We start from the raw sequence: 54,267 nt of genomic DNA, 5'->3' as shown, positions 1-54,267 counted from the left end.
GTTCCGATCGTGTGTATCTCGGATTCGGGGTGCGAACCGTTGCCCAGCAGGGCGATTCCGGCGTACCCGACGACGTGGCCGGTGTCGTCCCGCGCCACGGCGTAGTGCACGTGCGGAGCGGCGAGTTCCGCCCTGAACGCGTGTGCGCTCCAGGGTCCGTCACCGGCGAAGAGGAGGGTCTCGAGCTCCGCGCACCGTTCGGCGTCGGCGACCGCCATCGGTTCGATGCGGAAAGTCATTTCTTCCGGTCCGCCAGTTCCACCGCGTCCGGGCGTCGCAGGTAGAGCGGGACGAGCGCCGCCGGGGCCGCACTACCGAACAGCGCATCCGCGGCCACCGCGACCAGCCCTGCGGGCGAGGGGGTTTCCACCGGTTCGACCGGCAGATCGAAGAAGTCGACGTGCGACGGCGATCCCGCCACCACCTCGGACGGCATGGGCTCGAGCTCGCGCGGCTTCACCACCGCGGGACCCTCCACCCGAACTCCCGCCGAATAGCGTGCCCAGTACACCTCGCGCCGGCGTGCGTCCGTGACGACGAGCAGATTCCGGTCACCGTCCACCTGCGCCGCGATGGCGTCGAGGCTGCACACCCCGTGAACCGGGATGCCGAGGGCGTCGGCGAACGCGGCGGCGGTGGCCATCCCCACGCGCAGTCCCGTGAACGGACCCGGCCCGGCCCCGACGACCACCGCATCGAGGTCCGCGGGGACGTGCCGCGCCTCGGCGAGGCACTCCAGGATGTGCGGGGTGAGCACTTCCGCGTGCGCGCGCGGGTTGACCGTCACCCGCACCGCGAGCGTGTGGACCGCCTCTACCGATGCGGAGCCGGCCGAAACCCGGACGACTCCGGCGGTCACGGCAGGCGTGGACGTGTCGATGGCGAGAACAAGCACGGTAACTGAGAGTACTCGCACGTCAGATACGCTCCCGACACCCGACCCGTCAGGAAATCCACTCCCAGTGGGCCGTGCGGACATCCGACTCCGGTTCGCGGCGCAGGCGTACCCGCAGGTGACGATCGGCCAGCTGCTCGACGATGCCCTCGCCCCATTCGACGACGACAACGGCTGCGGCCAGGTCGGTGTCGAGATCGAGCGCGTCGAGTTCGTCCAGCGCGTGCGGGCCGCTGCCGCCCAGTCGGTACGCGTCCACGTGCACCATTCCGACCGGCGCACCCCCACCCGGCCGGGTGCCCGCCCGGTGCTCCCGCGCGATCACGAATGTGGGCGAAGTCACTCGCCCCTGGACACCGAGCCCGGCCCCGATTCCCTTCGTCAGTGCGGTCTTCCCCGCACCGATTGGGCCGTCGAGCACCACGAGATCACCGGCGACGAGTCCCCGGGCAAGGTTCCGCCCGAACTCCTCCGTGTCTTCCGCCGTCGCCAGCACCACGGTCCCGCTCACGGGCAGTACTCCTTCCTCAGCCGACATCGGACTGCTCACCCGATTGGAATGTGGCCAGGCCACGATGCAACAACCGGTCGACCGCGTCCGACACCACGGACGGGAACTCGAGCTGCACCAGGTGACCGGCGCCGCGCACCCGCACCAGTTCGGACTCCGGTAGGTCCGCCGCCAGTTTCCGGGAACTGCCGAACGGGATGGTCATGTCGCTGTCGCCGCACACCACGACGGACGGGGTGTGTCCGAGCGCCGCGAGTGACGCGGACTCGTCGTGCAGTTCGAGCGTGCGCAGGAAGTTCACGATGGTGACCACCGACGTCCGGTCCAGCATGGAGTCGGAGAACTTGTGCAGCCGCGGACTCACGTCCGTGCCGTACGACGCCGCCCGCAGGATGGGGGTGATCAGGACGCGGGCCGCGCCGCGCGCGTGCTGGACGAGTTCGGGCGAGGTCCGGACCGCGAGCCGGAAGCCGTCGATGACCGGGTTCTGCAGGTTCCGCGTCAATCCGGTCTCGCTGAGCCCGGCCGCGGCCGTGGCCACCAGGCCCGCACCGATCACCCGCTCCGAAACCAGCTCGGGCCGCTGCCCGGCGAAGGCGAGCACCGTCATCCCACCCATCGAATGCCCCACCAGCACAATCGGTCCGGTGGGGGCCTTCGCCTCGACGACGGTCGCGAGATCGGCGCCCAGCTGAGCGATGGTGCAGCTCGCCGCGGACGGCACACCCGAATCGCCGTGCCCGCGTTGGTCGTAGAACACCATCCGCACGTCGTCGCCCCACCGCTCGGCGAGCTGACGGCGCTGGAAGTGCCACGACGTCATGTCCAGGCAGTACCCGTGCACGAACACCGCCGTCACCGGGGCGTTCTCCGGACCCACCTCGCGGACGGCGAGCGCCACGCCGTCCTCGGCGACCACCACGCTGCGCCGGTCCCGCGTCATCAGGGTGAAGTCCTCGTCGCCGTAGATCTCGCGGCCGGGCCGGGTCGCGCTGCGCACTGCGTTGACTCCGGCCACCGAGCCGAGCGCCAGCGCGCTGAGCACACCGCCGACGAGTCCCAACCGCTTCGACACACCCATGCCTAGGTGCCCGTCCCACCGACGTAGCTGCGCACCGTGCGTCCGCGCACCCCCGTCACGACCTCGTAGTGGATGGTGTCGAGTTTGTCGGCCCACTCCTGTGCGATCGGCTCGCCGAGGTCCCCGTTGCCGAAGAACACCGCGGTGTCCCCCTCCCGGACTCCCCCGCCGTCCGGTCCGAGATCGACGACCACCTGGTCCATGCAGACACGTCCGATCCCCGGACGTCGCTCCGCACCCAGTTGGACCTCGAATCGGCCGCTCAGCGAACGCGGGAGCCCGTCGGCGTACCCGAACGGCAGCAACGCCACTGTCGTGTCCCTCGGGGCCACCCACTGGTGCCCGTAGGACACGCCTTCACCTGCCGCCACCTTCTTCACCAGAGCCACCCTCGATCGCAGTGTCATCGCCGGGCGCAACCCGAACTGACCGAGTTCGGGAACGGGCGACAACCCGTATATCGCGATTCCCGGGCGAACCATGTCAAACCGCAGGTCGGGGCGGGTCAGGGTGGCCGCGGAATTGGACAGGTGCACCACTTCGGGGACCAGTCCGTGACGCTTGGCATCCGCGATCGCAGCGACCAGTCGATCCCGCTGGGAATCGATCCAGGCGTGGTGCGGCTCGTCGGCATGGGCCAGATGCGAGAAGACGCCGCGCAGCCGCACCGAACCCTCGGCCTGCGCGCGGGCCAGGTCGACGAGGGTCTGCTCCAGTTCGTCGGGTGCCACCCCGTTGCGGTTCAAGCCGGTGTCGACCTTCAGAGTGACGATCGCCGTGGTGCCGACGGTCCGCGCCGCAGCTACAACCGAGGCGAGGTGGCGGGGTGAGGAGACGCCGAGTTCGACACCGGCCGCGATCGCGGGGGCGAAATCGGCGTCGACGGTGTGCAGCCACGCGAGGACGGGTGCGTCGATCCCGGCACGACGCAGCGTCAGGGCCTCCGACACGGTCGTCACACCCAGTTCCGACGCTCCCGCAGCCAGCGCCGCGCGGGCCACGGCTACCGCGCCGTGGTTGTAGCCGTCCGCCTTCACGACGGCCATCATCGCCGCGCCCCGAGCGCTGTCGCGCAGGATCCGGACGTTGTGCGCGATCGCGTCCAGATCCACCACTGCCTCGGCCTGCGGTGCCGGCGCCGCCTGCGCGGGCGCTGCGGGTTCGCTGTGTCCGTGGTCGTCGGCCGGTACTGCTTCAGCAAGCGTCATATGTTCGATCCTGCCATTCACGCGGTGGCCGGCATTTCGTCGGGTGACACCCCCGCACGGAGAACTCTGATCGACTCCCTGAGGTGCGCGAGCAGCGTTCCCGCGGAGATCGGTGCTGTTCCGCGCCCCGCGGAGAGGTCGGCGCCGCCGCCTCGGGCCGCCAGGTTCGCGGCCAGCGAGTGAGCGCGCGCACCCACCGCGGCGGCCCGGTCCGGGGCGAGACCGGCGGCCATGAGTGCGCCGATGATCCCGGCGAGCACGTCGCCCGCCCCCGCCGTGGCGGACCACGAACCGCCCGCCTCGTTGACGAACACCCGGCCGCCGGGCTCGGCGATCACCGTGGCCCGCCCCTTGAGCAGCACGTGCGCGTTCCAGTCGGCGGCGAGCGCGCGCACCGACGCCACCCGGTCCGGGCCCGGTCCCTTTCCCGTCAGCCGGGCAAACTCCCCGGCATGCGGTGTCAGCAGCGTCGCAGCCGTCCGCGAGCGCACCAGGTCCGGGTCCTCGGCGAGCAGGGTCAGTCCGTCCGCGTCGACCAGTACGGGCACATCCGCGTCGAGCACCGTCCGCAACGTCCGGCGGGCGGCGTCGTCGGTGCCCATGCCCGGCCCGACCACCCACGACTGGACGCGTCCGGCCTTCGCGAGATCGGTGGTCGCGATCACCTCCGGCGCATGCGCGAGCACCTCGCCCGTGGACGCCCCGGCATAGCGGACGAGCCCCGACGTAGCCGTGACCGCCGCGCCCGTGCACAGGACCCCGGCTCCGGGGTAACCGTCGCTGCCCGCGACGACCCCCACCACACCCTGCGAGTACTTGTCGTCGTCCGCTCCCGGCACCGGCCACGCCGCGCCCACGTCGGCGGCGTCCAGAGCGGTGATTTCGGCATCACCGAGCGACAGTCCGATGTCGACCAGCTCGACTCGGCCACACTGCGCCGCGCCCAGCGCGTGAACCGGTTTGAGGGCACCGAACGCCACGGTGACCGCGGCGCGCACGGCGGGCCCGTCGACGGCGCCAGTGTCCGGGTCCACCCCACTCGGCAGGTCCGCCGACACGATCGGCGCCTCGATCCGGTCGACCAGCGCAGCAGCATCGGGTCGTAGCGGTCCGCGGCCGGAGATTCCGACGATCCCGTCGATCACCAGGTCGGGCAGGCCCAAGTCGTCGGACGGGGCGGCCACCCGCCCGCCGGCCGCGGTGAACGCCGCCAGCCCGGCCGCGTGTGCCTTCTCCGGTTTCAGCAGGACCGCTGTGGTGGCGACACCGCGCCTGCGCAGCATCGACCCCGCCCACAGCGCGTCCCCGCCGTTGTCGCCGGACCCCACCAGCACCGTGATCGTGCGGCCGGCGACACCCCCGGTCCGCGCCCGCAGTTCCGCCGCCACCACCGTGGCCAGTCCGTGTGCGGCGCGTCGCATCAGTGCGCCGCCCGGAAGGGACGCCAGCAACGGCGCCTCCGCGGCTCGAACCTCGTCAGCGGTGTAGTAGCCCCGCATGGGAACTCCTCGTCGAGCCGGCCCCACGGCCGGCCGCTGTGCAGTGAAGGGTCGGTACCGGGTCAGACTACGCTCGACGCCATGCGTGTACGTGGAACGTCGTGGATCGCCGGAGTGGCTCTCGCCGCGAGCATTTCGATGACAGCCGTCGTCTCCGGGTGCAGTTCGCCCGCCGAGGAGGCACCCGAGGCGACGACCGGACCCGTCGTGCAGGTCGCGAACATGGCGTATGCGCCCTCGACGATCACCGTCCGGGCCGGAGACACCGTCACCTGGAATTTCGACGACCGGGGCGTCACCCACGACGTGGTGGGTGTCGGGGCCGCGAAGAGCGTGCTGCGGAGCCGGCTGATGCAGACCGGCACGTTCACGTACACGTTCACCGAATCGGGCACCTACGAGTACACGTGTTCGCTGCATCCGGACATGACGGGCACCGTCGTCGTCACTCCGTAGGGGCGCGGCCCGGCCGCGCCCCCGACGTCGCGCCTATTCGACAGTGACGGACTTGGCGAGGTTACGCGGCTTGTCGACGTCGTAGCCCCGTGTCTGCGCGACCTCCGCCGCGAAGACCTGCAACGGCACCGTCGACAGCAGCGGCTGCAGCAGCGTCGGCGCCGACGGGATCTCGATCAGGTGGTCGGCGAACGGCCGCACGGCCTCGTCGCCTTCCTCCGCGATCACGACGGTCCGCGCACCGCGGGCCTGGATCTCGCGGATGTTGCTGAGCAGCTTGGAGTGCAGCACCGCGCGCCCCTTCGGCGACGGCATCACCACGATCACCGGCAACCCGTCCTCGATCAACGCGATCGGCCCGTGCTTGAGTTCGCCGGCCGCGAAGCCCTCGGCATGCATGTACGCCAGCTCCTTGAGCTTGAGCGCACCCTCGAGCGCCACGGGGTAGCCCACGTGGCGGCCCAGGAACAGCACCGTCGACGACGACGCCAGTTCCCGTGCCAGCGCCCGCACCGGTTCCACCGTCTCGAGCACCCGGCTCACCAGATCGGGCATGGCCTCGAGATCGGCGTACTCGCGTGCCACCTCGTCCGGGTACTTGGTGCCGCGGGCCTGCGCGAGAGCCAGGCCGACCAGGTAGTTCGCCGTGACCTGCGCGAGGAACGCCTTGGTCGACGCGACACCGATCTCCGGACCGGCCCGGGTGTAGAGGACGGCGTCGGCCTCGCGGGGAATCTGGGCACCGTTCGTGTTGCAGACCGCGAGCACCCGCGCCTTCTGATCCTTGGCGTGGCGCACCGCCTCGAGGGTGTCGGCCGTCTCACCGGACTGCGAGATGGCGACCACCAGCGTCGACCGGTCCAGGACCGGGTCGCGGTAGCGGAACTCACTGGCGAGCTCGACCTCGACGGGCAACCGGGTCCAGTGCTCGATGGCGTACTTCGCGAGGAGCCCCGAGTGGTAGGCACTGCCGCAGGCGACGACGAAGACCTTGTCGACGTCGCGCAGCTCCTGATCCGACAGTCGCTGCTCGTCGAGAACGATCTTCCCGTCCGCGAAGTGACCGAGCAGGGTGTCCGCGACCGCGGCCGGCTGCTCCTCGATCTCCTTGAGCATGAAGTAGTCGTGGCCGCCCTTCTCGGCGGCGGCGAGGTCCCAGTCGATGCGGAACGGGCGGCCCTGCGCCTCGGACCCGTCGAAGTTCAGAATCGAGTACCCGTCCGCGGTGATCACCACGACCTGGTCCTGCCCCAGCTCGACCGCGTCGCGGGTGTGCTCGATGAACGCCGCGACATCGGACCCGAGGAACGTCTCGCCCTCGCCGACACCGATGACGAGGGGCGTCGAGCGACGCGCCGCGACGATGGTGTCCGGGTGGTCGGAGTGCGTGAAGACGAGGGTGAACGCACCCTCCAGCCGGCGCAGCACGCTCAGCGCGCTCGCGACGAAGTCGCCTGCCGTCTCACCGGAGGCGTACGCCCGCGCGACGAGGTGCACCGCGACCTCGGTGTCGGTGTCGCTGGCGAAGTCGATTCCGTCGTGCTCGAGTTCGGCCCGCAACGGGGCGAAGTTCTCGATGATGCCGTTGTGGACGACGGCGACCGTGTTGCCCGCGTCGCGGTGCGGGTGCGCGTTGCGGTCGGTGGGCCTGCCGTGCGTGGCCCACCGGGTGTGACCGATCCCCGTGCTCCCGGTGAAGTGCTCGGCCCCGACCTCGTCGAGTTCGGCCTCCAGATTCGCGAGGCGCCCCGCCTTCCGCTCGACCGCCATCCCGCCCTGCCCGTCGAGCACGGCGATGCCGGCAGAGTCGTATCCGCGGTATTCCATTCGCCGCAAAGCCTCCACCACAACAGTCAGAGCCTGCCGGTGGCCGACGTATCCCACGATTCCGCACATGGTTCATCAGGGTACTTGGACCGGGCGACGCCGCGAAGTCGGAGTGTGGGCCGCATCGGCTCTCTCGCCGGCCCGCGAATCGGATAACGTTCTCCCCGTGGCGCCGAAACCGAAGACCCTGGCCCGTGAACTGTCCAAGCGGGGACCGCACCGCGTGCTGCGCGGTGACCTCGCCCTCGCCGGACAGCCGGGCGTCGTGTACACGCCCGAATCAGGCTTCAACCTGCCCGCCGTCGCGTTCGCGCACAGCTGGATGGCAGGTGTGGACCACTATCGGAAGACACTCGAGCATCTGGCGTCATGGGGAATCGTCGTGGCCGCCCCCAACAGCGAACGTGGTCCCGTACCCTCCCACCTCGGCCTCGCCACCGACCTGCGGGCCACCCTCGACATCTGTGTGGGTGTGCGTCTCGGTCCGGGGCAGATCAGCGTGCGGCCCGACCGCGTCGCTTTCGCAGGTCACGGGATGGGTGCAGGGGCGGCCGTGCTCGCCGCCGCCCAGCGGGACGTGGCGGCGGTGGCCGCGTTGTTCCCGGCGCCGACCGCGCCGAAGGCCGAGAGGTATGCGTCCAAGATCACAGCGCCGGGGCTCATCGTGGCCGGGGCCGACATCGACACCATGAACAGCAACGCCAAGGCGCTGGCCGAGGCGTGGGGCGGGGAGTATGTCCTGCGCGCCGTCAACGGCGCCTCGGAGTCCGGGCTCACCGAAGGTCGCCGCCTGCTGGGCGCACTCGGCATCGGCGGTTCGGAACGCAAGACCCAGCAGATCACCCGCGCGCTGCTGACCGGCTTCCTGCTCTATCACCTCACCGAGGACAAGAAATATGAGGTGTTCGCGAAGGCGGACGCCGAACTTCCCCACACCACCCTCGTCGATCCGCACGAGGAGCACACCGATGCGGGCTTCAAGGGTGTGCTCCCGCACATCTGAGGTCCGGTCACACCAGCCAGCTGCGCGGACGATAGAACTCGTCGTCGTCGAGTGTTCCCTGTCGCGGCGGCAACACCGGTGACACTGCGGCCGCGGGCTCGGCACGGCCGCGGTTCGCTGCGGCTGCCTCGTCTCTGGCTCTGGCTTCGTCGATCCGCTCCCGGAACAGTTCCAGGTCGGCGCGCATCTGTGCCCGTTGTGCCCGCAACTGGGCGGCTCGGTGGCTCACAGTGGACCGGCCTCGGCCAGCTCGGCGCCGCTGTCGAGTCCGGCGACCGGACCGGTCGCGAGTTCGGGTGCAGACCGCGGTTCCTGCGGCGGGGCCGGTGCGTCGGGCGCCGCGGGGGCGGGCTCCTCCTGCATCGTCACCACCTGCGGTGGCGGGACGGTTGAGGCGTCCCCGGCAGGCACGGGTGCCGGTGCGTCCTCCTGGTCCGGCACGTCGTCCCCGGCATCTCCGTCCAGCGGCGGCCCGTCTTCAGCCGTCGTCGGCGGCGCGTCTGCTCCAGCGTCGACCCGCGATTCCGGGTCGGGCTCGGCGGGTGCGCAGTCGGCACCGTCGGGGTCTCCGTCGGCGGCAGCGGTTTCGGCGAGGATCTGCGGCAGACCGTCCGGGCCGATCTCGACTCCGAATCTGGCCGTCCCGCCCTGTCCGTCGCTCATCTCGAGATGAATCCCCTGACCGTCCGCAGCGACGGCGACCGTCCACGACTGTCCGTCGAGGTCCAGTTCGAGACTCTTGCCGTGAGCCGGCTCGCCTTCGTCCGCAGGCGGATCGTCGAGTTCTTCACGGAGGTCGTCGGGGTTCCCGTCCTCGTCGGCCCTGTCGGTGAGGCCCGAGAGGGTGTCCTCGATCAACGGGCGCAGGATGGAACCGAGATCGACCAGACCGCCCGAAAGGCCCTGCCGCACCAGATCGCCCAGGCCGGGGACGTTTCCCGTGCTCTGGACGGCGCCCGGTGCCGGCACGAGCGACCCGGGAATCCCGGCAAGCCCGGGCATTGCGGGCGGGACCGGTGCGACCGGGGCAGTCGTCATGGGCGCCGTGGCCGTCGGAGGGGCCACGGGCGCCGGCTGTGCAGCCCCGATCGGAGAAGCCGCAGCGATCGGGGGCGCGGCGGCCGCCGGACCGGTGGTCGCGTCGCCGCCACCGGATCGAGGCGGGACGTACGCGGGGCCGTCGTTCGCGGGTGCCGCGGCCGGTCCGGCCGGCGCAGCAGGTGCGGGAGCAGGTCCCGGTGCCGCAGCCGGGACGGTGCCGGCGTTCTGGACCTCGGGTGCACTCGGCGCGGGCGCCGGTTCGGGGGTGTCCTCGGGACGGAACCCGGGCTGCACCTCGATCGACCGCGCCTCGGCGACGACGGCGTCGTAGGCGGCGTGCACCGCATCGGCGCAGTCCGCACAGGCAGCGGTGAACTCCTGCTGCTTCTCCTCGTACACGCGCCGGAAGTTCGCGTCGAGCCAGTCCTTGGCGATTCCGGCGGCCCGCCGCACCACGTCGTCGCGGTCGAGGCGGCGGAGCGCACCGGCGCCCCCGTCCTTGTACAGGCCGTTCACGTGCCGGTAGTCGTCGTCGGCGAGTTCGGGGAACCAGTAGGACGCGTCTTCCATGCAATCCTTCGCGACGGAATTCTCGCCGTCCTTGCCCTCGGCGTAGATCTGCGCGAGGACGTCGATCTGCGCGGCGCTGTATCCCCCGACCGTCGGCTGGTGCAGCGACACCACCTTGTACGCCTTGTTCGTCACGGCGGCGCTCAGGGTGAGGTTCGCTTCGAACAGCACCTCGGCGAGGTCGCCGAGCCGATCGACGGTGGCGGCGACCTGAGCGTTCCGGCGGTCGGCGGCGTCGATCGCTGCCGCGGCCGCGATTCCGCTCCACCCGGTTCGCACCGCGGTGACGCATTTCTCGTTGTCGTCGAGTTCCGTGCGGGCCGTGTCGACGCTGCGTCCGAGGGTGTCGATGTCGCGGGCGAGCGCGTGCAGGCGCATCCCCCGCTCGGCGTCGAACCGAGCGTAGTAGTCGGTGAGTTCGAGGGATTCGTATCCCAGTTTTTTCGCGGCGGGGAGGAACAACTCGAAGAATTCGAGCCCGTGAGCGCCGAGATCGAGCATGTCCTCGGGATCGTTGAGGGCATCCGGGCGCAGGTGCTCTCCCAGCGCGATGCGGGATGTGTTGGCGGTCTGGGCGTCGCTGCCGTGCTCGAGCAGTGCCGCGTACCGCTGGTCGGCGGACGGCGTCCGGTCACGTTTGCCGAGTCCGTACTCGTCGAAGTACGGCTGCCACGATGACTCGTCTTCCTCTCGGGAGGCGGCCCACGCCTGGAGGAGTTGCTCCTTGAACTCGCGGCTCAGGTTCGGGTCTTCGATCAGCGTTCTGGGATCCGTGGTCACCACTGCACCCCGTCCACGTCGGCGGCCACGCTCGCGTCCGTTCCGGAGTAGCGCGCCGCGGCCTCCCGGAACGCGTGACCGAACGATTCCGCGTCCGCGGCCCACTGCTCGAGCGCGCCCCCGACGACGCCGAGGGCGTCCCGCACCGCGTCGCCCTTCGCGGTGTAGTCGCGGCCCGCCTGCGCTCCGGCGAATTCCAGCCGGGCGGTCTCGGCGGCCCGCTGTCTCAGAACCTCCGCCGACCGCAGCAGCCTGGTGCCCGCGTCCGTCACCACCGCGACGTCCACCTCGAGTCCCTCGCCCATTGCCCCACCCTCTCTTCGCGACCTACTGCATTAGACGCGACAGCGCACCGATCGGTTCCCGGCCGATCGGTGCGCTGTGTCCGCTCGCATCACACGGAGGCGACGGTACCCGCCAGTTCGTCGGCGAGCTTACGAGCCACTTCGAGATCGGAAGCCTCGACCATCACCCGCACGAGTTGCTCGGTGCCGGACGGCCGCAGGAGCACCCGCCCGTTCTCACCGAGGCTGCGCTCCGCGGCCAGCACTGCGTCGAGCACGACCGGGGACGCGGCGACGGCACGCTTGTCGGCGACCTTCACGTTGATCAGGACCTGCGGGAGCGTCGTCATCGCCGACGCCAGTTCCGCGATCGGCTGCCCGGTTTCCGCCATCCGGCCCATCAGCCGCAGTCCCGTCAGCACTCCGTCACCGGTGGTGCCGAAGGCGGGGAACACGACGTGACCGGACTGTTCGCCGCCCAGGCTGAACCCGCCGGATCGGAGTCCCTCGAGGACGTAGCGATCACCGACCGCCGTGGTGACCAGCGAGATTCCGGCCTCGCGCATGGCGATGTGCAGACCGAGATTGCTCATGACGGTCGCGACGAGGGTGTCGTCCACCAGTTCGCCCGCATCACGCATGCCGAGGGCGAGCACGGTCATGATGGCGTCGCCGTCGATGAGGGAACCGGCTGCGTCGACGGCGAGGCATCGATCCGCATCCCCGTCGTGCGCGAGCCCGAGGTCGGCGCCGTGCCGGACGACGGCCTTCTGCAGACCCTCGAGGTGCGTCGATCCGCAGTTCTCGTTGATGTTGAGTCCGTCGGGTTCGGCGTTGATCGCGACGACCGTGGCGCCGGCGGCCCGGTAGGCGGCGGGGGCGACATCCGAGGCCGCGCCGTGCGCGCAGTCGACCACCACGGTCAGTCCGTCGAGGCTGTTCGGGAGTGCGGTGGTCAGGTGCTGCAGGTACCGGTCCGCGGCGTCCGGCACCGTGCGGACACGTCCGATCCCGGCCCCGGTCGGCGCCCGCCGTGTCGCGGTGCCGGTGGCGACGGACTCGATCCGGTCTTCCACCTCGTCGTCGAGTTTGTGTCCGCCTGCCGCGAAGATCTTGATGCCGTTGTCTGGCATCGGATTGTGCGAGGCGGAGATCATGACACCGAGAGCCGCGTCCAGTTCCGCGGTCAGGAACGCCACCGCAGGCGTCGGCAGCACCCCGACGTTCAGGACGTCGACGCCGGCAGACGTCAGGCCCGCGACGACCGCCGCCTCGAGCATTTCGCCGCTGGCTCTCGGGTCACGGCCGACCACGGCCGTCTTGCGTCCGCCCGAACCCGGCGACGCCAGCACCGTCGCTGCGGCGGAGGCCACCTGCAACGCCAGCTCGGCGGTCAGCTCGGTATTCGCGAGACCACGAACCCCATCCGTCCCGAACAATCGACCCATAGACCAGACCCCTCGCACCTAGAAAACCCATTACATCTCGGATAAAGCACGAGAGCAGGCGTCCGGTAACGATGGACGCCTGCTCTCGGGAAGAACAGGTGCCGAAGCCGACCCCGGAGGGCGGCTTCGGCGACACATCAGCGCTTCGAGTACTGAGATGCCTTGCGGGCCTTCTTCAGGCCGTACTTCTTGCGCTCGACGGCGCGGGCGTCACGCGTGAGGAAGCCGGCGCTCTTGAGAGCCGGACGGTCCTCGGGGGTGACCTCGATGAGCGCGCGGGCGATGGCGAGACGCAGGGCGCCGGCCTGTCCGGACGGTCCGCCACCGTGCAGCAGCGCCACGATGTCGAAGGACTCGGCACGCTCGACCGTGACCAGCGGAGCCTTGATCAGCTGCTGGTGCACCTTGTTCGGGAAGTAGTCCTCGATGGTGCGGCCGTTGAGCTTGAAGTCGCCCGAACCGGGGGTCAGACGGACGCGGACAACCGCTTCCTTACGACGACCGACGGTCTGGATGGGGCGATCGATCACGATCGGGGCCTGCGGCGCAGCAGCGGCCTCGATGTCCTCGGCGACCTCGGGCTCCTCGACGGACACGTACTCGTCCGCCGCGACCTCGACAACCTCGGTGATCTCTTCGGGGTTGGACACGTTCTGCTCCTCCGGCGCCGTCACTGGGCCACCTGCTTGATCTCGAATGGCACCGGCTGCTGCGCGGCGTGGGGGTGGTTCGGGCCCGCGTAGACCTTCAGCTTGCTGCTGATGGCGCGACCCAGCTTGTTCTTGGGGAGCATGCCGACGATGGCCTTCTCCACGAGGCGGTCGGGGTTCTTGTCGAGAACCTCACCGACGGAGCGGGACTTCAGACCACCGGGGTGTCCGGAGTGGTGGTAGAGGAACTTGCCCTCGCGCTTGTTGCCGCTGATCGCGACCTTCTCGGCGTTGATGATGACGACGAAGTCGCCGCCGTCAACGTGCGGTGCAAAGGTGGGCTTGTGCTTGCCGCGCAGCAAGTTGGCTGCCTGGACGGCAAGGCGGCCGAGCACCACGTCAGTGGCGTCGATGACGTGCCACGTGCGGGTCACATCTCCGGCCTTCGGGGTGTACGTAGACACAGAACTTCCTCGTCTTGTTCAATCCGCTGCTGGCCATTGCGTATCGTCGAGCGATTCCCGGCGGCCAGTTGAGACCCGAGAACCGCCAGCCACTGCGACACGGAGACGCAGCGGCGCACGGCACGCCAACGGAGAACAATACCGGTCAGGGCGCCCCAGGGTCAAAACTCACTCGGCGAGCGCATCGGCGAGCTGTTCGACGGCCCACGTCAGCTCGTCGCGTTCGATCACCAGCGGCGGGGCGATGCGGATCGTGCCCTCGTGCGCGTCCTTCGCGAGGACCCGGCGCGCCAGGAGTCTTTCACAGATCGTCCGGGCGGCCGGCATACCGTCGGCGAGCTGCACACCGGCCCACAGTCCGCGCCCGCGCACCTCCGACACGTGTTCGGGAGGCAACTGCGACAGCATGTCGTGCAGGTAGGCGCCCAGTTCACGGCTTCGCTCCTGATATTCGCCGGTCTCGAGCAGGTCCACCACCGCACTGCCCACCGCGCAGGCGAGCGGGTTACCCCCGAACGTGCTGCCGTGCTGCCCGGGGCCTATCACCGCCATCACCGGCCAGTCGGCGACGACGGCGGAGACCGGCATCAGGCCGCCGCCGAGCGCCTTGCCCAGCACGTACACGTCGGGGGTCACGTTCTCGTGGTCGCACGCGAACGTGTCGCCGGTCCGTCCGAGCCCGCTCTGGATCTCGTCGGCGATCATCAGGATTCCGCGCCGGGTACAGATGTCCCGGACCGCCGCGAGGTAGCCCGGGGGCGGCACCAGGACTCCGGCCTCACCCTGGATCGGTTCGAGGAGCACGGCCACCGTGTTCTCGGTGATCGCGGCCTCGAGCGCCGCCGCGTTCCCGTATTCGACGGACGAGAACCCTGCCGGGTACGGACCGAACCCGGCGTACGCGTCCGGATCGGACGAGAACCCGACGATCGTGATGGTGCGGCCGTGGAAGTTCCCGGCGCACGTGATTACCTCGGCGCGCCCCGGCGGCACACCCTTGACGTCGTACCCCCACTTACGGGCCAGTTTCAGCGCGGTCTCGACGGCCTCGGCGCCCGTGTTCATGGGCAGCACCGCGTCCTTCCGGCACAGCCGGCTCAGGTCCTCGCAGAAGGTAGCGAAACGGTCGTGCTGGAACGCGCGGCTGGTCAGGGTGAGCCGGCCGAGTTGTTCGCGCGCCACCCGGACGAGCGCGGGGTGTGCGTGGCCGAAGTTGAGTGCCGAGTAACCGGCGAGCACATCCAGGTAGTCGACGCCGTCGATTCCCTTCACCCATGCGCCGGCACCCGATTCGATCACGACCGGCAGCGGGGAGTAGTTGTGGGCGCTGTGCTCCTCGGCCCTCTTCAGCTGCTCACGCGTGGCATCCGACACGGAAACGACACCGTCCGACATTGCTGGTCACCCCTGACTTTCGTCCCGGATCCCGCGGAAGCCGCGGAGCTCCAAAGTGCTGCACTTGATTCCGCCACCGGATTTGAGGAATTCCGAGTAGTCGACCGGAACGGGTTCGTACCCGCGGTCCGACAGCTGGTCGGCGAGGTGTGAAGCCTGCACGGGCAACACCACATTGGCGCCGTCGCTGACCAGGTTGAGTCCGAGCCAGTCGGTGTCCGTCCCGGCGGCGATCACCGCATCGGGGAATATTCGCCCCAGCACGTCGCGACTGTCGGGCGAAAACGCGGAGGGCAGGTACGCGATGGTGCTGTCGTCGAGCACGCCCAGCGCGGTGTTGAGGTGGTAGTAGCGCGGGTTCACCAGGTTCAGGGTGATCACCGGACGACCGAGGTGCGCCGACGCCTCGGCGTGCGACCGTGGGTCGGACCGGAACCCGGTTCCAGCGAGGATCACGTCGCCGACGACGAGGAAGTCGCCCTCCCCCTCGTTGACGTACCGCGGCAGGGTGGGCCTGATCAGCCCGTTGTCCCGAAACCACCGGAACACGTGTTCGGCCTCGGCGCGTCGCTCGGCGGTCCGGTACCGGGCGCCGAGAGCGACGCCGTCGACGACGAGTCCGCTGTCGGTGACGAACACCATGTCCGGGAGCCCCTCGACGGGGTCGATCGTCAGCACCTCGTGGCCGAGCCGCCGGTAGGTGTCCGCGAGCGCGGACCACTGCGACATCGCACGGTCCCGGTCCACGGGTTCACCGGGGCGCATCCAGTCGTTGATGGCGTAGACGACGTCGAAATACGTGGGCGGGCACATCAGGTAGGTCCGCGGGTGGGCGTGGCGGACGGCGTCGCCCGGCGCGACCGCCGGCTCCTCATAGGGGCTCTCGGACTCGATACCAGCAGTGGGCGCCATCTCCACTCCCCCTCGATCGGTGTCGGTGACATCAGTATCCACCCACCAAAAGGCCTGATCAATGCGCTAGCGTTCCATCACATGGATGATTCGTTGCGTCTGGACGGGCTCGATCGGCGGATCGTTGCGCGACTGGAGCGCAATGCACGGTCCAGCTTCGCCACCATCGGCGCCGAGGTCGGGCTGTCCGCACCGGCCGTGAAGCGCCGGGTCGATCGACTGGTCGAGTCCGGAGCGATCACCGGATTCCATGCGGCGCTCGATCCCCGCGCCCTCGGCCCGGGCGTCGAGGTGTTCGTCGAGTTGTACTGCAGCGGTCGCACGTCGGCCGTGGAGATCGCGCGGATCGTGTCCCGCCACACCGAGGTTCAGGAGGCGTACACGGTCACCGGCGACGCCAACGCCCTGCTCCGCGTCCGCACCACCGACACCGCACACCTCGAACGAACGCTGGAGAACCTGCGGTCGGAGCCGGCCGTCCTCCAGACCAAGAGCAGCGTCGTCCTCAGCCGACTGATACCGCCCGCCGACTGATCCCCTCGTCGTACACGGCGGCGACGACAGTGCCCCAGCAACCGTGGATTGCTGGGGCACTCGGGTGTGTCACGCGAAGATCAGAGCCAGGCCGTGGCGTTCCGGTCTTCCGCGGACTGCATGTCGATGGCGCCGTCCTGGACGACCTTCGAGATCGTCTGCAGGACCTGGAGCAGATCCTCGTGAGAGCTGTCCCACTTGGCCTGCACAGCCTGGTAGTTGTCCCGCGCACCGCTCTCCCACTGCGCCACGAGGCCGTTGACGTAGCCCTTGAGCTCGTCGTGCGTCTCGCGCAGCTTCGCTTCGTTCGACTTGATGTCGGCCGCCAGCGCCTGCAACTCGGCAAATCCGTACTTCAACATTCGGTGCTCCCCTCGAGCTTCGTAACTGTTCTCGGTGCCGGCGCTAGATGTCGAGCGATCCCGAGGCTCCAGCCGAATGGATCGCATCCTGGTTGGCCTGCTCGGCGGCGTCGTAACCCTTGCCGTTCTCGCGGATCTTCACCGCAATCTCGTCCAGCGACTCCTGCATACGGCGCGAGGCATCTCCGTACCGTGCCATCAGGTTCATGAACGCCGTCTGCGCTCCACCCTGCCACGCCGAAGACGACTCCTCGCAACGACCCTTGAGGCTGTTGATCGTGCCCTGCAGCTGGCTGTTCACCGTCTGCACGTGATTGGCCGCGACCTCCATCTGGCCGACATCGGTAACAACTCCCGCCATGTGTGACTCCTTCTGCTCTCGGTGCGGCGGCCCCCACTGGACTGCCCGAATTCACCCCTACACAAGATTGGACGCGTCATCCGCCCAATCGGTTCCACCTCCGTGGAAGATTTCTCGGCGAAGAGAACGGGATCACCGGACGATCACCAGCGACCGCACGACGTCCTCGCACACGCTCTCGATCGACTCCCACTCCTCGGCCAGGAACTGGCAGCCGACGCTCACCTGGAGGTCGCGTTCGACGAGTACGTGCCATCGCACCGCGGAACTCTCGTCGGGGAACTCGCTGTACGCGATGCCGGGTCTGCCTCCGAACACGACGTCGCGCTCGAGTTCGCCGAACAGTTCGGGCCGGCCGCGCTGCGCGATCTTCGACGCGAGCGTCGCCGCCACCTCGTCGTATCCGGAACCCTCTCGAACCGCGTTCTGCGTGATGATGATTCGCCTGTCGGCCCCACCTGCCGGCACCAATTCCAGCCGGGGCACGGCGGAGTTCGACGCGGGTGCCCGCTCCTTCCATCCGCTCGGCAGCGTTACACGAATGCCGCCCACCTCGAGGCTGGCGTCGGTCGTGGTGGTCGTCGGCACCGCGGACCGCGTGAGCGTCGGGGCCGGGGCCGCCGGTGCCGCACTCGCGTCGAGTGCGCGGACCGTTTCGGTGCCGGGGTCGGGGTCGCGAAGTGTGAAGACGAGAACGGCCCCGACGACCACTGCCAGCACCGCAGCCACCGCGAGAAAAGTGGGCCGCACGTTCCGCCGGCCCCCGCGATCCGACCCCTGCAGTGCCGGTTCGAGCCAGTTCGACTGCGGGACAGCCATCGTCGTCGGCGCTTCGTCGGCGTCGACCACGCCGACGACGAGTGCCCGGGCAATCTCTTCTCCGGTGACGATCCGGACATCGGTGTTCGCGGGCGCGACCGCGACCACGGCGTCCCGCATCGATGCGCGCTCCTGCGAATCTCCGGCCCCCGTCAGGAGGATTCCGTCGACCGGGCGATCACCGCGGGCCCGCGCACCGAGTTCCGCGATCGCCGCAGCCCACTCGTCGATCCCCTCGTCCGCGCAGAGCGACGGGTCGTGCTCGCATGCGACGACCCGGTATCCGCCGACCTCACCGACCACGTAACTGGCCGTCGCGCCCATCGTCCGGCTTTCGAGCACCAGCCATCGACCGCCGGAAGAAACAGCACCCTCGGCCGCCGCCACCGCGACCGGAACCAGCACGGTGTCGGCGGCAACCCGTGAACCCGCGGCGGCGAGCACATTCTGCCGCGCGGAACCCCACTCCGTCGGGTGCGACAGTACCGCCGTCGCGATCGGCGACGCCTCCCCCGCACCGCCGATCACAGACCGGTACACCGCGGTCAGTGCGTCGGACACCGCGAGAACACCACCGTCGACGTCGACGTACTCGTCGTCGACGAAGCACAGCGGCGTCGTCTCGCGTACCGCCCTCGTCACGCCCTGCACGCAGGACCACATGCCGGATTCAGTGAGGTGAATCGCGACCGACGACATCACAGCGGGGGCATCCACGCGAGCTGGATCAGGCCGGTACCCGCACGGTTGACCAGCGTTCCGCGCCCGGGAGGCATCGCGCTCGGACGGACGGTGCCGATGAGGTTGCCCTCCTCCCGGTTGCCGCTCATCACGAGGCCCGTGGATTGCAGATCACGCAGGCGTGCGATGACCGGCTCGTACATCGCCCGTGCCGCACCGCCGGAGCGTCGCGCGATGATCAGGTGGAATCCGATGTCGCGGGCGTGCGGCAGGAATTCGACGATCGCGGAGACGGGGTTCCCGCTCGAGGTCACGACGAGGTCGTAGTCGTCGATGACGACGAAGATTTCGGGGCCCGACCACCAGGACCGGTCGCGCTGCTGCTGGCGGCTGAACCCGGGACCCGGCATGCGCTCCTTCAGCAGGAACGCGAGATCCCTCATGTTCGTCCCCAGCACGTCCTCGGACGGTGCGTACGAGGCGAGGTGCTCCGTTTCGACGACACCGAGCATCGTGCGCCGATAGTCGCCGAGAATGATCTTCGCCTGTTTGCTCGTGTTCGACGCCATGATGCCCTCGCAGATGTTCCGCAGGAGCGTCGTCTTACCGCATTCGGTGTCGCCGAAAACCAGGAAGTGGGGCTGCTCGGCGAAGTTCAGGAACATCGGGGTCAACTCGGCCTCGTCGAGGCCGATCGGAATCTGCAGACATGCCTGCGCAGGGTCCAGGTAGGACGGCCACCCCCCGGCAGCGTGGAGCAGGTCTTCGCGGGCGATCTGTGCCGGCAGCATTCGCACCTTTGGAGCGGGCCTGCCGTGGGTCGCGGCGGCGACGGCGGACACCGCGTGCGCCACCCCGGTTGCCAGGGCGGTCGGATCCGAGCTCCCGTCGAACCTCGGCAACCCGATGAGCAGATGCAGGCTGTCGCGGGTCATGCCGCGTCCGGGCCTGCCTTCGGGAACGAGTGCCGCGGTCTTGCGACCGAGGTCCGAGTCCGACGGGTCACCGAGCCGCAGCTCGATGCGCGTGCCGAGCTGATCCTTGAGCGCGGGCCGGACCTCGCCCCACCGTGACGCCGTGAGGACCACGTGCACGCCGTACGACAAGCCCTGGGACGCAAGGTTGGTGATCTGCTGTTCGAGAGCCTCGAAATCCTGACGGATGCTGCCGAACCCGTCGATCACCAGGAACACGTCGCCGAACGGGTCCTGCGCGACCCCCGCAGCCGGGCCGCCGCTGCCGGGGTCGGAGGCACGTAGACGGCGGAACTCCGCCATCGACTCGACCCCGAGTTCGCGGAAACGCTCCTCGCGTTGACGCACGATGGTGTTCATCTCGGCGACGGTGCGCCGCACCCGGTCCACGTCGAGGCGGTTGGCGACCGATCCGACGTGCGGTAGTCCCGACAGTCCGGCGAGCGTGCCGCCACCGAAGTCGAGGCAGTAGAACTGCACCTGCTCCGCGGAATGGGTGGCGGCCAGCGACGTGATGAGCGTGCGGATCGCAGTGGACTTGCCCGACTGTGGTCCACCCACCACGGCCATGTTGCCGGTGGACCCGGACAGATCCACGACGAGCGGGTCGCGCCGCTGGTCGTAGGGTCTGTCGATGATCCCGATCGGTGCACGCAGCGAACTCAGTGCGGGAACCGGTTCGGTGAGAACGGACCTCGGCAGCATCTGGTCGAGGGTCGGCGCGGCGTCGAGGGGCCGCAGCCACACCTCGTGGGCGCGCGGTCCGCGGTCCTTGATCCGTTCGACCACGACGTCGATGGTGGTGCGGGTTTCCGCCGCCTCCTCGGTCAGGTGGAGTGACTGTGGTTCGTCGTGGATCTCGACGACGTCGACGGCGACGGGTGCGGCCGTGAAGATCTTCGGCCGCAGGTCGACCGCCGCCTCACCGGGGCGCCGCACGTTGTCGACGCGACCGCCCTCGTAGGTGCCGGACACGTACGAGGCCTGGAAGCGGACGATCTCCGCGGAATCGCATTTGAGGTATCCGGCGCCCGGGGTCGCGGGCAGGTGGTAGGCGTCCGGTACACCGAGCACGGTGCGCGATTCGTTGGCCGAGAACGTCTTGAGGCCGATCCGGTACGACAGGTGGCTGTCGAGGCCTCGCAGTTTGCCCTCTTCCAGCCGCTGACTCGCCAGGAGCAGGTGGATGTGCAGCGACCGGCCGAGTCGGCCGATGGCGACGAAGAGGTCCGCGAACTCGGGCTGCTGGCTGAGCAGTTCGGAGAATTCGTCGACGACGATGAACAGCGCGGGCAGCGGGTCGAGGTCGGCGCCGGCCTGGCGGGCTTTCTCGTATTCGGTGACGTTCGCGAAGTTCCCGGAGGAGCGCAGAAGTTCCTGGCGTCGGTTCATCTCACCGGCGAGGGCGTCCCGCATCCGGTCGACCATCGCGAGTTCCTCGGCGAGGTTGGTGATCACCGCGGCGACCTGCGGCGCGTCCTCGAGGCCGAGGAACGTGGCGCCGCCCTTGAAGTCGACGAGGACGAGGTTGAGCGCCTCGGGCGAATGCGTCGAGATCAGCCCGAGCACCAACGTCCGCAGAAACTCCGATTTGCCGGAACCGGTGGCTCCGATGCACAGTCCGTGGGGCCCCATTCCGTTCTCGGCCGACTCCTTCAGGTCGATCTCGACCGGGTGACCGTCCACTCCCACACCGATCGGGACCCGCAGCCGGTCGCGGCCCTGGCGGGGCAGCCACGCGTGATCCGGGTTGAGACGGCCGACGTCGCCGATTCCCAGCATCTGGCTCCACGTCTGGACCGGCTGATCGTCGTCGCCGGCGTCCACTGCCGTATGCGACGCCGTCCGATACGGCGCGAGTCGCCGGGCCAGTGTTTCCGCCTGGTGAGCGCTGACGAGGTCCGCTGTCGCGAACATCTCCACTCCGACTCCGCTGCGGGCGCCGAGGGATCCGTCCTGCGCGACGAGTTGGAGGCCACGCGTGGCCGTCAGTCGCGGGCAGAAACCGCTGATGTCGAGAACGGAGACCGAGTCGACGCCGCCGTCGGTGATCATCCCCGATTCGCCCTCGAGAATCCCTCCGTCGACGACGATGACGAATTGCGGAACACCGGGCGCGGCGGGCGCGTTGCGCGAGAACCGGTTTCGCATCGACAGCTGGGGGCCGAGCGCGGATTCGAGTTCGAGGATCGAGCCGTAGATCATGCGGGACGAACCGACACCGTCGGACGAATCCGGATGCTGCGCGTGCGGCAGCCACTTCGCCCAGTCCCACTCGTGCTCCGTGTCGGGACCGCACACGACGGCGACCAGGAGATTGTCCGGGCCGTGGAATGCGCACAACTGCATGAGCATCGACCGCACCAGGGACCGTGCGGTACCGCGGTCCCCTTCGACGGAGATGGCCGCGAAGCCGCGCAGCGACACCGCGGTGGGCAGGTTCTGAACGACGGAGTGCGCGCGGACGAAGCGACGAAGCGACACCGCTGCAACCGGTTCCAGATCCTCCACCGGTCCGGTCTCCGGCGCGATCAGGCGGGTCGCGAGGCGCTGGCTTCCCCGGCCGACGCGCACGTGGCAGTAGTCGGGGTCGGTGATACGGCGCTCCCACATGCGAGCCGTGCCTGCGAGGGTCCACAGCAGACCGGGTTCGGGGTGACTCCAGTCGAGCGCTTTTCGCTGCTGCCCGCCGGTCTCGTTGACGTCGCGCCGCAGCTGATCGAGGTAGCGCAGGTAGTCCTTGCGGTCCTCGTTGGCCTCCGCCGCTTTCGGGCCACCACGGCCGCCGCCTGCCAGCATGCCGAGCATCGACACCATCATCATGACGGGAAAGAGCATCGACATCGGATTGCGGGCCATGCCCGACGAGAACATCAGGGCCATCATCCCGACCATGGCGACGACCATGACCACGGGAAGGAGCTTGGTTAGAAGGTTTCCGGGAACCAGACGTGGAATCTCGGGCGGAGCCTGCAAGCTCACTTCGCCGCCCGGAATGCGTGGTACTTCCCGTCGCGCTTTGCGCACGAATCGAATAGTGCTCACTACTCGCCCCCATGACTACAACCGCCCCGAAAAAACCGTGCAGCCGATCCGATCCCGAAACTCCGGGTCCGCCCCCCTGGGCTCGATCCGCGAAGTCAGACACTAACCCATGGAGGGCGATCGGGCATATAGGAGGTCGTGCCCTGGTGGACACTGGAGGCACCGCCCGCAGTGTCGTAAGGTCACCCGTGATCAAACCGGACGACGATCCGTGATCTGTCGTCGATCGGTGTCGTAACGGCGCAGATGGGGTTGTGCGTCGGAAGAGTTGGGGGAATCGCAGTGTCCGTCACCCATGACGAATCGCGGGGATCCGCTTCGTCCACCCGTCCCGGTGCCGCGGCCGATCTGTGCCGCATCACCGTCCTGTCGACGCATTCGCAGGTCGACATGGCCGTGCCGTTCGGTGTGCCGCTTGCCATCCTCGTTCCGGGGATCGTCGACACCATTCGCACCCATCGCAGTACCAACGATTTCGACGACTCCCTCGAACAGTACGAACCGAGCGAGTGGGTTCTCGCGAAGATCGGGCACTCGCCGCTCTCGACCACGTTGACGTTGCACGAGCACGGAATCCGCGACGGGGATCTCCTCGTGCTGCAGAGTGTGCACGCCGGCGCACCGCCGCCGCTGTTCGACGACATCATGTACAACGTGGCGATCGCCGACGCCGAGGGCGACCGCGAGTGGACCCGGGGTTCCGCACGGGTCGTGGGCTCCGTCGCCGCCGTGCTCGGCACCGTCGTCGGTTCGTTCGCACTGTTGTGGTCCGGGGCGGGGACGGAAGGATTCCTGGGGGCGGGTTGTGCCGTCGCGACGGCCCTGCTGTTCCTGATCGCCGGCGCGGTCACCGGCCGCGTCTACGGCGACGCGCCCAGTTCCGTGGTCCTCAGCGGATGCGCCGTTCCCCTCTCGTTCGCCGCGGGAATTCTGTTCGTGCCGGGCGATCTCGGCGCTGCGCACCTGCTCCTCGGGCTCGCGCTGGCCGGTACCACCGCCGTTCTGGCGTTACGACTGGGCGGGGTCGGGCTGCGACTGTTCACGGCACTGTCGGTGACGTCCCTGTTCGGATCGATCGCCGCGCTCGTGGCCACGCTGTTCGGCAACCCGACCGCCGCGGTCGGCGCGGGCCTCGTGGCGGCGGCGCTGATCGGACTCGCCTTCTCGGCCCGGGTGTCGATACTGCTGGCGAAGCTTCCGCTGCCCCCGGTCCCCGCTCCGGGCACGTCGGTCGATCCGTCCGAGGACGACCCGGACGACGAGGTGACGATGCCCTCGTTCGACTCCCTCGCACAGCGAGCGGCACGTGCCCGCAAGTACCTCACGGGCCTGGTCGGCGCGATGACGGCACTCGCCGTGACCGGCGCCCTCGTCGCGGCGCACCCGGGCGTGCACGACGGAATCTTCTGGCCCGGACTCGCTCTCGCCGTCGCCACCGCCACCGTCCTGATGTTCCGGGGACGCACATACAGCAGCGCCGAGCAGGCCGTTCCGCTGATCGCGGGCGGGGTGACGATACTGGTTCTGCTGCTCACCGCCGCGGCTGTCGCCGTACCCGACTTCGCGATCGCATCGTTCGCGGTCGCGATCCTGTTCGCCGTCGGCGGGCTGGTGCTGGGAATCCTCGCCCCCCGCCGGACGTTCTCGCCCGTGATGCGGCGGGTGGCCGAGCTCATCGATCTGGCGGTGATCGCGTCGATCGTCCCGCTGGTGTGCTGGGTGACCGGTCTCTACTCGCTGATGCGTGGACTGTGAGGCGCCGGCTCACCCGCGTCGTCCTGGCCACCGCGATCGTGGCGGTCACCGCCGCCGTGGGTCAGGGCGGCGCCTCGGCTGTGGTGCCCGCTCCCGTGGACGTCGGACTTGTTCCACCGACGGACCGCCAGAAGGCCGAGCTACGCCGCAATTGCAAAGATGCCGTGCGCGTGCCCGACGGCCCCGACGTCCCGGCGGCCCAGCGCGATCTCGACTTCCAGTCGGTCTGGCCGATCACGAGGGGCGCCGGTCAGATCGTCGCGGTGATCGACACCGGCGTCTCGCGGCACCCCCGTCTCCCCGGACTCGTGGACGGCGGCGACCTCGTGGGGACGCAGACCGGAACGGTCGACTGCGACGCGCACGGCACTCTCGTCGCCGGGTTGATCGGCGCCTCGCAGGTGCCCGGCTCCGGTTTCTCCGGTGGCGCACCGGATTCGCGGATCCTGTCGATCCGGCAGTCGAGCAATGCGTACAACCCCGCCGGCCAGGCCGACGAGGTCGACAACGCCGGCAACTCGGTCGGCGGATACGGAAACGTTGTGACGATGGCGACGGCGATCCGGCGTGCGGCCGACCAGGGTGCGACCGTCATCAACATCTCCGAGGTCGCGTGCAAGACCGCTACGGAGGGGATCGGCAGCGGCGACCGGTACGTGGGAGCTGCCGTGAAGTACGCCGTCACGGTGCACAACGCCGTGGTGGTCGCGGCAGCAGGCAACTTCGGTTCCGGAGACTGCAAGATTCAGAATCCACCGGTCGACCCCCTCCGGCCCGGCGCCGATCTGTGGGACTCCGTCAGCACCATCGCGAGTCCCGCCTGGTACGACGACTACGTGCTCACCGTCGGCTCCGTCGAGCCAAACGGTTCGGCGAGCGACTTCAGCCTGGCCGGTCCGTGGGTCGACGTCGCAGCCCCGGGAACCGGTCTCACGTCACTGCACCCGACCACCGGCGACCTGACGAACACGGTGTACGCCCCAGAGGGCAACGCGGAGCCGGTGCAGGGAACGAGTTTCGCCGCCCCGTACGTCTCGGCGACCGTCGCCCTGGTTCGTTCGCGGTTCCCGCAACTGTCCGCACAGCAGGTCATGGCCCGCATCGAGGCCACGGCGCATGCTCCGGCAGAGGGGTGGAATCCGTCGGTCGGGCACGGGATCATCGATCCGCTGGCGGCAGTCACCGCCGACGTTCCCCTCGACGATGCCATCGTCGATCAGTCGAATTCCGTCGCGATCGAGGAGCTTCCGGCCGCTGCTCCCCCGGACCATCGGCCGCGCAACGTCGCAGTGGCGGCCACCGGAACGCTGAGCGCACTGCTCGTGCTCGGCGTCCTGGCGTCGTTCCCGCTCCGCCGCCGGTTCCGCTCGGCGACCGACCGGAACTGACCCTCCGCCCGACGGGGAGGATGCGGACGCCTGAACGAGACCGCGTCCTCCCCCGCGAACTCCTATCTGGATCCTGACGCGACAGCGGCAGGGTCGAGGTCCGGTGCGACACCGTCGTGTGCAACGAGCGCCGACGACTTTCCGAGCGAGGGGCCCTGCGCCAGGAGGGCGAGTATCTGCCAGGGCGCGAGAGGCTGGGCGCCGTCGAGCCCCAATGCCTTGGCAGAGTCTTTGTCCGCGTCCCTGTCCGGGATACCGAACCGAACTCCCGTGTCCGCGACGAAGAACCAGCTGTCACGTCGCGTGCTCGTGGGCTCGATGCCGGTGGACTGCACGAAACCGCTGGTTCCCGGTTGTACATAGACCGTGTCGGCGTTGTCGCCCGCGCCGTCCGCCTGGGCCAGTTCGACCGCGCGGGCGTCGCCCGGGATCGGGAGGGCGCGGCCCGCGACCAGCGACAGTTCGGCCGCCGGACCACTCGAGCCGGTCTCGTCCGGTGCACGGAGAGGCTTCCACGTCAGGCAGCTCACGGGACTGTCGGAGGCATCGACGATCGTGGGCGCCGACTCGGGAAAGCTGTCCACCTCAATCTGTTCCACGGAGGGGATTCGCTTGGTGGCGTCCGGCGGGACGCTCGACATCTCGGTGTCGCCGTGCGAGTCCGACAGGAAGATCAGGTTCGCGACGGCCGAGCTGATCTTCTGGATTCCGTCGCGAAGGACCACGTAGTGGGTGGCCTCGGAGCCGATCAGCGCCGTGAACACCGATCCCACGACCTTGTCCTGCAACGGATACCGAGGGCTGCTTCCGGCCCCCGGAATGACGGGAGCCGCGAGTGGCGGCACCTCGGGGATGGCGTTGACGAGGCCCTTGCTCACCGGACGCGGCCGGGCGCCTTCGAGGCCCAGCGCACGGGTGACAGCAGGGTCGTCCAGGTCGACCCTGGCCCGCTTGCCGCCGTAGATCAGGTACGACGCGTCGGAGGTCGACGCAAGCAGTGCCTGATCTCCCGTGAGGGACCCGCCGCCGTCGGAACCCTCCGTCTTCCCGACGATGACCGATGTTGTGACGGAATGATTTCCGTCGGCCGCGATCGAATCGCACACGGTCCACGGGGTCTTCGCCGCGGGGTCTCCGGCAGGCAGCGCCGACGGCGCGCCGGGGATCCCGACGAGGGCACCGCGCGCGCGGGTGTCGAGTTCGGATTCCTTGACGATCACCGGATTCTCGGACTTTCCGACGATGAGCCGGGCGGACGCGAGATTCAAAACGGGACGGAGAGTGTCGCCCATGACGACGAACATTGCGCCCGAGTCCTTGCCGACGACGATCGACGCGTCACCGATCTTGTCCTGCGGACGGAACAGCGCCAGCGCTGCGCACCCTGCGAGGCCGAGTGACGCGATCACAACCCCCACCGCGAGCGCGCGTGACTGCGACCGCATGGGGTCGTGCAACATTCGGACGTCGCGACGCACCAGGGCGTGCTCCATCCTTCTGACCAGAAAGCGATACCCGTTGACCTGCCACCGGGTGGTGGGTGTTACAGCCATTGTTCCTCCCCCGTGCTGCACAGCGCTCGGGGTGACACAGTACAGTTCCATCGACAATCTTCACGGCGGACGGGTACGGGTCTGCTGGGTTCAGGTATTCGGGGGAGGAACCATGGACCGCTCACGCGTCACACGTCGGCCGTCGTCTCTTCGGTTCTCGGCGACCGAGGTGATCCTCGCACAACTTCTGGGGGTGACCGGCGGCGTCGTGGCCTCGCTGTGCGGGCTGGTCTGGTGGGGCGCCGTCGCACTTGCCGTCCTTCTCGTCGTCGCCGCGCTCGTCCGGGTAGGCGGCTGGTCGAGCCTGGACTGGGCCCGGACGTACTGGCGGTACTGCACCGAACCCGGCCGGACGGAGTCCCGCACCGTCGGTTTCCAGGCGCCGACCGGCCAGTCCGTCGGGCTCCGCTGGGACGGGGGGAACGTGGTCGCCGTCGTCGAGGTCCTTCCTCCCGCGGGCAGTCTCACCCAGATCACCCGTGACGGCTTCCAGACGACGCACGAACTCCCCACCGACGCGCTCGCCGCGTGCCTCGTGCAGCACGACATCTCGCTGACCGGAATCGACATCGTCAGCCACGGCTATCGCGCCGCGGCAGGCACACCCGCGACCGATGTGTACGACAGACTGGTCGGACCGCTCCCGGCGACGGCGACCCGGATGGTCTGGCTCGCCCTGCGATTCGACGCCACCGAGAGCGTCGCGGCTGTGGCCCGGCGAGGCGGCGGCGAGGAAGGCGCTTCCCGCGCGATCACGATCGCGGCCGGCCGGGTCGTGCGCGCCCTCGCCGATTCCGGCTGCCGCGCGCGGATTCTCACCGCCCCCGAGATCGACTCCGCCGCGCTGCAGATCAGTCGCGGCGTCGACCCGAAAACCTTCACGCAGACGTGGAAGCAGGCGCCGCTGCCCGGAGTGTGCAACACCGGCTACGGCGTCGACCCGCGGTACCTGACGAGAGATCTGCTCGCGAAGCTGTGGGTTCCGTCGAGCCTCGGCACGACGGTGACGATCCGTCTCCGCCCCAGCGGGTACGACGGCCAGGTGAAGATCGGTGCGGCCTGCCGGGTGACCACCCGGACGATGCCCGCGCCGCTCGCGATTCCCGGGCTCGTCTCGATGCAGGGCAGGCACAAGGACGGGCTGCTGTCCAATCTCCCCCTCGCGATGTCGGACCTCGACGACGTGATGCCGTTGACCGACATGTCCGTCGAGGAACTGCGCGCCTTGCAGTTGCCACCGGCGGGGTGCGGCCAGCTCATCGGTTCCGACGACTACGGCCACGGAATCACCGCCCGCATCGCAGGTCCCGGCGTCGGCATGGTCTATGTGGCGGGCGAGCTGTACCTCGCCCAGCAACTGGTGTTCCGCGCCGTTGCAACAGGTGCCCGGGTGCTCATCCACACCGATCGGCCCGACGCGTGGTCGTCGTTGATCGACTCCATCGCCACGCCTGACCGGTTGCGCATCGCGGGTCACAACCCGCAGTCCGACAATAGGTTCAACACGGTGGTGTTCGACGGCGTCAACGCGCTGCCGCCCCGCGCCGGGGTCACAGCGATCTACCTGTACGGGGAGCCGAGTCAGTGGCCCGGCGCCGAACCGGACCTGTCCATCGTCCAGCCGAATGCTCTCGGCGACCGGATTCTTCTGTCGACGGGAGGGACGAGCATCGAACTGATGCTGGTCACGATCTCGTCCGAGACTGCGTTCATCGGCCGCCCGCGCGCGGTGGAGGAGTACCCGCCCGCCTACCAGTACTAGCCGGGGTACGGCGCGGTCTCGCGCTGCACCCGGACCGCGTCGGCCCACCACACCAACTGGGCCAGCATGCGGTCCGCCGAGTCGATGGCGGCGCCGTCGGTGGTCTGCCCCTGGTCGTCGAATCTCTTGCGCACCCGGTGGAAGCTCACACTCTGCCGGACCGACACCATGTGCAGTTCCGCCACCACCTGGCGTAGCTGTTCGGTGGCCCGGAGCCCGCCGGCCAGCCCACCGTACGACACGAAACCGATGGGCTTCGAACGCCATTCGTGTTTGAGACTGTCGAACGCGGTCTTCAGCGCCGCAGGGTAGCCGTGGTTGTATTCGGAGGTGACGGCCACGAATCCGTCGGCTCGGCCCACCCGCTCGCGGAATTCGTCCGTCACCGGGGAATCGCCGAGATCCTGCGGCAACGGCGTGTCGGCGAGGTCGATGACCCCCACGTCCAGTCCCGGGTAGGCGCGCGCACGTTCGGCGAACCAGCCGGCGACGACGGGAGCGATCCGGCCCACTCTGACGGACCCGATGATGATCTCGAGTCGGACGGGCTCGACTGCGGTCATGAACACACTCCTTCTTTCCGGGGCAATCCTGGAGGTCGACGATCCGGCTTCAGTCGCCGCAGCAGCCGCCGGGCACGGTCCGAACGTCCCGGGTGATCTGGTTGCGTGCCGCCAGATCCGCGTCTTCGGGGTAGTCGACCCGCACCAGGGACAGTCCGTGCGCGGGGGCCACCAGAATCGAACTCGACCGCGACTTCTCGCGGAGGAGACCCTCGATCCAGCCGAGATCGCGCCTGCCCTCCCCCACGGCGAGAACCGCACCGACGAGACTGCGCACCATCGACCAGCAGAACGCGTCGGCGCTGACGAAGGCGGTGAACACGTCGCCGTCGCGTTCCCAATCGAAACGCTGGAGATCGCGGACCGTGGTGGCCCCTTCCCGGCGTTTGCAGAACGCCGCAAAGTCGTGCAGTCCCAGCAGCATCGCGGACGCCGAGCGCATGAGTTCGAGGTCGAGGACCTTCGGATACGACACGGTGTCCCTCGCTCGGAGCGGGTCGGCACCGTAGACCGCCGATGTCAGGCGGTACTCGTAGTGCCTCCGCATCGCGGAGAACCGTGCATCGAAGTGTTCGGGCGCGAAGGAGATCCGCTTGATCCGCACGTCCTTCGGCAGAAAGCGCGCGAGCCTGCGGACCAGCCGGGACGGGTCTTCCGGCAGGGCGTCGACCGGAACGTCGACGTGCGCGACCTGACCGGTGGCGTGGACGCCGGCGTCGGTCCGCCCCGCCACCGTGAGCTGCAACGGCGTGCGCAGGACGGCGCCGAGCTTCTCCTCGATCTCCCCGCACACCGTGCGCAGGCCGTTCTGGCGGGCCCACCCGGAGAAATCGGTTCCGTCGTACGCGATGTCCAGGCGCAAGCGACGGGTCTCATACGAAACGGGCCCGCCGTCCCCCGGGGGGACGACGGGCTCGTTCGATTCAGCGTGTGCCGAAACCAAGTGGACTAGTCCTTCTTGGCCTCTTCGGCCTCGGGAGCGTCGGCCGCGGTGGCGGTCTCGTCCTCGATGGCCTCGACGACGGCGTCAGCGTTCTCGACCTCGGCGTCGGTTGCCTCGGCCTCGACGGCCTCGACGACGTTCTCCTCGGCGGGAGCAGCAGCCGGCGCATCCTGCGATGCCTTCACGCGACGAGCACGGTCGGCCTCGGAGGTGACGGTCTTCTCCTTGACGAGCTCGATGATCGCCATCGGCGCGTTGTCACCCTTGCGGGGGACCGTCTTGATGATGCGGGTGTAGCCGCCGTCACGATCGGCGTAGAACGGGCCGATCTCCGCGAACAGGGTGTGCACGACATCCTTGTTGCGGATGACCTTCAGAACCTCGCGACGGTGAGCCAGGGTTCCGGCCTTGGCGTGCGTGACGAGCTTCTCGGCGTACGGGCGCAGGGCCTTGGCCTTGGACTCCGTGGTGGTGATGCGGCCGTGCTCGAAGAGCGCGGTAGCCAGATTGGCGAAGATCGCCTTCTGGTGCGAAGCCGACCCGCCGAAGCGAGCACCCTTCTTGGGCTTGGGCATGATGATCTCCTAGTAAAGGACCGTGAGCTACAGCTGTTCGGTCTCGGCGTAGTCCTCGGTGCCCTCGGCATCACCGAAGGAACCGGCGTCCGTGTCGCTCCACGTTCCGGTGGCGGCGTCGTAGCCGGCAACGGTGGTGGGATCGAAGGACGCGGGGCTGTCCTTGAGGGCCAGGCCGAGCGAATGCAGCTTGACCTTCACCTCGTCGATGGACTTCTGTCCGAAGTTGCGGATGTCGAGCAGATCGGACTCGGTACGGCCGACAAGCTCACCGACGGTGTGAACACCTTCGCGCTTGAGGCAGTTGTAGGAACGGACCGTCAGGTCCAGGTCCTCGATGGGCAGTCCGAACGAAGCGATGTGATCGGCCTCGGCGGGCGAGGGTCCGATCTCGATGCCTTCTGCTTCGACGTTCAGCTCACGGGCCAGGCCGAAGAGCTCAACCAGGGTCTTGCCCGCCGAAGCGAGCGCGTCCCGAGCGGTGATGGAGTTCTTGGTTTCCACATCGAGCACGAGCCGATCGAAGTCGGTGCGCTGCTCGACGCGGGTGGCCTCCACCTTGTAGGTGACCTTGAGCACCGGCGAGTAGATCGAGTCGACCGGGATACGGCCGATCTCGGCGCCGGACGCCTTGTTCTGGACGGCGGGGACGTAGCCGCGACCGCGCTCGACGACGAGCTCGATCTCCAGCTTTCCCTTGTCGTTCAGGGTGGCGATGTGCAGATCCGGGTTGTTCACGGTGACGCCGGCCGGGGGCACGATGTCGCCTGCGGTCACAGCGCCGGGGCCCTGCTTGCGGACGTACATGGTGACCGGCTCGTCCTCTTCGGAGCTCACGACGAGACCCTTGAGGTTCAGGATGATGTCGGTGACATCTTCCTTCACACCGGGAACTGTGGTGAACTCGTGCAGAACGCCGTCGATGCGGATGCTGGTGACAGCAGCGCCGGGAATCGACGAGAGCAGCGTACGGCGGAGCGAATTGCCGAGTGTGTACCCGAAGCCTGGCTCGAGGGGCTCGATGACGAACTTCGAGCGGTTGTCAGCGATGACCTCTTCGGTCAGCGTGGGTCGCTGAGAAATGAGCATTGGATTTCCTCCTGTACGGGCGTCCGCTATTTGACGCCCACGATGGGAAAGGCACTTCGTGCCCGTGCGCCTTTCCGGTAGTCGGAACTACCGGAAAGGCGCACGAGCCGACAGGCCTACTTCGAGTAGTACTCGACGATGAGCTGTTCCTGCAGAGGAACGTCGATCTGCGCACGCTCGGGAAGCTGGTGAACCAGAACCCGGAGACGTCCACCGACAACCTGCAGCCAACCCGGGATCGGGCGATCGCCCTGGGTCTCGCGCGCAACCTGGAAGGGAAGCGTCGACAGCGACTTGTCCTTGACATCGATGATGTCGTACTGCGAGACGCGGTAGCTGGGGATGTCGACCTTCTTGTTGTTCACGAGAAGGTGACCGTGCGTGACCAGCTGACGGGCCTGGCGGCGGGTGCGAGCCAGTCCGGCGCGGTACACGACGTTGTCGAGACGCGACTCCAGGATGCGGAGCAGGTTCTCACCGGTCTTACCGGGGCGGTTGTTCGCCTCCTTGTAGTACAGGCGGAACTGCTTCTCCATGACGCCGTAGGTGAAGCGAGCCTTCTGCTTCTCCTGCAGCTGGAGCAGGTACTCGCTCTCCTTGATCCGCGCGCGGCCGTGCTGGCCCGGCGGGTAGGGACGACGCTCGAACGCCTGGTCGCCTCCAACGAGGTCGACGCGCAGACGACGCGACTTGCGGGTGATGGGTCCGGTATAACGTGCCATTTTTTTCTACCTATCCTTCCCGCTAGACCCGACGCCGCTTGGGCGGACGGCAGCCGTTGTGCGGCTGGGGGGTGACATCGGAGATGGTGCCGACCTCGAGGCCTGCGGCCTGAAGCGAGCGGATCGCGGTCTCACGGCCGGAGCCGGGGCCCTTGACGAAGACGTCGACCTTCTTGACGCCGTGCTCCTGCGCCTTGCGGGCTGCGTTCTCTGCGGCCAGCTGGGCGGCGAACGGGGTCGACTTACGCGAACCCTTGAAGCCGACGTGTCCCGAGGACGCCCAGGAAATCACGTTTCCGGCGGGGTCCGTGATGGACACGATGGTGTTGTTGAACGTGCTCTTGATGTGAGCGGCGCCGTGCGGGACGTTCTTCTTGTCCCTGCGACGCGCCTTCTGGGTCTTCTTCGGACCGGTGCCACGTGACTTGGGGGGCATTACTTCGCCTTCTTCTTGCCTGCAATGGTGCGCTTCGGACCCTTACGGGTGCGGGCGTTGGTCTTGGTGCGCTGACCACGCACGGGCAGACCACGACGGTGGCGCAAGCCCTGGTAGCAGCCGATCTCGATCTTGCGTCGGATGTCGGCCTGGACCTCGCGGCGAAGGTCACCCTCGACCTTCAGCGACTCCTCGATGTACTCGCGGAGCTTGGCCAGATCCTCGTCCGAGAGATCCTTGCTCCGCAGATCCGGGCTGACGCCGGTGGCGTCCAGGATCTCCTTGGAGCGGGTACGGCCGATGCCGTAGATGTAAGTAAGTGCGATCTCCATCCGCTTTTCACGGGGAAGATCGACACCTGCGAGACGTGCCATGTCGGCATTCCTATCGGTGTGCGGAGGTCTGCTCCCAGTCCATCCCCTGTGCCTCTTCAAACGTCGGCGGTCTCGCGACCGGCGATGCTTCAACTAACTCAGTGGGGCCCCGGCCTCCGTGCCGGGGGTGAACCAGTACCTGCTCGAGAGCCGTGGGTACTGGCTGGTGCTGGGAGGTCATCTTTGCTTGTTGCCAAGCAGATCCTCGAAAAGCGGAGATCTAGCCCTGACGCTGCTTGTGGCGCAGGTTCTCGCAGATCACCATGACCCGGCCGTTACGACGGATCACCTTGCACTTTTCGCAGATCTTCTTGACGCTCGGCTGAACCTTCACGTCTTCTGATCTCCTGTTTTGTGGCAGCCCACTACGCAGATCCGCAGCGGACGTACTTCTCCCCGACCTGGTCGGGCGGGGAAGCTTTTACTTGTACCGGTAAACGATGCGTCCGCGCGACAAGTCGTAGGGCGACAGCTCCACGACAACGCGATCTTCCGGGAGGATGCGAATGTAGTGCTGACGCATCTTTCCGCTGATGTGGGCGAGAACCTTGTGGCCGTTCTCGAGCTCAATGCGGAACATCGCATTGGGCAGCGGCTCGACTACTCGTCCCTCGACCTCGATGGCCCCGTCTTTCTTAGCCATATCCTCCGCGATCCATGTGGTTTGGCGTGCTTATTGCATCTGTTTCCGTTACCGTGGCGCCCAATGGGATCTTCACCGGCCGAAACATGAACAATCCGGATCGAATCCGGCACTGGGCACGCAGACAACCGGCACGCATAGCGCACCGTTGATCCATGTTACGGGAAATTGCTCACCAGGCCAAATGCGGTCCCCGGCGGACCCGCCCGCCCGGCGAGAATTCCGCTTCCGAACCCCACCGGTCACGACTCGAAGGATGGTGTGCGTGCGCGCCCTGGTACAGCGAGTGACGTCCGCGTCGGTCCGGGTCGACGGCGACGAGGTGGGACGGATCACTCCCCCGGCCGGCGGCCACGGGCTGCTCGTCCTGATCGGCGTCACCCACACGGACGACGCGGCGAAGGCGGCTCTGCTCGCGAAGAAGGTGTGGACCATGCGCATCCTGGAGAACGAGCAGTCCGCCGCCGACCTCGACGCCCCGGTGCTCGTCGCCAGTCAGTTCACGCTGATGGCGGACACCCGCCGGGGCAGGCGCCCGTCCTGGTCCGCCGCGGCGCCGAGGCCCGTGGCGGAACCACTGGTGGACGAATTCACCGGCGCCCTGCGCGAGCTGGGCGCCACCGTCGAGACGGGTGTGTTCGGCGAACACATGGAGATCAGCCTCGTCAACGACGGTCCGGTGACGCTGCTGATCGACGTGTAGGCCCGCGCCCGCGGGCGCTCGCTACTCCGGACGCAGGGTGAGGATGCGCGGCCCGTCCTCGGTGACCGCGACGGTGTGCTCCCAATGCGCGGCACGAGTGCCGTCCGTGGTGACGACGGTCCAATCATCCTCGAGGACAACGGTATCCGTGGTCCCGAGGGTCAGCATCGGTTCGATCGCGAGAACGGATCCGACCACCAGCTGGGGTCCCTTGCCCGGGGCTCCCTCGTTGGCGAGGAACGGCTCCATGTGCATTTCGCGGCCGATGCCGTGACCGCCGTAACCGTCGACGATGCCGTACTTGCGGTCGTGCGCGACCTCGGCGGCGCGGGTACCGAGTTCGATGGCATGCGAGATGTCGGTGAGCCGGTTGCCGGCCAGCATGGCCGCGATGCCCGCCTCCATCGACAGCCGGGTGGCCTCGCTGAGTTGCTGGTCCGCTTCGATGATGTCGCCGACACCGAAGGTCCACGCAGAATCGCCGTGCCAGCCGTCGAGAATGGCGCCGCAATCGATGGAGACGAGGTCTCCCTCGGCGAGAATGTCTTCTGCCGAGGGAATCCCGTGCACCACGCGATCGTTCACGGACGAACAGATCGACCCGCTGAACCCGTGGTAGCCCTTGAACGACGGCACGGCGCCTGCGCCGCGGATGACCGACTCGGCCACCTCGTCGAGTTCGAGCGTGCTCACACCCGGCTTCGCCGCTTCGCGGACCGCGACGAGAGCCGCACCGACGATGGCACCGGCGGCCGCCATCGCGTCCAGCTCGCCCGCGGTCCGGAACGGAACGACCTTGCGTTTACGCCCGAAGCCCATTACTTGCCCAGCGCTGCCAGTGCGCGAGCGTTGACCTCGTCGACCTCACCGAGGGCGTCGACGGTCACCAGCTGCTCCTTGTAGTAATCGAGCAGCGGCGCGGTCTCCTCGCGGTACACCCGGAGCCGGTTGCGGATGACGTCCTCCTTGTCGTCCGCGCGGCCACGGGCCAGCATCCGCTCGACCACGACGTCTTCGTCGACGATGAACGACAGCACTGCGTCGAGCTTGGTGTTCAGCTCGGCCAGGATCGCCTCGAGCGCCTGGGCCTGGTCGACGGTCCGGGGGAAGCCGTCCAGCAGGAAACCGTTGGCCGCATCAGGCTCGCCGACGCGGGCCTTCACCATGTTGTTGGTGATCTCGCTGGGAACCAGGTCCCCGGCGTCCAGGTACTTCTTCGCCTCGAGGCCGAGAGGGGTGGCCTGGCCGATGTTCGCGCGGAACAGGTCGCCCGTGGAGATGTGCGGGACGCCGAGCTTCTCGGACAGAATCGCGGCCTGGGTGCCCTTGCCTGCACCGGGAGGACCAAGGAGGACAAGTCTCACTTGAGGAACCCTTCGTAGTTACGTTGCATCAATTGACTTTCGATCTGCTTGACCGTGTCCAGGGCGACGCTGACGAGAATCAGCACGGCCGCACCACCGAAGATGCTGCTGGAGGTCTGGCTTCCGGACAGGAAGAAGTGGGGCAGCACCGCGATCAGGCCGAGGTAGATCGAGCCGGGAACGGTGATGCGGTTGAGCACGTAATTCAGGTAGTCCGCGGTGGGGCGACCCGGGCGGATACCGGGGATGAAGCCGCCGAACTTCTTCATCTCGTCCGCGCGCTCTTCCGGATTGAACGTGATCGCGACGTAGAAGAACACGAAGAACACGATCAGCGCGAAGTAGATCACGATGTACACCGGGTTGTTCGGATTCACCAGGTACTCGTTGATGATCCGCTGCCACCAGCTGGGGTCGGCGGACGACGTGGCACCGGTGAGCTGCGCGATGAGGTTCGGCAGGTACAGCAGCGAGGACGCGAAGATGACCGGGATGATGCCGGCCTGGTTGACCTTCAGCGGCAGGTACGTCGACGAACCGCCGTACATCTTGCGGCCGACCATGCGCTTGGCGTACTGCACCGGGATGCGCCGCTGGCCCTGCTCGACGAAGACCACGCCGGCGATGATGGCGAGCGCCGCGACGCAGATGATCGCGAAGATCAGTCCCCCGCGGCTGTCCAGGATGGCCTTGCCCTCGGACGGCAGGCGGGACGCGATACCCGAGAAGATCAGCAGCGACATGCCGTTGCCGACGCCGCGCTCGGTGATGACCTCGCCGAACCACATGACGAGGGCAGCGCCCGCGGTCATGACCAGCACGATGATCACGAGGCCGAAGATGCTCTTGTCGGCGATGATCTCTTCCTGGCATCCCTGCAGCAGCTGGCCGCGCGACGCGAGCGCCACGATGCCGGTGGCCTGCAGGATCGCCAGGGCGATCGACAGATAGCGCGTGTACTGCGTCATCTTCGCCTGGCCGGACTGGCCTTCCTTCCGGAGTTCCTCGAACTTCGGAATGACGACCGTCAACAGCTGGACGATGATGCTGGCCGTGATGTACGGCATGATGCCGATCGCGAAGATGGACAGCTGCAGCAGTGCACCGCCGGAGAACAGGTTGATCAGCGAGTAGATGCCCGCGGAGTCGCCGCCCGACAGCTGATCGACGCACGATCGGACGTTGCCGTAGTCGACACCCGGCGACGGGATCACCGCGCCGATGCGATACAGCGCAACGAGACCGAGCGCGATGAGGATCTTCCGCCTCAGGTCCGGGGTCCTGAGGGCCGAGACGAAGGCGGAAAGCAAAGATCCTCCTGGCACGACGGTGGGGAGACGAAGTCGTAACCGACTTGTCCGTGAATGAACTCTAGAACTCTAACAGTGGCAACTGAACGCACAGTTGGGAGACCTGCGGCAGTGCTTCCCGTACAGCCGCAAATGGCCGCAGTACAGCGCGAGGCTGTACTGCGGCCATCTACTGGCTAGCGGTGATAGCTCACAGCTCGGTGGCGGTACCACCGGCAGCAGCGATCTTCTCCTTGGCGGAGCCGGTGAACTTGTCGACCGTCACCTGGACGGCGACAGTCAGGTCGCCGTCGCCGAGAACCTTGACGAGCTGGTTCTTGCGAACGGCACCCTTGGCAACGAGGTCCTCGACCGTGACCTGTCCACCTTCGGGGAACAGACGGGCGATGTCGCCGACGTTGACGACCTGGTACTCGGTGCGGAACGGGTTGGTGAAACCCTTGAGCTTGGGCAGACGCATGTGCAGCGGCATCTGTCCACCCTCGAAGGCGGCGGGCACGTTCTTGCGGGCCTTGGTGCCCTTCGTGCCGCGACCTGCGGTCTTGCCGCGCTTGCCGCCTTCACCACGACCGACGCGAATCTTGTCCGACTTGGCTCCCGGCGCGGGGCGCAGGTGATGCAGTTTGATGGTCATGGTTAGACCTCCTCAACTGTGACGAGGTGGCGCACCACGTTGATCAGACCGCGGTTCTGGGCATTGTCCTCGCGGACAACCGTCTGACGGATGCCCTTCAAGCCGAGGGTGCGCAGCGAGTTCCGCTGGTTCTGCTTGGTACCGATGGTGCTCTTGATCTGAGTGACCTTGAGTTCGGCCATTACTTCACGCTCCCAGCCTGTGCGCGCGCACGCAGCATGCCGGCGGGGGCAACGTCCTCGAGGGCGAGACCGCGGCGAGCGGCAACTTCCTCGGGGCGCTGCAGGCCCTTGAGCGCAGCGACGGTCGCATGCACAACATTGATGGCGTTGTCGCTACCGAGCGACTTCGACAGAATGTCGTGGATGCCGGCGCATTCCAGCACGGCACGCACCGCGCCACCGGCGATGACACCGGTACCGGGGCTTGCCGGACGCAGCATGACGACGCCCGCTGCGGCCTCACCCTGAATCGGGTGCGTGATGGTGCTGCCGATCATCGGCACGCGGAAGAAGCTCTTGCGAGCCTCCTCGACGCCCTTCTGGATGGCCGCAGGAACTTCCTTGGCCTTGCCGTAGCCGACGCCGACCAGTCCGTTGCCGTCGCCCACGATCACCAGAGCGGTGAAGCTGAAGCGACGACCACCCTTGACGACCTTCGACACGCGGTTGATCGTGACGACGCGCTCGATGTGGTTCGACTTCTCGGCCGACTGTCCGCCGCGACGATCGTCGCGACCGCCACCACGACGGTCGCCGCCGCCGCGGTTGTCCCCGGTGTTGGGGCCATTCTGTCCGGCGGGTCCGCTTCCGCCGTCACGCCTCTGACGTCCCGGCATCAGGCTGTCCTTCCGTTCATGTACTCGGTCTTGGTCATCAGAACTTCAACCCGCCTTCGCGAGCTGCGTCCGCAAGGGCCGCGATGCGACCGTGGTAGCCGTGTCCGCCGTGGTCGAACACGACGGCCTCGACACCGGCTGCCTTCGCGCGCTCGGCGATCAGCTGACCGACCTTCGCACTGAGGGCCTTCTTGTCGCCGTCCGCTGCACGCACGTCGGCCTCGGTGGTCGACGCCGCGGCCAGGGTGTGGCCTGCGAGGTCGTCCACGAGCTGGACGTGGATGTGGCGCGAGGACCGGTTGACGACCAAGCGGGGACGCTCGGGCGTGCCGGAGACCTTCTTGCGGAGACGGAAGTGACGACGCACCTTCGACAGGCGACGCTTCGTGGACGCATCCTTGCCGAGCGGAACCCGCTTGGCTTTCTGGTTTGCAGTCTGGCTCATATCACTTACCCGTCTTTCCGACCTTGCGGCGGATCTGCTCACCCTCGTAACGCACGCCCTTGCCCTTGTACGGGTCCGGACGACGGAGACGACGGATGTTGGCCGAGATCTGCCCGACCTTCTGCTTGTCGATGCCCGACACCGAGAACTTGGTGGGCGACTCGACCGCGAAGGTGATGCCTTCCGGAGCCTCGATCGGGACCGGGTGGCTGTAGCCGAGTGCGAACTCGAGGTCCTTGCCCTTCAGAGCAACGCGGTAACCGACGCCGTGAATCTCCATCTTGGTGGTGTAACCGTCGGTGACACCGGTGATGAGGTTCTGCACCAGGGTGCGAGACAGACCGTGCAGCGCGCGGCTGCGACGCTCGTCGTCCGGACGGGTCACGCTGAGCGTGCCGTCGTCGTTCTTCGCAATGGCAATCGGCTCGGAGATCGTGAGGGCCAGCGAGCCCTTGGGACCCTTGACCGTGACGTCCTGGCCGTCGATCGAGACGTCGACGCCGCCGGGGACGGTGACGGGAATCTTTCCAATACGCGACATTGTGGTGGCCTCCCTTACCAGACGTAGGCGAGGACTTCCCCGCCCACTCCTTGATTGGCCGCCTGGCGATCGGTGAGCAGGCCGGTGGACGTGGAAATGATCGCCACGCCGAGGCCGCCCAGAACCTTGGGCAGGTTGGTGGACTTCGCGTACACACGCAGACCGGGCTTGGAGACGCGGCGCACGCCGGCAAGGCTGCGCTCACGGCTCGGGCCGTACTTCAGGTCGACGATGAGGGTCTTGCCCACCTCGGCGTCTTCGGTGCGGTAGTCGGCGATGTAACCCTCGCGCTTGAGGATCTCGGCGATGTTCGCCTTGATCTTCGAGTGGGGCAACTTCACCTCATCGTGGTACGCCGTGTTGGCGTTGCGCAGACGTGTCAAGAAGTCTGCGATGGGGTCGGTCATGGTCATGAGGTTGACCTCTACCTTTCTCACAACGGTTCCCTCTGCCGTTTCCGGCGCAGGCCTATCGCGAAGTAGGTCTTACGTTTCCCGGTCCGAGGTTACGAACCGGAAGTCTGTGGGGGTGACGCCGTCGCCGTTGCGGCGACGGCGTCACCGGCTCACCAGGAGCTCTTGTGAACGCCGGGCAGCTCGCCGGCGTGCGCCATCTCACGGACGCAGATTCGGCACAGGCCGAACTTGCGGAACACCGAGTGCGGACGGCCGCAGCGCTGGCAGCGGGTGTAGGCGCGCACCGCGAACTTGGGCTTCTTGTTGGCCTTGTTGACCAATGCCTTCTTAGCCATTAGCTCAGTTCTCCTTGAACGGGAAGCCGAGGTGCTTCAGCAGGGCACGGCCTTCTTCGTTGTTGGTCGCGGTGGTCACCACGGTGATGTCCATGCCGCGCGGGCGGTCGATCTTGTCCACGTCGATCTCGTGGAACATCGACTGCTCGTTCAGGCCGAACGTGTAGTTGCCGTTGCCGTCGAACTGGTTGCCCGACAGGCCGCGGAAGTCCCTGATGCGGGGAAGCGCGACGGACACGAGACGGTCCAGGAACTCCCACATGCGGTCGCCACGCAGCGTGACGCGGGCACCGATCGGCATTCCCTCGCGGAGCTTGAACTGCGCGATGGACTTGCGTGCCTTGCGGATCTCGGGCTTCTGACCGGTGATCAGAGCGAGATCGTTGACGGCACCGTTGATCAGCTTGGCGTCGCGCGCGGCGTCACCGACACCCATGTTGACGACGACCTTGACGACGCCGGGGATCTGCATCACGTTGGCGTAGTCGAACTCGGTGTTCAGCGCAGCCTTGATCTCCTCGCGGTAGCGAGTCTTCAGGCGCGGCTGGATCTTGTTCTCAGTGGAGGTCATGTCAGATGTCCTTCCCGTTCTTCCGGGAAATCCGAACGCGCTTGCCGGACTCTTCGTCGGTCCGGTACCCCACGCGAGTGGGGTTGCCGTCCGAGTCGACGACCGCGACGTTGGAAACGTGGATCGGGGCTTCCTGCGTGACGATGCCGCCGGAGGAAGCTCCGCGCTCGTTCGCGGAAACCGCGGTGTGCTTCTTGATGCGGTTCACGCCTTCGACGAGGACCTTGTTGGTCGCGGGGTAGGCCTGGATGACCTTGCCCTTCGCGCCCTTGTCCTTGCCGGCGATGACCAGCACGGTGTCACCCTTGTGCACCTTCATCACAGCACCTCCGGGGCGAGCGAGACGATCTTCATGAACTTCTTCTCACGCAGCTCACGGCCGACGGGGCCGAAGATGCGGGTGCCACGGGGATCGTTGTCCGGCTTGATGAGGACGGCGGCGTTCTCGTCGAACTTGATGTACGACCCGTCCGGACGGCGGCGTTCCTTGGTGGTGCGGACGATGACGGCCTTGACGACCTCGCCCTTCTTGATGTTTCCACCCGGGATGGCGTCCTTGACGGTGGCGACGATGATGTCACCGATCCCGGCGTAGCGGCGAGACGAACCACCGAGAACGCGGATGCAGAGAATCTCCTTGGCACCCGTGTTGTCGGCGACGCGCAGCCGCGACTCCTGCTGAATCACTTACTTCTCCTTGACCTGGACTGTTGCACGGCAGATTTCCGACCCGACGTGCGCGGTCTGCACCCGTGCCCTGCGAGAGGGGCCGCCCGGGTGGGCGGCACAACGGTGGGGTTGCCGTGCGTCTGCCGCAAGGCAACCCCACCATCGTACTGGATGCATTATTCGGTTTCTTACTTGGCCTTCTCGAGGACCTCGACGAGACGCCAGTGCTTGGTCGCGGACAGCGGACGGGTCTCCATCAGCTGCACGCGGTCACCGATGCCTGCGACGCCGTTCTCGTCGTGCGCCTTCACCTTGCTGGTGCGCCGGATGATCTTGCCGTAGAGCGGGTGCTTGACCCGGTCCTCGAGCTCGACCACGATCGTCTTCTCCATCTTGTCGGAGACGACGTATCCGGTGCGGACCTTACGGCTGCCGCGCTCTTCAGTGCTCACTGCTTTTTCCTCACTCATGCCGCGTCACCTGCGTCCGGACCGACGGCCAGCCCGAGCTCACGCTCACGCAGAACGGTGTAGATGCGCGCGATCTCGTGACGGACGGTACGCAGTCGACGGTTGTTGTCCATCTGACCCGTGGCCATCTGGAAACGAAGGTTGAACAGCTCTTCCTTCGACTCACGAAGCCGGGTGACCAGCTCTTCTTCGGTGAGCTCGCGGAGCTCTGCGGCTGGGGTTCCAGTAGCCATCAGAACTGCTCCTCCCTTGTCACGATCCGGCACTTGCACGGGAGCTTGTGCATCGCGCGACGCAGGGCCTCACGAGCGATCTCCTCATTGGGGTAGCTCATTTCGAACATCACGCGACCGGGCTTGACGTTCGCGATCCACCACTCGGGCGAACCCTTACCGGAACCCATGCGGGTTTCGGCCGGCTTCTTGGTGAGGGGGCGATCCGGGAAGATGTTGATCCAGATCTTGCCGCCACGCTTGATGTGCCGGGTCATGGCGATACGAGCGGACTCGATCTGCCGGTTGGTGATGTAGGCGGGCTCGAGAGCCTGGATGCCGTAGTCACCGAAGGTCACCTGGGTTCCACCCTTGGCGGCACCCGAACGGCTCGGATGGTGCTGCTTGCGGTGCTTGACCCGCCGTGGGATCAACATGCGTCAGCCCTCCTTCTGTTCAGTCGTAGCGGGTGCATCGGCGGTGGCGGTCGCTGCGCGGCCGGCCTCGGTGCTGGTCGCGGTGGTGCCGGTGGCACCGGAGCGACGGGGACGGCTCGGACGCTCACGCCGCGGGCGGTCGCCTGCGGGAGCAGCCACGTTGGCGGCGAGCTCACGCTTGCCACCGACGATGTCGCCCTTGTAGATCCAGACCTTCACGCCGATGCGGCCGAAGGTGGTCTTGGCCTCGTAGAGGCCGTAGTCGATGTCCGCGCGAAGCGTGTGCAGCGGCACACGGCCTTCGCGGTAGAACTCCGACCGGGACATCTCGGCGCCGCCGAGACGACCGGAGCACTGAACGCGGATTCCCTTGACGTTGGGCTGACGCATGGCCGACTGGATGGCCTTGCGCATCGCGCGACGGAAGGCGACACGGTTCGAGAGCTGCTCGGCCACACCCTGTGCGACGAGCTGAGCCTCGGCCTCGGCGTTCTTGACCTCGAGGATGTTCAGCTGGACCTGCTTGCCGGTCAGCTTCTCGAGCTCGGAACGGATGCGATCGGCTTCGGCGCCGCGGCGGCCGATGACGATGCCCGGGCGGGCGGTGTGGATGTCGACACGAACACGGTCACGCGTGCGCTCGATCTCGACCTTCGCGATGCCCGCGCGCTCCATGCCGGTGGCGAGGAGCTTACGGATCGCGACGTCTTCCTTGACGTACTCCGCGTACTGCTTGTCTGCGTACCAGCGAGACTTCCAGTCGGTGGTGATGCCGAGGCGGAAGCCGTGCGGGTTGATTTTCTGGCCCACTACTGAGCACTTCCCTTCCGGCGATTACGGGTCGATGTTCCGGTCTTCGGCAGGCTCTCCACGATCACGGTGATGTGACTGGTGCGCTTGCGGATACGGAACGCACGTCCCTGTGCACGCGGCTGGAACCGCTTGAGGGTCGCGCCCTCGTCCACGAACGCCGTGGCGACGACAAGCGTGCTCGGGTCGAGGTCGAGGTTGTTCTCGGCGTTGGCCGCTGCGGAGGCGATCACCTTGGCGACCGGCTCGCTCGCTGCCTGCGGCGCGAACTTCAGGATGTTCAGGGCGTCTTCAACCGAACGCCCGCGGACCAGGTCCACAACGCGACGCGCCTTCATCGGCGTGACGCGCACGTGGCGCGCTACTGCCTTGGCGGTCGGGTTGGCGGTTTCGGTGTTGCTCATCGCCTCTTCGCCTTCCGATCATCCTTGATGTGACCCTTGAACGTGCGGGTCGGTGCAAACTCTCCGAGCTTGTGTCCGACCATCGAGTCGGAAACGAACACGGGGACGTGCTTGCGGCCGTCGTGAACCGCAAACGTGTGGCCGATGAAGTCCGGGATGATCGTGGAACGACGGGACCAGGTCTTGATGACCTGCTTGGTTCCCTTTTCGTTCTGCACGTCCACCTTCGCGAGGAGGTGGTCATCGACGAACGGGCCCTTCTTGAGGCTGCGTGGCATCCTTCACTCCCTCCTAGCGCTTGTTCTTGCCGGTACGGCGACGACGGACAATGAGCTTGTCGCTCGCCTTGTTCTTGCGGGTGCGGCCCTCGGGCTTGCCCCACGGGCTGACCGGGTGGCGACCACCGGAGGTCTTACCCTCACCACCACCGTGCGGGTGGTCGACCGGGTTCATCACGACACCACGGACGGTCGGGCGCTTGCCCTTCCAGCGCATACGGCCGGCCTTGCCCCAGTTGATGTTCGACTGTTCGGCGTTGCCGACCTCACCGATCGAGGCGCGGCAGCGAACGTCGACGCGACGGATTTCGCCGGACGGCATACGCAGCGTGGCGTAGGTGCCTTCCTTACCGAGCAGCTGGATGCTGGATCCGGCCGAGCGGGCCATCTTGGCGCCGCCACCCGGGCGGAGTTCCACCGCGTGGATGGTCGTACCCGTCGGGATGTTGCGCAGGGGCAGGTTGTTGCCGGGCTTGATGTCGGCGCCGGCACCGGACTCGACCGGTGCACCCTGGAACAGGCCCTTGGGGGCGATGATGTAGCGCTTCTCGCCGTCCGCGTAGTGCAGCAGGGCGATACGCGCGGTGCGGTTGGGGTCGTACTCGATGTGAGCGACCTTGGCCGGCACGCCGTCCTTGTCGTTGCGACGGAAATCGATCAGCCGGTAGGCGCGCTTGTGTCCGCCACCCTTGTGCCGGGTGGTGATACGACCGTGTGCGTTACGTCCACCGCGTCCGTGGAGCGGGCGAACCAGCGACTTCTCGGGGGTCGACCGAGTGATCTCGGCGAAGTCCGAGACGCTCGAGCCACGACGGCCCGGGGTAGTCGGCTTGTACTTACGGATTGCCATGAGTCTTCTCGTCCTCTATGTCTCGTCAAGTCCCGGCGCTTACGCGACCGGTCCTCCGAAGATCTCGATGGGCTTGCTGTCGGCCGAGAGGGTCACGAGCGCGCGCTTGGTGTCCTTGCGCTTGCCGTAACCGAACCGGGTCCGCTTGCGCTTGCCCTGACGGTTGGCGGTGTTGACGCTGGTCACGGTGACGCCGAAGATCTTCTCGACGGCAATCTTGATCTGCGTCTTGTTCGAGTCCGGGTGCACCAGGAAGGTGTAGGTGCCTTCCTCGATCAGTCCGTAGGACTTCTCGGAGATGACCGGGGCGAGCAGGATGTCGCGGGGATCGGCGATGGTGCTCACTTGCCCTCCTCCTTGTTCTCTTCCTGGGCGGTCTCGGCGGGCCCGTGGATGAACGCGTTGAGCGCCTCGACGCTGAACACGACGTCATCGCTGTTGAGCACGTCGTAGGTGTTGAGCTGGTCGGGTGCGATGGGGTGCACGCCGTCCAGATTCTGGACGCTCTTCCAGGCCGCGATGTCCGCGCGTCCGACGACGAGCAGGACCTTCTTGCGATCCGAGATCTCGCCGAGGAAGGTGCGGGCGGACTTCGTGGACGGAGTCTGACCGGCGACCAGTTCGGTGATCACGTGGATGCGCTCGTTGCGGGCCCGGTCGGAGAGGGCTCCGCGCAGGGCGGCGGCCTTCATCTTCTTGGGGGTCCGCTGGCTGTAGTCGCGCGGCTGCGGGCCGTGGACGGTGCCACCGCCGGCGAACTGCGGTGCACGGGTCGAGCCCTGACGAGCGCGGCCGGTGCCCTTCTGGCGGTACGGCTTCTTGCCACCACCGCGAACCTCGCCGCGGGTCTTGGTGGAGTGGGTGCCCTGACGTGCAGCGGCGAGCTGCGCGACGACAACCTGGTGAAGAAGCGCGATGTTGGCAGGCGCGTCGAAGATCTCCGCGGGGAGATCGACGGTGCCGTTGGTCTTGCCGCCGGCGACCTTGACGTCCAGCGTCAGCTTGGTCGTCGATGTCTCGGTGCTGGTCATGCTCGTGCACCACCCTTCACTGCACTCTTGACGATCACGAGGCCACCCTTGCGGCCGGGGATCGCACCCTTGATCAGCAGCAGGCCGTTCTCGGCGTCCACCTTGTGAACGGAGAGGTTCTGCGTCGTGATGCGGTCGCTACCCATGCGGCCGGACATGCGCATGCCCTTGAACACGCGGCCCGGAGTGGCGCAACCACCGATGGAACCGGGGCGACGGTGAACGGCCTGTGCACCGTGCGATGCACCCTGACCGGCGAAGCCGTGGCGCTTCATGGTTCCGGCGAAGCCCTTACCCTTGCTGGTTCCGGTGACGTCGACGTAGGCGCCGTCCTCGAAGACCTCGGCGGTAAGTTCCTGGCCGACCTCGTACTCCGAGGTGTCGGCAACGCGGAGCTCCACAACGTGGCGGCGCGGGGTGACGCCGGCCTTGGCGAACTGGCCGGAAGTCGGCTTGTTCACCTTGCGCGGGTCGATGGCGCCGAACGCGAGCTGCACGGCGCTGTAGCCGTCACGCTCTTCGGTACGAATCTGGGTCACGACGTTCGGTCCGGCCTTCACGACGGTGACCGGAACGACCCGGTTGTTCTCGTCGAAGACCTGGGTCATGCCGAGCTTGGTGCCCAGGATTCCCTTGATCTTGGTATCAGTCATTGTTTTTGTCTCCGCCGCGCTCACTGAATGTTGACGTCGACGCTGGCCGGAAGGTCGATGCGCATGAGCGCGTCAACCGTCTTGGGCGTCGGGTCGAGGATGTCGATAAGCCGCTTGTGAGTACGCATCTCGAAGTGCTCGCGCGAGTCCTTGTACTTGTGCGGCGAGCGGATGACGCAGTACACGTTCTTTTCGGTCGGCAACGGCACGGGTCCAACGACGCGGGCCCCGGTACGGGTCACCGTCTCGACGATCTTGCGCGCTGACGCGTCGATCGCCTCATGGTCGTAGGCCTTGAGCCTGATGCGGATCTTCTGTCCCGCCACGCTTAGTGTCCTTTTCTTGCCGCGTTTCGTAGTCCCACCCGAGTCGGGCCGAACTACCTCGTCTGCACAGTCCCTTACCTGGGCCGCAACTGTCCGAACGCTAGGCGACCGGGACACACCCGATCCGCTGCCGCTGTTCATCTGTCATGGTTCTCCGGTACACGCGGTCGGGCGTGTCGCCCTCCCACTCATTCTCCGACCCGCAACTTTTCAGCTCTTCGGGCCGGGAACGCGTACCGGATGCACTCGTTTCGAGTGCCAGTAGGTACTGCTTCCGTCTTGCATGTGGCCGCGAGCAGGTCATTCGATCTACACCGCGACGTTTCACCCCACCTGTTTCGGGCCGCAAACGATCGCGTCCCAGACAAGGCAACCCGACCAGTATGCCGTACCGGGCAGAAGAGATCAAACCGGGCTCGATCACTCTCGCCGGGCCTGAAACTTACTTTCAAGTAAGATCTGGGCATGACACCCTCGAGCCCCACTTACGCCGCCTGGCAGAAGCTCCCCGACAACGCGCTCGGACACGCGCTGTTCTCCGTCGGCATGTGCATCCGCGTCCCCTACTTCGGTTCGGTGCTCCCCCGCGTCGTCGAGATGCGGCCGGGCCGTTGCGAGGTGCGGGCGCCCAAGTGGTGGGGCGTCCGCAACCACCTGGGCACGTTCCATGCGATCGCCGCGTGCAACATCGCCGAGGCCGCCATGGGCATGCTGTCCGAGGCGACCGTGCCGTCGACCCACCGGTGGATCCCGAAGTCGATGACCGTCGACTACCTCGCCAAGGCGAACGGCCCGCTGCGCGCCATCGCGGAACTGACAGAACTGCCGGACTTCGGCGCGATCACCGCGGGCACCGACGTGGTCGTGCCCGTGCGCATCCTCGACCGCCGGGGCGCCGAGGTGGTCCACGCCGACATCACGACGTGGGTCACCCCCGAGTAGTAAGGACAGAAGTAGACAGGGACAGAAGCAGCAGGAGCGACCGGCTACGGGTCGGCGCGCACCCGACGGGGACGCGAAAGGCGCATGTCGAAGCTCACATTCGGTCCGGCGGTCGCGGCCGCGACCCGAATTGCCCTGTGGCACTTGCTCGGATCCGGAACGTCGCGGCACAGCACGATCTTCCGGCCGGACGGGATCGATTCCACCGCGGCCGCCGGGGCCGAAGTGGTACAGACGTCCGGCATTTATCGCGGACCTGTCTCGACCCGTTACACAAGATTTCAGTCCGTGTTCCGCGGGCGGGGAGGTCTTCGCCGGTCTGCTTTGATCGCCCTCTTCGCGTGACATACTCGAGGACATGCCAGCACCTGACACCGCCGTTCTTGTCGAGGGAATCGAGAAATCCTTCGGAGACGTAGCAGCGTTGCGGGGTGTCAGCTTCGAGGTGCCCCGCGGCACGGTGCTCGGCATCCTGGGCCCCAACGGCGCAGGGAAGACCACCACCGTCAACGTGCTGTCGACGTTGCTGCGCCCCGATGCGGGCCGCGCATTCGTCGCCGGGCACGACGTGGTCGAGGAGTCGGCCGACGTCCGTCGCAGCATCATGATGACGGGTCAGTACGCCGCACTGGACGAGTCGCTGACCGGGCGCGAGAATCTCGTGCTGTTCGGCCGGCTGATGGGCCTGCCCAAGGCGTCCGCGAAATCGCGCGCGCAGGATCTGCTGACGCAGTTCGATCTGCTCGACGCGGGTGACCGGAAGGTGTCCGGGTATTCCGGCGGTATGCGCCGGCGCGTCGACATCGCCTGCGGCCTCGTGATCCGTCCCGAGGTCGTGTTCCTCGACGAGCCGACCACCGGCCTCGACCCTCGCAGCCGCCAGGGCGTGTGGTCCCTGGTGTCCGCGCTCAAGGAGCAGGGCATCACGATCCTGCTGACGACGCAGTACCTCGAGGAGGCCGACCTCCTCAGCGACAACATCGTCGTGATCGACAAGGGCACCGTGATCGCCGAGGGCACGGCGGACGAGTTGAAGGCCCGGACCGGCGGAAGCTACTGCGAGGTCGTCCCGGTCAGCCTCGACGACCTGCCACGCGTCCGGGAGATCCTCACGAGCCTGTGCCCACCCGGCCGGGTCATCGAGGAAGGCACCGACCGGTTGTCGATTCCCGCCGAGCACGGCGCCCAGACCCTTGCCGAGGTTCTTCGCCGACTCGACCTCGCCGGGGTCACACTCGCCGACATCGCCCTGCGGCGCCCGTCCCTCGACGACGTGTTCCTCTCACTCACCGGCCACGTCCGCGTCGACGAGAGCTTGCCGTCGTGACGGCGCCCGCCCAGCTCGGATTCGAGCGCACCCTCGAAGGTAAGCACCGGCGGCCGCACCCGTCGAGCGTCCAGCAGTGGATTGCGCTGTCCCAGCGGAATCTGCACACGATGTGGGTGTTCGGCCAGTTCTTCATCGCAGTGCTGGCGCCGTTGATCTTCACCATCGGCTTCTATCTGCCGCTGCGTCTGGTGATGAAGTTCCAGGGCATCGACTACGCACAGTTCGTCATGCCGATCATCGTCCTGCAGGCGATGGCGTTCACCGCGATCTCGGCGGCACACCGCGCGGCCACCGAGGCGTCGAACGGCATGAATTCCCGGTTCCAGACGATGCCGGTCAAGGCGGCGGTCCCCCTGTCGGCGCGCATGACCGCGTGCCTCGTGCACTCGACGATCTCACTCGTCGCCGCGATCGGCTACGGATACGCGATCGGCTTCCGGTTCTCCGGCGGACTGGGGATGACCGCGGCGTTCTGCGGGCTGGCGATGCTGATCGGGTTCACCCTCACGACGGGCGCCGACGCCCTCGGCACCCTCACCCGCAGTCCCGAGGTCACCAGTCAGGCGCTGACGCTCCCCCAGCTGATCCTCGGCATGTTCTCCTCCGGTTTCGTTCCGGTGACGCAGTTCCCCGAGTGGGCGCAGGGCTTCGTGCGCAATCAGCCCATCTCGCAGTTCTCCACGTCCATGCGTGCCATGACGGATGGCACCATCACGTTCCACCAGCTGACACCCACCCTGTTGTGGTGCGGCGGGCTGGCGCTGGTCTTCATTCCGTTGTCGATCTGGTCGAATGTGAGGCGCGGATGACCACCGAGTACCGATCCGACTCACCGGCGACGGTGACGTTTCCGGAGGTGATCGAACCCCACCCGGAGAACTCTCTCACCGCGCTGTTCTCGCACAGCCTGCTGCAGACCAAGCGCCTTCTGCTTCGCTGGGCCCGGGACCCGTACACGATGCTGCAGGCGATCGTGTACCCGGCGTTGATGTTGCTGATGTTCTGGGCGGTGCTCGGGATTTCGATCACCAAGGCCACCGGCGTGAACAGTGTCTTCGGGACCGTTCCGATGATCACGCTCGTCGGCGCGATGTTCGGTTCCATCGCGGGCGGTCTGTCATTGAAGAAGGAATGGGCGGACGGGCTCCTGAGCCGTTTCTGGGTGCTGCCCGTGCACCGCGCGTCGGGCCTGCTCAGCCGTCTCATGGCCGAATCCGTGCGGATCGTGCTCACCACCGTGCTGATCATCGCGGTCGGTTTCGCCATCGGGTTCCGGTTCAACCAGGGCATTCTCGCCGGCATCGCCCTGATGTTGCTGCCGCTGCTGTTCGGGGTGAGTTTCGCGACGATGGTGACGGCCCTCGCGGTCAACGCGGCGAAGGCGCCACTCGTCGAGATTCTCTCCCTGCTGTGCACCCTCCTGCTGTTCTTCAACTCCGGGTTCGTGCCCACCGGCGCCTATCCCACCTGGCTCCAGCCGTTCGTCGAGAACCAGCCGATGTCCTGCGCGATCGACGCGATGAAGGGACTGTCGATGGGCGGTCCCGTCGCGGAACCTCTGCTGAAGACGATCGCGTGGTCGGTCGGCGGTCTGCTGATCTTCACCTACCCCGCGGTGCGCGGTTACCGCCGGGCCGCGGGCAACCCGGCGTAGCAACCGGTCTAACGCGGGGTGTGCCCCGTCAGCGGGGGTTCGATGACCAGCGGATCGTCCGCGGCGGGTGGGCCGTAGACACCGCCGTTCCTGGTCGCGTTCTCCTGCCCACGGTCGTCGGGTCGAGGGACGTTCACGGCGCCCCGCTGCTCGAGATACTGCTGCGACTGGCAGGTCCAGTCCAGCGCGGGCGTGCTCGGTTCCGCCTCGGTCACCAAACGGCGTGGGGCGTCGTACACGCACATCGGCCCCTGCGTTCCGACGAGGAGAAGGTCGGCGAGGCCGCCCTTCTCGATCGACGCGATCTTCGATAGTGCGCCGGGCATGATGGTCAGGCCGTACTCGAGGGAGGGGGTCCGGTCGCCGACGATCTCGGTGGGGAGAACCAGATTCGCCATCAGGGCGCCCAGGGAGTCGCGGTTTCCCGGCAGCAGTGCGTCCAGGCTGGCCATCGTCTGCGGCGAGCGCCCGAGCAGGTCGACGAGTGCGGAGTCGTGGGCCCGCAACTGCTCGAGCACGCTGCGGGCGGTGCTCGCCGACTCGGGGAGGGCCGCGGTGAGTCCGTCCACCGTGTCCAGGAGCGGAATGCCCTTGTTCACGATGGTCGACAGTGCGTCGGTGCGGGTTTCGAGGGTCCGGGCGATCTCGGCGGAACCGTCGAGCATGTTCTGCAGGTCGGGTCCCGTGCCCCCGAAGGCGGTGCCGAACGTGTCCGCGAGCGAGGACAGGGCGGTGACGTCCATCGAGTTCACGAGGTCCGTCGTCTGGACGAGGGTCACGTCGAGCGATCGCGGAATCCCCTCCTGCGGGACGTCGATGAGGGCCCCGTCCGCGAGGTACGGCGGATCCGCGCTGCCCGGCATGATGTCGAGCGCCTGGATACCGATCGCGTTCTCGGTGGTGATCTTCGCGGTCGACCCGGCGGACACCTGTGTGCCGGGGTGCAGTTCGATGCCGAGGACGATGCCCGTCCCCTCCTCGTTCACGTCGACGGAGCTGATCCTTCCCACTCCGACTCCGCGGTAGTTGACGGATGCACCCTGCGCGAGACCGGCGGCGTGGTCGAGCCGGGCCGTCAGGTGAATGGGGTTTCCGAACGTGTCCGGCCCGGTGACGTACCGCAGCCCGAACAGGATCGCGGCGACCGAGATGACGAGGAACAACACCAGCTGCGCCACGACGTGGCGTGTCATCATCGGACGCCTCCGCCGAGTACCTCGGGCAACGTGCGGGCTTCGGGCACCTCGAGCGGAGCCGAGCCGGTGAGCAGCTTCGCGATGACGGCGGTGACGTCGAACGTTCCGTCGAATGTCGTGTAGTCACCGGGTGTGGCGGCGGCGAATCCGCCGAGGAACGTCGCCACCGAGTTCAGGGTGGGGGCGAGTTCCGACTCGAAGCCGTCGAGGGCGGCGAGCACGGTCCCGGCGTCGCTGATCTCGGTCGACAGTGCGGATCCGGCACTGCCGAGGACGCGTTGCGCCTCACGGCTGAGCCGGGAGGCCTCCCCCATCAGCGCCGTGATCTGATCTCGTTGCGACACCAGGAGATCCAGCACCGGCGCCAGATCGGTCATCGCGCGGTCGAGGACCGGCTGCCCGGCGGCGAGTTCCGCCGCGAACGCATGGGACGCCACCATCGCCCGATCGAGTTCGTCCCGGTGGTCGTCGACGACGCCCAGCGTGTCGTTCAGCATGTCCGCCAGTTCCCGGATCTTGTCGGAGCGGCCGGTGAAGGCGGCGGTCAATTCGTTCATGATGGCGTGTATCTGGTCGATGCCGCTGCCGTTGAGCACCGTGGCCAGGGCGGCCAGCCCGCTTTCGATGTCGGGGCCGCGCGACGTCTGCGCCGGCGGGAGCACGTCGCCCTCGCTCATCGGTGCGCCGGCCGCATCCGCGACGTCGAGTCGGATGAAGGGATTACCGAGGGCCGTGGGCAATTCGATGCGTGCCGTCGCGTCCCGCGGAATCGGGACGTCGTCGCGGATCCGCATCTCGACCTCCGCGGTGAAATCCCGGGTCGACACGTCCGAGACACGGCCCACCACTTCCTGTCCCACCCGAACCTCGGCGCCGGGCACGACACGATCGACGCCGTCGAACTGCGCGGTGATTTCGTAGGACGGACCGTCCGGTGAGCGGCCCACCGACAGTTCCTGCAGGCTCAGCGAACAACCGGCGGCGGGCAGCGTCGCGCCGACGATCAGCGCCGCCGTCAGCGACGTCGTTCTCGTGCGGATCGTCATCGTCCTCCGACCATGAGTTCGCGCAGCCCGAACGGGTCGGACATGCTGGGCGGAAACTGAATCGGGTTGGTGATTCCCGCTCCCCGGCAGAGGATCGGATCCACCACCGCGCAGAGCGGCGACGTCGGCTCGGCCTGCGCCAGGTTGGTGGAGATGTTCAACCGGATGCGGGCACGCTGGTCGGGAGTGACCGCGCGCT

Annotated in this window: 67 protein-coding genes (2 of these 67 running past the window's edge); 11 read left to right on the top strand and 56 right to left on the bottom strand. The window is 67.5% G+C overall.

The window, feature by feature from the left end; all coding sequences use genetic code 11:
- The 6 genes in view from rimI to JWS14_RS33655 are tightly spaced (at most 49 nt apart) and all read right to left on the bottom strand, a layout consistent with a single transcriptional unit that may run on beyond the window.
- Nucleotides 1-239: the 5' end (the start) of a ribosomal protein S18-alanine N-acetyltransferase gene (gene rimI / locus JWS14_RS33680; protein WP_072945762.1), read on the bottom strand. It extends 241 nt beyond the left edge of the window; 239 of the gene's 480 nt are visible here — the first part of the coding sequence; it begins with the start codon at nt 237-239; its stop codon lies off the left edge, out of view.
- Nucleotides 236-895, bottom strand: coding sequence for a tRNA (adenosine(37)-N6)-threonylcarbamoyltransferase complex dimerization subunit type 1 TsaB (gene tsaB, locus JWS14_RS33675; protein ID WP_072945761.1), 660 nt, complete (start codon nt 893-895; stop codon nt 236-238). The genes rimI and tsaB overlap by 4 nt, the downstream gene beginning before the upstream one ends.
- 49 nt (nt 896-944) lie before the next feature.
- A complete protein-coding gene (tsaE, locus tag JWS14_RS33670) occupies nt 945-1,433 on the bottom strand; it encodes a tRNA (adenosine(37)-N6)-threonylcarbamoyltransferase complex ATPase subunit type 1 TsaE (RefSeq protein ID WP_206015194.1) in 489 nt (162 codons plus the stop codon).
- Nucleotides 1,423-2,487 carry an alpha/beta fold hydrolase gene (locus JWS14_RS33665; protein WP_072945758.1) on the bottom strand — a complete coding sequence of 355 codons (1,065 nt, stop codon included), beginning with the start codon at nt 2,485-2,487 and terminating at the stop codon, nt 1,423-1,425. Before JWS14_RS33665 ends, tsaE begins: the two co-directional genes overlap by 11 nt.
- Nucleotides 2,488-2,489: 2 nt before the next feature.
- Entirely contained in the window at nt 2,490-3,695 is a 1,206-nt protein-coding gene (alr, locus tag JWS14_RS33660) for an alanine racemase (RefSeq protein WP_072945756.1), read from the bottom strand.
- Between the two features lie 17 nt (nt 3,696-3,712).
- A complete protein-coding gene (locus JWS14_RS33655) occupies nt 3,713-5,194 on the bottom strand; it encodes an NAD(P)H-hydrate dehydratase (RefSeq protein ID WP_072945754.1) in 1,482 nt (493 codons plus the stop codon).
- Nucleotides 5,195-5,275: 81 nt separating this feature from the next.
- Between JWS14_RS33655 and JWS14_RS33650 the strand changes: the two genes are divergently transcribed.
- A complete protein-coding gene (locus JWS14_RS33650) occupies nt 5,276-5,650 on the top strand; it encodes a cupredoxin domain-containing protein (RefSeq protein ID WP_206015193.1) in 375 nt (124 codons plus the stop codon).
- Nucleotides 5,651-5,683: 33 nt separating this feature from the next.
- On the opposite strand, the gene glmS is transcribed toward JWS14_RS33650, so the two are convergent.
- Nucleotides 5,684-7,546: a glutamine--fructose-6-phosphate transaminase (isomerizing) gene (glmS, locus tag JWS14_RS33645; RefSeq protein WP_072945749.1), complete on the bottom strand. Its 1,863-nt coding sequence runs from the start codon at nt 7,544-7,546 to the stop codon at nt 5,684-5,686.
- 97 nt (nt 7,547-7,643) lie between these two features.
- Here glmS and JWS14_RS33640 point away from each other — a divergent pair, with 97 nt between their 5' ends.
- On the top strand, nt 7,644-8,480 hold the full coding sequence (locus tag JWS14_RS33640; protein WP_072945747.1) for a dienelactone hydrolase family protein: 837 nt from the start codon (nt 7,644-7,646) through the stop codon (nt 8,478-8,480).
- 7 nt (nt 8,481-8,487) lie between these two features.
- Here the strand turns inward: JWS14_RS33640 and JWS14_RS33635 are convergent, their stop codons facing one another.
- The 8 genes from JWS14_RS33635 to ddaH all read right to left on the bottom strand — a co-directional run bounded on the left by JWS14_RS33635 (nt 8,488) and on the right by ddaH (nt 16,024).
- Nucleotides 8,488-8,667, bottom strand: a complete 180-nt coding sequence (locus tag JWS14_RS33635) for a hypothetical protein (RefSeq protein ID WP_095860912.1) — start codon at nt 8,665-8,667, stop codon at nt 8,488-8,490.
- A 38-nt stretch (nt 8,668-8,705) separates the two neighbouring features.
- Complete coding sequence (locus JWS14_RS33630) at nt 8,706-10,871, bottom strand: hypothetical protein (protein ID WP_241031543.1); 2,166 nt, start codon at nt 10,869-10,871, stop codon at nt 8,706-8,708.
- On the bottom strand, nt 10,868-11,176 hold the full coding sequence (locus tag JWS14_RS33625) for a type VII secretion target (RefSeq protein WP_072945740.1): 309 nt from the start codon (nt 11,174-11,176) through the stop codon (nt 10,868-10,870). Before JWS14_RS33625 ends, JWS14_RS33630 begins: the two co-directional genes overlap by 4 nt.
- 89 nt (nt 11,177-11,265) lie before the next feature.
- Complete coding sequence (glmM, locus tag JWS14_RS33620; protein ID WP_072945738.1) at nt 11,266-12,603, bottom strand: phosphoglucosamine mutase; 1,338 nt, start codon at nt 12,601-12,603, stop codon at nt 11,266-11,268.
- A gap of 137 nt (nt 12,604-12,740) precedes the next feature.
- On the bottom strand, nt 12,741-13,277 hold the full coding sequence (gene rpsI, locus JWS14_RS33615) for a 30S ribosomal protein S9 (protein WP_043825651.1): 537 nt from the start codon (nt 13,275-13,277) through the stop codon (nt 12,741-12,743).
- Nucleotides 13,274-13,717 (bottom strand): 50S ribosomal protein L13, encoded by a 444-nt coding sequence (gene rplM, locus JWS14_RS33610; RefSeq protein ID WP_005239728.1) that lies wholly within the window; start codon nt 13,715-13,717, stop codon nt 13,274-13,276. The genes rpsI and rplM overlap by 4 nt, the downstream gene beginning before the upstream one ends.
- Nucleotides 13,718-13,885: 168 nt before the next feature.
- A complete protein-coding gene (gene rocD, locus JWS14_RS33605; protein ID WP_072945735.1) occupies nt 13,886-15,112 on the bottom strand; it encodes an ornithine--oxo-acid transaminase in 1,227 nt (408 codons plus the stop codon).
- A 6-nt stretch (nt 15,113-15,118) separates the two neighbouring features.
- Nucleotides 15,119-16,024, bottom strand: a complete 906-nt coding sequence (gene ddaH, locus JWS14_RS33600) for a dimethylargininase (RefSeq protein WP_206015191.1) — start codon at nt 16,022-16,024, stop codon at nt 15,119-15,121.
- Between the two features lie 81 nt (nt 16,025-16,105).
- Here ddaH and JWS14_RS33595 point away from each other — a divergent pair, with 81 nt between their 5' ends.
- Complete coding sequence (locus JWS14_RS33595) at nt 16,106-16,558, top strand: Lrp/AsnC family transcriptional regulator (protein ID WP_072945733.1); 453 nt, start codon at nt 16,106-16,108, stop codon at nt 16,556-16,558.
- Between the two features lie 80 nt (nt 16,559-16,638).
- On the opposite strand, the gene JWS14_RS33590 is transcribed toward JWS14_RS33595, so the two are convergent.
- The 4 genes from JWS14_RS33590 to eccCa form a co-directional block, all read right to left on the bottom strand.
- The gene (locus JWS14_RS33590) at nt 16,639-16,920 is read right to left on the bottom strand and encodes a WXG100 family type VII secretion target (protein ID WP_072945730.1); all 282 of its coding nucleotides are present in this window, start codon (nt 16,918-16,920) and stop codon (nt 16,639-16,641) included.
- A gap of 43 nt (nt 16,921-16,963) precedes the next feature.
- Nucleotides 16,964-17,281 (bottom strand): WXG100 family type VII secretion target, encoded by a 318-nt coding sequence (locus JWS14_RS33585; RefSeq protein ID WP_015889935.1) that lies wholly within the window; start codon nt 17,279-17,281, stop codon nt 16,964-16,966.
- Between the two features lie 132 nt (nt 17,282-17,413).
- Nucleotides 17,414-18,817: a type VII secretion-associated protein gene (locus JWS14_RS33580; RefSeq protein WP_241031542.1), complete on the bottom strand. Its 1,404-nt coding sequence runs from the start codon at nt 18,815-18,817 to the stop codon at nt 17,414-17,416.
- Entirely contained in the window at nt 18,799-22,800 is a 4,002-nt protein-coding gene (gene eccCa, locus JWS14_RS33575) for a type VII secretion protein EccCa (protein ID WP_206015190.1), read from the bottom strand. The genes JWS14_RS33580 and eccCa overlap by 19 nt, the downstream gene beginning before the upstream one ends.
- Nucleotides 22,801-23,082: 282 nt before the next feature.
- On the opposite strand from eccCa, the gene eccD reads away from it, so the two are divergent.
- Complete coding sequence (gene eccD, locus JWS14_RS33570) at nt 23,083-24,555, top strand: type VII secretion integral membrane protein EccD (protein ID WP_206015189.1); 1,473 nt, start codon at nt 23,083-23,085, stop codon at nt 24,553-24,555.
- Nucleotides 24,552-25,943 (top strand): type VII secretion-associated serine protease mycosin, encoded by a 1,392-nt coding sequence (mycP, locus tag JWS14_RS33565; protein WP_072945721.1) that lies wholly within the window; start codon nt 24,552-24,554, stop codon nt 25,941-25,943. The genes eccD and mycP overlap by 4 nt, the downstream gene beginning before the upstream one ends.
- Before the next feature lie 62 nt (nt 25,944-26,005).
- Here mycP and eccB read toward each other — a convergent pair whose 3' ends face one another.
- A complete protein-coding gene (gene eccB / locus JWS14_RS33560; RefSeq protein WP_206015188.1) occupies nt 26,006-27,496 on the bottom strand; it encodes a type VII secretion protein EccB in 1,491 nt (496 codons plus the stop codon).
- A gap of 112 nt (nt 27,497-27,608) precedes the next feature.
- Here eccB and eccE point away from each other — a divergent pair, with 112 nt between their 5' ends.
- Nucleotides 27,609-29,258 (top strand): type VII secretion protein EccE, encoded by a 1,650-nt coding sequence (gene eccE, locus JWS14_RS33555; RefSeq protein WP_206015187.1) that lies wholly within the window; start codon nt 27,609-27,611, stop codon nt 29,256-29,258.
- Here the strand turns inward: eccE and JWS14_RS33550 are convergent.
- The 9 genes from JWS14_RS33550 to infA all read right to left on the bottom strand — a co-directional run bounded on the left by JWS14_RS33550 (nt 29,255) and on the right by infA (nt 34,603).
- Nucleotides 29,255-29,821, bottom strand: coding sequence for an NADPH-dependent FMN reductase (locus tag JWS14_RS33550; protein WP_072945714.1), 567 nt, complete (start codon nt 29,819-29,821; stop codon nt 29,255-29,257). The two genes, eccE and JWS14_RS33550, sit on opposite strands and share 4 nt — an antisense overlap.
- Nucleotides 29,822-29,870: 49 nt before the next feature.
- Nucleotides 29,871-30,764, bottom strand: coding sequence for a tRNA pseudouridine(38-40) synthase TruA (gene truA / locus JWS14_RS33545; RefSeq protein ID WP_206015186.1), 894 nt, complete (start codon nt 30,762-30,764; stop codon nt 29,871-29,873).
- A gap of 5 nt (nt 30,765-30,769) precedes the next feature.
- The gene (gene rplQ, locus JWS14_RS33540) at nt 30,770-31,339 is read right to left on the bottom strand and encodes a 50S ribosomal protein L17 (protein ID WP_011598158.1); all 570 of its coding nucleotides are present in this window, start codon (nt 31,337-31,339) and stop codon (nt 30,770-30,772) included.
- A gap of 27 nt (nt 31,340-31,366) precedes the next feature.
- Nucleotides 31,367-32,428, bottom strand: coding sequence for a DNA-directed RNA polymerase subunit alpha (locus tag JWS14_RS33535; protein WP_005239684.1), 1,062 nt, complete (start codon nt 32,426-32,428; stop codon nt 31,367-31,369).
- A 116-nt stretch (nt 32,429-32,544) separates the two neighbouring features.
- Complete coding sequence (rpsD, locus tag JWS14_RS33530) at nt 32,545-33,150, bottom strand: 30S ribosomal protein S4 (protein ID WP_005239683.1); 606 nt, start codon at nt 33,148-33,150, stop codon at nt 32,545-32,547.
- Nucleotides 33,151-33,172: 22 nt separating this feature from the next.
- Entirely contained in the window at nt 33,173-33,586 is a 414-nt protein-coding gene (gene rpsK / locus JWS14_RS33525) for a 30S ribosomal protein S11 (protein WP_009479376.1), read from the bottom strand.
- Complete coding sequence (gene rpsM, locus JWS14_RS33520; protein WP_005239677.1) at nt 33,586-33,960, bottom strand: 30S ribosomal protein S13; 375 nt, start codon at nt 33,958-33,960, stop codon at nt 33,586-33,588. Before rpsM ends, rpsK begins: the two co-directional genes overlap by 1 nt.
- 220 nt (nt 33,961-34,180) lie before the next feature.
- Nucleotides 34,181-34,294, bottom strand: a complete 114-nt coding sequence (gene rpmJ / locus JWS14_RS33515) for a 50S ribosomal protein L36 (protein ID WP_003938068.1) — start codon at nt 34,292-34,294, stop codon at nt 34,181-34,183.
- A gap of 87 nt (nt 34,295-34,381) precedes the next feature.
- Entirely contained in the window at nt 34,382-34,603 is a 222-nt protein-coding gene (infA, locus tag JWS14_RS33510; RefSeq protein ID WP_003418601.1) for a translation initiation factor IF-1, read from the bottom strand.
- A 265-nt stretch (nt 34,604-34,868) separates the two neighbouring features.
- On the opposite strand from infA, the gene dtd reads away from it, so the two are divergent.
- A complete protein-coding gene (gene dtd / locus JWS14_RS33505) occupies nt 34,869-35,306 on the top strand; it encodes a D-aminoacyl-tRNA deacylase (RefSeq protein WP_095861073.1) in 438 nt (145 codons plus the stop codon).
- Nucleotides 35,307-35,327: 21 nt separating this feature from the next.
- On the opposite strand, the gene map is transcribed toward dtd, so the two are convergent.
- The 24 genes from map to rpsJ all read right to left on the bottom strand — a co-directional run bounded on the left by map (nt 35,328) and on the right by rpsJ (nt 47,900).
- Nucleotides 35,328-36,125: a type I methionyl aminopeptidase gene (map, locus tag JWS14_RS33500; RefSeq protein WP_072945709.1), complete on the bottom strand. Its 798-nt coding sequence runs from the start codon at nt 36,123-36,125 to the stop codon at nt 35,328-35,330.
- Nucleotides 36,125-36,670 (bottom strand): adenylate kinase, encoded by a 546-nt coding sequence (locus tag JWS14_RS33495; RefSeq protein ID WP_072945707.1) that lies wholly within the window; start codon nt 36,668-36,670, stop codon nt 36,125-36,127. Before JWS14_RS33495 ends, map begins: the two co-directional genes overlap by 1 nt.
- Entirely contained in the window at nt 36,667-37,980 is a 1,314-nt protein-coding gene (gene secY, locus JWS14_RS33490; protein ID WP_072945705.1) for a preprotein translocase subunit SecY, read from the bottom strand. The genes JWS14_RS33495 and secY overlap by 4 nt, the downstream gene beginning before the upstream one ends.
- A 190-nt stretch (nt 37,981-38,170) precedes the next feature.
- A complete protein-coding gene (rplO, locus tag JWS14_RS33485) occupies nt 38,171-38,614 on the bottom strand; it encodes a 50S ribosomal protein L15 (RefSeq protein ID WP_005239667.1) in 444 nt (147 codons plus the stop codon).
- A gap of 2 nt (nt 38,615-38,616) precedes the next feature.
- Nucleotides 38,617-38,796 carry a 50S ribosomal protein L30 gene (rpmD, locus tag JWS14_RS33480; RefSeq protein ID WP_005253859.1) on the bottom strand — a complete coding sequence of 60 codons (180 nt, stop codon included), beginning with the start codon at nt 38,794-38,796 and terminating at the stop codon, nt 38,617-38,619.
- Nucleotides 38,796-39,452, bottom strand: coding sequence for a 30S ribosomal protein S5 (gene rpsE, locus JWS14_RS33475; protein ID WP_072945703.1), 657 nt, complete (start codon nt 39,450-39,452; stop codon nt 38,796-38,798). The genes rpmD and rpsE overlap by 1 nt, the downstream gene beginning before the upstream one ends.
- 37 nt (nt 39,453-39,489) lie before the next feature.
- Nucleotides 39,490-39,897: a 50S ribosomal protein L18 gene (gene rplR, locus JWS14_RS33470; RefSeq protein ID WP_095860921.1), complete on the bottom strand. Its 408-nt coding sequence runs from the start codon at nt 39,895-39,897 to the stop codon at nt 39,490-39,492.
- A gap of 1 nt (nt 39,898) precedes the next feature.
- Nucleotides 39,899-40,438 carry a 50S ribosomal protein L6 gene (gene rplF / locus JWS14_RS33465; protein WP_009479371.1) on the bottom strand — a complete coding sequence of 180 codons (540 nt, stop codon included), beginning with the start codon at nt 40,436-40,438 and terminating at the stop codon, nt 39,899-39,901.
- A gap of 14 nt (nt 40,439-40,452) precedes the next feature.
- A complete protein-coding gene (gene rpsH, locus JWS14_RS33460; protein ID WP_005239657.1) occupies nt 40,453-40,851 on the bottom strand; it encodes a 30S ribosomal protein S8 in 399 nt (132 codons plus the stop codon).
- 152 nt (nt 40,852-41,003) lie between these two features.
- Entirely contained in the window at nt 41,004-41,189 is a 186-nt protein-coding gene (locus JWS14_RS33455; protein ID WP_005239644.1) for a type Z 30S ribosomal protein S14, read from the bottom strand.
- A gap of 4 nt (nt 41,190-41,193) precedes the next feature.
- Nucleotides 41,194-41,760, bottom strand: coding sequence for a 50S ribosomal protein L5 (gene rplE, locus JWS14_RS33450; RefSeq protein ID WP_005239642.1), 567 nt, complete (start codon nt 41,758-41,760; stop codon nt 41,194-41,196).
- A 1-nt stretch (nt 41,761) separates the two neighbouring features.
- Nucleotides 41,762-42,079 carry a 50S ribosomal protein L24 gene (rplX, locus tag JWS14_RS33445; RefSeq protein ID WP_005239640.1) on the bottom strand — a complete coding sequence of 106 codons (318 nt, stop codon included), beginning with the start codon at nt 42,077-42,079 and terminating at the stop codon, nt 41,762-41,764.
- A complete protein-coding gene (rplN, locus tag JWS14_RS33440) occupies nt 42,079-42,447 on the bottom strand; it encodes a 50S ribosomal protein L14 (protein ID WP_005239639.1) in 369 nt (122 codons plus the stop codon). The genes rplX and rplN overlap by 1 nt, the downstream gene beginning before the upstream one ends.
- A gap of 170 nt (nt 42,448-42,617) precedes the next feature.
- Entirely contained in the window at nt 42,618-42,899 is a 282-nt protein-coding gene (rpsQ, locus tag JWS14_RS33435; RefSeq protein ID WP_005239638.1) for a 30S ribosomal protein S17, read from the bottom strand.
- Complete coding sequence (gene rpmC, locus JWS14_RS33430) at nt 42,896-43,132, bottom strand: 50S ribosomal protein L29 (RefSeq protein ID WP_005239637.1); 237 nt, start codon at nt 43,130-43,132, stop codon at nt 42,896-42,898. Before rpmC ends, rpsQ begins: the two co-directional genes overlap by 4 nt.
- Nucleotides 43,132-43,548 (bottom strand): 50S ribosomal protein L16, encoded by a 417-nt coding sequence (rplP, locus tag JWS14_RS33425; RefSeq protein ID WP_005239636.1) that lies wholly within the window; start codon nt 43,546-43,548, stop codon nt 43,132-43,134. Before rplP ends, rpmC begins: the two co-directional genes overlap by 1 nt.
- A 3-nt stretch (nt 43,549-43,551) precedes the next feature.
- Nucleotides 43,552-44,358, bottom strand: a complete 807-nt coding sequence (rpsC, locus tag JWS14_RS33420; protein WP_005239635.1) for a 30S ribosomal protein S3 — start codon at nt 44,356-44,358, stop codon at nt 43,552-43,554.
- Nucleotides 44,358-44,762 carry a 50S ribosomal protein L22 gene (rplV, locus tag JWS14_RS33415; RefSeq protein ID WP_005239634.1) on the bottom strand — a complete coding sequence of 135 codons (405 nt, stop codon included), beginning with the start codon at nt 44,760-44,762 and terminating at the stop codon, nt 44,358-44,360. The genes rpsC and rplV overlap by 1 nt, the downstream gene beginning before the upstream one ends.
- Nucleotides 44,759-45,040, bottom strand: coding sequence for a 30S ribosomal protein S19 (gene rpsS / locus JWS14_RS33410; protein WP_003940820.1), 282 nt, complete (start codon nt 45,038-45,040; stop codon nt 44,759-44,761). Before rpsS ends, rplV begins: the two co-directional genes overlap by 4 nt.
- 13 nt (nt 45,041-45,053) lie before the next feature.
- The gene (rplB, locus tag JWS14_RS33405) at nt 45,054-45,890 is read right to left on the bottom strand and encodes a 50S ribosomal protein L2 (protein ID WP_015889918.1); all 837 of its coding nucleotides are present in this window, start codon (nt 45,888-45,890) and stop codon (nt 45,054-45,056) included.
- A 39-nt stretch (nt 45,891-45,929) separates the two neighbouring features.
- A complete protein-coding gene (rplW, locus tag JWS14_RS33400) occupies nt 45,930-46,235 on the bottom strand; it encodes a 50S ribosomal protein L23 (protein WP_005239632.1) in 306 nt (101 codons plus the stop codon).
- Complete coding sequence (rplD, locus tag JWS14_RS33395; protein ID WP_072945699.1) at nt 46,232-46,921, bottom strand: 50S ribosomal protein L4; 690 nt, start codon at nt 46,919-46,921, stop codon at nt 46,232-46,234. Before rplD ends, rplW begins: the two co-directional genes overlap by 4 nt.
- Nucleotides 46,918-47,574: a 50S ribosomal protein L3 gene (gene rplC, locus JWS14_RS33390; protein ID WP_009479366.1), complete on the bottom strand. Its 657-nt coding sequence runs from the start codon at nt 47,572-47,574 to the stop codon at nt 46,918-46,920. The genes rplD and rplC overlap by 4 nt, the downstream gene beginning before the upstream one ends.
- Nucleotides 47,575-47,594: 20 nt before the next feature.
- On the bottom strand, nt 47,595-47,900 hold the full coding sequence (gene rpsJ, locus JWS14_RS33385) for a 30S ribosomal protein S10 (RefSeq protein ID WP_003938093.1): 306 nt from the start codon (nt 47,898-47,900) through the stop codon (nt 47,595-47,597).
- A 465-nt stretch (nt 47,901-48,365) separates the two neighbouring features.
- Here rpsJ and JWS14_RS33380 point away from each other — a divergent pair, with 465 nt between their 5' ends.
- The 4 genes from JWS14_RS33380 to JWS14_RS33365 all read left to right on the top strand — a co-directional run bounded on the left by JWS14_RS33380 (nt 48,366) and on the right by JWS14_RS33365 (nt 51,826).
- Nucleotides 48,366-48,842, top strand: a complete 477-nt coding sequence (locus JWS14_RS33380) for a hotdog fold domain-containing protein (RefSeq protein ID WP_206015185.1) — start codon at nt 48,366-48,368, stop codon at nt 48,840-48,842.
- A 358-nt stretch (nt 48,843-49,200) separates the two neighbouring features.
- Nucleotides 49,201-50,169, top strand: coding sequence for an ATP-binding cassette domain-containing protein (locus JWS14_RS33375; protein ID WP_072945692.1), 969 nt, complete (start codon nt 49,201-49,203; stop codon nt 50,167-50,169).
- Nucleotides 50,166-50,981 (top strand): ABC transporter permease, encoded by an 816-nt coding sequence (locus JWS14_RS33370; protein ID WP_206015184.1) that lies wholly within the window; start codon nt 50,166-50,168, stop codon nt 50,979-50,981. Before JWS14_RS33375 ends, JWS14_RS33370 begins: the two co-directional genes overlap by 4 nt.
- Nucleotides 50,978-51,826, top strand: a complete 849-nt coding sequence (locus JWS14_RS33365; RefSeq protein WP_072945688.1) for an ABC transporter permease — start codon at nt 50,978-50,980, stop codon at nt 51,824-51,826. Before JWS14_RS33370 ends, JWS14_RS33365 begins: the two co-directional genes overlap by 4 nt.
- Before the next feature lie 8 nt (nt 51,827-51,834).
- Here the strand turns inward: JWS14_RS33365 and JWS14_RS33360 are convergent, their stop codons facing one another.
- The 3 genes in view from JWS14_RS33360 to JWS14_RS33350 are tightly spaced (each overlapping or abutting the next) and all read right to left on the bottom strand, a layout consistent with a single transcriptional unit that may run on beyond the window.
- Nucleotides 51,835-53,022: an MlaD family protein gene (locus JWS14_RS33360; RefSeq protein ID WP_206015183.1), complete on the bottom strand. Its 1,188-nt coding sequence runs from the start codon at nt 53,020-53,022 to the stop codon at nt 51,835-51,837.
- Entirely contained in the window at nt 53,019-54,068 is a 1,050-nt protein-coding gene (locus tag JWS14_RS33355; RefSeq protein WP_206015182.1) for an MCE family protein, read from the bottom strand. Before JWS14_RS33355 ends, JWS14_RS33360 begins: the two co-directional genes overlap by 4 nt.
- On the bottom strand, nt 54,065-54,267 hold the 3' end of the coding sequence (locus tag JWS14_RS33350; RefSeq protein WP_206015181.1) for an MCE family protein. 895 nt of this gene lie beyond the right edge of the window; 203 of the gene's 1,098 nt are visible here — the last part of the coding sequence; its start codon lies off the right edge, out of view — the gene reads right to left on this strand; it ends in the stop codon at nt 54,065-54,067. The genes JWS14_RS33355 and JWS14_RS33350 overlap by 4 nt, the downstream gene beginning before the upstream one ends.

It is taken from the genome of Rhodococcus koreensis (genome assembly GCF_017068375.1).
In the GTDB taxonomy this organism is placed as follows: domain Bacteria; phylum Actinomycetota; class Actinomycetes; order Mycobacteriales; family Mycobacteriaceae; genus Rhodococcus_F; species Rhodococcus_F koreensis.
This window is presented reverse-complemented; position numbering and strand designations above follow the sequence as displayed.

Excerpts from the sequence above, each read along its gene's own strand:
- tsaE (WP_206015194.1), bottom strand. The coding sequence starts at position 1,433 with ATGTCGGCTGAGGAAGGAGTACTGCCCGTGAGCGGGACCGTGGTGCTG.
- JWS14_RS33665 (WP_072945758.1), bottom strand. The coding sequence starts at position 2,487 with ATGGGTGTGTCGAAGCGGTTGGGACTCGTCGGCGGTGTGCTCAGCGCG.
- alr (WP_072945756.1), bottom strand. The coding sequence starts at position 3,695 with ATGACGCTTGCTGAAGCAGTACCGGCCGACGACCACGGACACAGCGAA.
- JWS14_RS33655 (WP_072945754.1), bottom strand. The coding sequence starts at position 5,194 with ATGCGGGGCTACTACACCGCTGACGAGGTTCGAGCCGCGGAGGCGCCG.
- JWS14_RS33650 (WP_206015193.1), top strand. The coding sequence starts at position 5,276 with ATGCGTGTACGTGGAACGTCGTGGATCGCCGGAGTGGCTCTCGCCGCG.
- glmS (WP_072945749.1), bottom strand. The coding sequence starts at position 7,546 with ATGTGCGGAATCGTGGGATACGTCGGCCACCGGCAGGCTCTGACTGTT.
- JWS14_RS33635 (WP_095860912.1), bottom strand. The coding sequence starts at position 8,667 with ATGCGCGCCGACCTGGAACTGTTCCGGGAGCGGATCGACGAAGCCAGA.
- JWS14_RS33625 (WP_072945740.1), bottom strand. The coding sequence starts at position 11,176 with ATGGGCGAGGGACTCGAGGTGGACGTCGCGGTGGTGACGGACGCGGGC.
- glmM (WP_072945738.1), bottom strand. The coding sequence starts at position 12,603 with ATGGGTCGATTGTTCGGGACGGATGGGGTTCGTGGTCTCGCGAATACC.
- rocD (WP_072945735.1), bottom strand. The coding sequence starts at position 15,112 with ATGTCGGACGGTGTCGTTTCCGTGTCGGATGCCACGCGTGAGCAGCTG.
- ddaH (WP_206015191.1), bottom strand. The coding sequence starts at position 16,024 with ATGGCGCCCACTGCTGGTATCGAGTCCGAGAGCCCCTATGAGGAGCCG.
- JWS14_RS33595 (WP_072945733.1), top strand. The coding sequence starts at position 16,106 with ATGGATGATTCGTTGCGTCTGGACGGGCTCGATCGGCGGATCGTTGCG.
- JWS14_RS33590 (WP_072945730.1), bottom strand. The coding sequence starts at position 16,920 with ATGTTGAAGTACGGATTTGCCGAGTTGCAGGCGCTGGCGGCCGACATC.
- JWS14_RS33585 (WP_015889935.1), bottom strand. The coding sequence starts at position 17,281 with ATGGCGGGAGTTGTTACCGATGTCGGCCAGATGGAGGTCGCGGCCAAT.
- eccB (WP_206015188.1), bottom strand. The coding sequence starts at position 27,496 with ATGGCTGTAACACCCACCACCCGGTGGCAGGTCAACGGGTATCGCTTT.
- eccE (WP_206015187.1), top strand. The coding sequence starts at position 27,609 with ATGGACCGCTCACGCGTCACACGTCGGCCGTCGTCTCTTCGGTTCTCG.
- JWS14_RS33550 (WP_072945714.1), bottom strand. The coding sequence starts at position 29,821 with ATGACCGCAGTCGAGCCCGTCCGACTCGAGATCATCATCGGGTCCGTC.
- rplQ (WP_011598158.1), bottom strand. The coding sequence starts at position 31,339 with ATGCCCAAGCCCAAGAAGGGTGCTCGCTTCGGCGGGTCGGCTTCGCAC.
- JWS14_RS33535 (WP_005239684.1), bottom strand. The coding sequence starts at position 32,428 with ATGCTCATTTCTCAGCGACCCACGCTGACCGAAGAGGTCATCGCTGAC.
- rpsD (WP_005239683.1), bottom strand. The coding sequence starts at position 33,150 with ATGGCACGTTATACCGGACCCATCACCCGCAAGTCGCGTCGTCTGCGC.
- rpsK (WP_009479376.1), bottom strand. The coding sequence starts at position 33,586 with ATGCCCCCCAAGTCACGTGGCACCGGTCCGAAGAAGACCCAGAAGGCG.
- rpsM (WP_005239677.1), bottom strand. The coding sequence starts at position 33,960 with ATGGCACGTCTCGCAGGTGTCGATCTTCCCCGTGAAAAGCGGATGGAG.
- infA (WP_003418601.1), bottom strand. The coding sequence starts at position 34,603 with ATGGCTAAGAAAGACGGGGCCATCGAGGTCGAGGGACGAGTAGTCGAG.
- map (WP_072945709.1), bottom strand. The coding sequence starts at position 36,125 with ATGGGCTTCGGGCGTAAACGCAAGGTCGTTCCGTTCCGGACCGCGGGC.
- rplO (WP_005239667.1), bottom strand. The coding sequence starts at position 38,614 with ATGACCATCAAACTGCATCACCTGCGCCCCGCGCCGGGAGCCAAGTCG.
- rpmD (WP_005253859.1), bottom strand. The coding sequence starts at position 38,796 with ATGGCCGAACTCAAGGTCACTCAGATCAAGAGCACCATCGGTACCAAG.
- rpsE (WP_072945703.1), bottom strand. The coding sequence starts at position 39,452 with ATGCCGGGACGTCAGAGGCGTGACGGCGGAAGCGGACCCGCCGGACAG.
- rplR (WP_095860921.1), bottom strand. The coding sequence starts at position 39,897 with ATGAGCCAGACTGCAAACCAGAAAGCCAAGCGGGTTCCGCTCGGCAAG.
- rplF (WP_009479371.1), bottom strand. The coding sequence starts at position 40,438 with ATGTCGCGTATTGGAAAGATTCCCGTCACCGTCCCCGGCGGCGTCGAC.
- rpsH (WP_005239657.1), bottom strand. The coding sequence starts at position 40,851 with ATGACCATGACCGACCCCATCGCAGACTTCTTGACACGTCTGCGCAAC.
- JWS14_RS33455 (WP_005239644.1), bottom strand. The coding sequence starts at position 41,189 with ATGGCTAAGAAGGCATTGGTCAACAAGGCCAACAAGAAGCCCAAGTTC.
- rplE (WP_005239642.1), bottom strand. The coding sequence starts at position 41,760 with ATGACCTCCACTGAGAACAAGATCCAGCCGCGCCTGAAGACTCGCTAC.
- rplX (WP_005239640.1), bottom strand. The coding sequence starts at position 42,079 with ATGAAGGTGCACAAGGGTGACACCGTGCTGGTCATCGCCGGCAAGGAC.
- rpsQ (WP_005239638.1), bottom strand. The coding sequence starts at position 42,899 with ATGAGTGAGGAAAAAGCAGTGAGCACTGAAGAGCGCGGCAGCCGTAAG.
- rpmC (WP_005239637.1), bottom strand. The coding sequence starts at position 43,132 with ATGGCTACTGGAACCCCAGCCGCAGAGCTCCGCGAGCTCACCGAAGAA.
- rplP (WP_005239636.1), bottom strand. The coding sequence starts at position 43,548 with ATGTTGATCCCACGGCGGGTCAAGCACCGCAAGCAGCACCATCCGAGC.
- rplV (WP_005239634.1), bottom strand. The coding sequence starts at position 44,762 with ATGAGCAACACCGAAACCGCCAACCCGACCGCCAAGGCAGTAGCGCGC.
- rpsS (WP_003940820.1), bottom strand. The coding sequence starts at position 45,040 with ATGCCACGCAGCCTCAAGAAGGGCCCGTTCGTCGATGACCACCTCCTC.
- rplB (WP_015889918.1), bottom strand. The coding sequence starts at position 45,890 with ATGGCAATCCGTAAGTACAAGCCGACTACCCCGGGCCGTCGTGGCTCG.
- rplD (WP_072945699.1), bottom strand. The coding sequence starts at position 46,921 with ATGACCAGCACCGAGACATCGACGACCAAGCTGACGCTGGACGTCAAG.
- rplC (WP_009479366.1), bottom strand. The coding sequence starts at position 47,574 with ATGACTGATACCAAGATCAAGGGAATCCTGGGCACCAAGCTCGGCATG.
- JWS14_RS33380 (WP_206015185.1), top strand. The coding sequence starts at position 48,366 with ATGACACCCTCGAGCCCCACTTACGCCGCCTGGCAGAAGCTCCCCGAC.
- JWS14_RS33375 (WP_072945692.1), top strand. The coding sequence starts at position 49,201 with ATGCCAGCACCTGACACCGCCGTTCTTGTCGAGGGAATCGAGAAATCC.
- JWS14_RS33365 (WP_072945688.1), top strand. The coding sequence starts at position 50,978 with ATGACCACCGAGTACCGATCCGACTCACCGGCGACGGTGACGTTTCCG.
- JWS14_RS33360 (WP_206015183.1), bottom strand. The coding sequence starts at position 53,022 with ATGATGACACGCCACGTCGTGGCGCAGCTGGTGTTGTTCCTCGTCATC.
- JWS14_RS33355 (WP_206015182.1), bottom strand. The coding sequence starts at position 54,068 with ATGACGATCCGCACGAGAACGACGTCGCTGACGGCGGCGCTGATCGTC.